General features: G+C 55.7%; 54 protein-coding genes (1 of these 54 cut by a window edge). 25 read left to right on the top strand and 29 right to left on the bottom strand.

Annotated features, from left to right (window positions below):
* The 11 genes in view from paaK to paaA are tightly spaced (at most 26 nt apart) and all read right to left on the bottom strand, a layout consistent with a single transcriptional unit that may run on beyond the window.
* Positions 1-176: the 5' portion of a phenylacetate--CoA ligase PaaK gene (gene paaK, locus N5C09_RS00270; protein ID WP_279748181.1), read on the bottom strand. 1,141 nt of this gene lie to the left of the window's left edge; the window shows 176 of its 1,317 coding nt (coding positions 1-176); its start codon is at positions 174-176; its stop codon lies beyond the left edge, outside the window.
* Positions 177-202: 26 nt separating this feature from the next.
* Positions 203-1,408: a 3-oxoadipyl-CoA thiolase gene (pcaF, locus tag N5C09_RS00265; protein WP_193037431.1), complete on the bottom strand. Its 1,206-nt coding sequence runs from the start codon at positions 1,406-1,408 to the stop codon at positions 203-205.
* Positions 1,408-1,830 (bottom strand): hydroxyphenylacetyl-CoA thioesterase PaaI, encoded by a 423-nt coding sequence (gene paaI / locus N5C09_RS00260; protein ID WP_063866790.1) that lies wholly within the window; start codon positions 1,828-1,830, stop codon positions 1,408-1,410. Before paaI ends, pcaF begins: the two co-directional genes overlap by 1 nt.
* Entirely contained in the window at positions 1,820-3,247 is a 1,428-nt protein-coding gene (gene paaH, locus N5C09_RS00255) for a 3-hydroxyacyl-CoA dehydrogenase PaaH (protein WP_193037429.1), read from the bottom strand. The genes paaI and paaH overlap by 11 nt, the downstream gene beginning before the upstream one ends.
* Before the next feature lies 1 nt (position 3,248).
* The gene (paaG, locus tag N5C09_RS00250) at positions 3,249-4,037 is read right to left on the bottom strand and encodes a 2-(1,2-epoxy-1,2-dihydrophenyl)acetyl-CoA isomerase PaaG (protein WP_131637603.1); all 789 of its coding nucleotides are present in this window, start codon (positions 4,035-4,037) and stop codon (positions 3,249-3,251) included.
* Complete coding sequence (gene paaF, locus N5C09_RS00245; protein ID WP_193037427.1) at positions 4,037-4,804, bottom strand: 2,3-dehydroadipyl-CoA hydratase PaaF; 768 nt, start codon at positions 4,802-4,804, stop codon at positions 4,037-4,039. Before paaF ends, paaG begins: the two co-directional genes overlap by 1 nt.
* Positions 4,801-5,871, bottom strand: coding sequence for a 1,2-phenylacetyl-CoA epoxidase subunit PaaE (gene paaE / locus N5C09_RS00240; RefSeq protein ID WP_279748180.1), 1,071 nt, complete (start codon positions 5,869-5,871; stop codon positions 4,801-4,803). The genes paaF and paaE overlap by 4 nt, the downstream gene beginning before the upstream one ends.
* Positions 5,872-5,878: 7 nt before the next feature.
* Positions 5,879-6,376: a 1,2-phenylacetyl-CoA epoxidase subunit PaaD gene (paaD, locus tag N5C09_RS00235; protein WP_107535289.1), complete on the bottom strand. Its 498-nt coding sequence runs from the start codon at positions 6,374-6,376 to the stop codon at positions 5,879-5,881.
* A gap of 11 nt (positions 6,377-6,387) precedes the next feature.
* On the bottom strand, positions 6,388-7,134 hold the full coding sequence (gene paaC, locus N5C09_RS00230) for a 1,2-phenylacetyl-CoA epoxidase subunit PaaC (protein ID WP_279748179.1): 747 nt from the start codon (positions 7,132-7,134) through the stop codon (positions 6,388-6,390).
* An 8-nt stretch (positions 7,135-7,142) separates the two neighbouring features.
* Complete coding sequence (paaB, locus tag N5C09_RS00225; protein WP_003857353.1) at positions 7,143-7,430, bottom strand: 1,2-phenylacetyl-CoA epoxidase subunit PaaB; 288 nt, start codon at positions 7,428-7,430, stop codon at positions 7,143-7,145.
* Between the two features lie 12 nt (positions 7,431-7,442).
* Entirely contained in the window at positions 7,443-8,372 is a 930-nt protein-coding gene (gene paaA, locus N5C09_RS00220) for a 1,2-phenylacetyl-CoA epoxidase subunit PaaA (RefSeq protein WP_279748178.1), read from the bottom strand.
* A 285-nt stretch (positions 8,373-8,657) separates the two neighbouring features.
* Between paaA and paaZ the strand changes: the two genes are divergently transcribed.
* The 7 genes from paaZ (at position 8,658) to N5C09_RS00185 (ending at position 17,917) form a co-directional block, all read left to right on the top strand.
* Positions 8,658-10,697, top strand: a complete 2,040-nt coding sequence (gene paaZ / locus N5C09_RS00215) for a phenylacetic acid degradation bifunctional protein PaaZ (protein WP_193037421.1) — start codon at positions 8,658-8,660, stop codon at positions 10,695-10,697.
* 223 nt (positions 10,698-10,920) lie between these two features.
* Positions 10,921-11,403 carry an Hcp family type VI secretion system effector gene (locus N5C09_RS00210; RefSeq protein WP_279748177.1) on the top strand — a complete coding sequence of 161 codons (483 nt, stop codon included), beginning with the start codon at positions 10,921-10,923 and terminating at the stop codon, positions 11,401-11,403.
* A 113-nt stretch (positions 11,404-11,516) separates the two neighbouring features.
* Positions 11,517-11,810: a polymorphic toxin type 44 domain-containing protein gene (locus tag N5C09_RS00205; protein WP_279748176.1), complete on the top strand. Its 294-nt coding sequence runs from the start codon at positions 11,517-11,519 to the stop codon at positions 11,808-11,810.
* Entirely contained in the window at positions 11,788-12,183 is a 396-nt protein-coding gene (locus tag N5C09_RS00200; protein ID WP_193032496.1) for a hypothetical protein, read from the top strand. The genes N5C09_RS00205 and N5C09_RS00200 overlap by 23 nt, the downstream gene beginning before the upstream one ends.
* Positions 12,184-12,342: 159 nt before the next feature.
* Complete coding sequence (tynA, locus tag N5C09_RS00195) at positions 12,343-14,613, top strand: primary-amine oxidase (protein ID WP_279748175.1); 2,271 nt, start codon at positions 12,343-12,345, stop codon at positions 14,611-14,613.
* Positions 14,614-14,784: 171 nt separating this feature from the next.
* Entirely contained in the window at positions 14,785-16,758 is a 1,974-nt protein-coding gene (locus tag N5C09_RS00190; protein ID WP_279748174.1) for an alkyl sulfatase dimerization domain-containing protein, read from the top strand.
* A 52-nt stretch (positions 16,759-16,810) separates the two neighbouring features.
* On the top strand, positions 16,811-17,917 hold the full coding sequence (locus N5C09_RS00185; RefSeq protein ID WP_279748173.1) for a GGDEF domain-containing protein: 1,107 nt from the start codon (positions 16,811-16,813) through the stop codon (positions 17,915-17,917).
* A gap of 69 nt (positions 17,918-17,986) precedes the next feature.
* Here the strand turns inward: N5C09_RS00185 and N5C09_RS00180 are convergent, their stop codons facing one another.
* Positions 17,987-19,486: an aldehyde dehydrogenase family protein gene (locus N5C09_RS00180; RefSeq protein WP_204642184.1), complete on the bottom strand. Its 1,500-nt coding sequence runs from the start codon at positions 19,484-19,486 to the stop codon at positions 17,987-17,989.
* Between the two features lie 241 nt (positions 19,487-19,727).
* Here N5C09_RS00180 and feaR point away from each other — a divergent pair, with 241 nt between their 5' ends.
* On the top strand, positions 19,728-20,636 hold the full coding sequence (gene feaR, locus N5C09_RS00175) for a transcriptional regulator FeaR (protein ID WP_063866803.1): 909 nt from the start codon (positions 19,728-19,730) through the stop codon (positions 20,634-20,636).
* Here feaR and N5C09_RS00170 read toward each other — a convergent pair whose 3' ends face one another.
* From N5C09_RS00170 to N5C09_RS00160, 3 genes are read right to left on the bottom strand one after another with little or no spacing between them, the layout of a single operon-like run.
* Positions 20,637-20,954, bottom strand: a complete 318-nt coding sequence (locus tag N5C09_RS00170) for a YdbL family protein (RefSeq protein WP_279748172.1) — start codon at positions 20,952-20,954, stop codon at positions 20,637-20,639.
* Positions 20,955-20,961: 7 nt separating this feature from the next.
* Positions 20,962-21,153 carry a YnbE family lipoprotein gene (locus N5C09_RS00165; RefSeq protein ID WP_003857369.1) on the bottom strand — a complete coding sequence of 64 codons (192 nt, stop codon included), beginning with the start codon at positions 21,151-21,153 and terminating at the stop codon, positions 20,962-20,964.
* Positions 21,150-23,789: a YdbH family protein gene (locus N5C09_RS00160; protein ID WP_279748171.1), complete on the bottom strand. Its 2,640-nt coding sequence runs from the start codon at positions 23,787-23,789 to the stop codon at positions 21,150-21,152. The genes N5C09_RS00165 and N5C09_RS00160 overlap by 4 nt, the downstream gene beginning before the upstream one ends.
* Before the next feature lie 210 nt (positions 23,790-23,999).
* Here N5C09_RS00160 and N5C09_RS00155 point away from each other — a divergent pair, with 210 nt between their 5' ends.
* Both N5C09_RS00155 and N5C09_RS00150 read left to right on the top strand, forming a co-directional pair.
* On the top strand, positions 24,000-24,989 hold the full coding sequence (locus tag N5C09_RS00155; protein WP_063866805.1) for a 2-hydroxyacid dehydrogenase: 990 nt from the start codon (positions 24,000-24,002) through the stop codon (positions 24,987-24,989).
* Positions 24,990-25,260: 271 nt separating this feature from the next.
* Positions 25,261-26,097, top strand: a complete 837-nt coding sequence (locus N5C09_RS00150) for an alpha/beta hydrolase (RefSeq protein ID WP_047050820.1) — start codon at positions 25,261-25,263, stop codon at positions 26,095-26,097.
* 59 nt (positions 26,098-26,156) lie between these two features.
* Here the strand turns inward: N5C09_RS00150 and N5C09_RS00145 are convergent, their stop codons facing one another.
* Positions 26,157-26,435 carry a DUF1471 domain-containing protein gene (locus N5C09_RS00145; RefSeq protein WP_063451437.1) on the bottom strand — a complete coding sequence of 93 codons (279 nt, stop codon included), beginning with the start codon at positions 26,433-26,435 and terminating at the stop codon, positions 26,157-26,159.
* 251 nt (positions 26,436-26,686) lie between these two features.
* On the opposite strand from N5C09_RS00145, the gene N5C09_RS00140 reads away from it, so the two are divergent.
* Positions 26,687-27,277 carry a DUF4142 domain-containing protein gene (locus N5C09_RS00140; protein WP_063451438.1) on the top strand — a complete coding sequence of 197 codons (591 nt, stop codon included), beginning with the start codon at positions 26,687-26,689 and terminating at the stop codon, positions 27,275-27,277.
* 78 nt (positions 27,278-27,355) lie between these two features.
* Here N5C09_RS00140 and N5C09_RS00135 read toward each other — a convergent pair whose 3' ends face one another.
* A complete protein-coding gene (locus N5C09_RS00135) occupies positions 27,356-29,452 on the bottom strand; it encodes a pyrroloquinoline quinone-dependent dehydrogenase (protein ID WP_279748170.1) in 2,097 nt (698 codons plus the stop codon).
* 10 nt (positions 29,453-29,462) lie between these two features.
* The gene (locus N5C09_RS00130; RefSeq protein WP_204642171.1) at positions 29,463-29,828 is read right to left on the bottom strand and encodes a hypothetical protein; all 366 of its coding nucleotides are present in this window, start codon (positions 29,826-29,828) and stop codon (positions 29,463-29,465) included.
* 379 nt (positions 29,829-30,207) lie between these two features.
* Between N5C09_RS00130 and N5C09_RS00125 the strand changes: the two genes are divergently transcribed.
* From N5C09_RS00125 to N5C09_RS00115, 3 genes are all read left to right on the top strand, one after another.
* Entirely contained in the window at positions 30,208-30,618 is a 411-nt protein-coding gene (locus N5C09_RS00125; protein ID WP_279748169.1) for a GNAT family N-acetyltransferase, read from the top strand.
* Between the two features lie 74 nt (positions 30,619-30,692).
* A complete protein-coding gene (locus N5C09_RS00120; RefSeq protein ID WP_063866812.1) occupies positions 30,693-31,658 on the top strand; it encodes a magnesium and cobalt transport protein CorA in 966 nt (321 codons plus the stop codon).
* A gap of 320 nt (positions 31,659-31,978) precedes the next feature.
* On the top strand, positions 31,979-35,287 hold the full coding sequence (locus tag N5C09_RS00115; RefSeq protein WP_279748168.1) for an autotransporter outer membrane beta-barrel domain-containing protein: 3,309 nt from the start codon (positions 31,979-31,981) through the stop codon (positions 35,285-35,287).
* Positions 35,288-35,373: 86 nt separating this feature from the next.
* Here N5C09_RS00115 and N5C09_RS00110 read toward each other — a convergent pair whose 3' ends face one another.
* From N5C09_RS00110 to N5C09_RS00100, 3 genes are all read right to left on the bottom strand, one after another.
* The gene (locus N5C09_RS00110) at positions 35,374-36,135 is read right to left on the bottom strand and encodes an OBAP family protein (RefSeq protein WP_279748167.1); all 762 of its coding nucleotides are present in this window, start codon (positions 36,133-36,135) and stop codon (positions 35,374-35,376) included.
* A gap of 243 nt (positions 36,136-36,378) precedes the next feature.
* Complete coding sequence (locus N5C09_RS00105) at positions 36,379-37,647, bottom strand: Y-family DNA polymerase (protein ID WP_107535273.1); 1,269 nt, start codon at positions 37,645-37,647, stop codon at positions 36,379-36,381.
* A gap of 1 nt (position 37,648) precedes the next feature.
* Entirely contained in the window at positions 37,649-38,068 is a 420-nt protein-coding gene (locus N5C09_RS00100; protein WP_063866815.1) for a translesion error-prone DNA polymerase V autoproteolytic subunit, read from the bottom strand.
* Positions 38,069-38,394: 326 nt separating this feature from the next.
* Here N5C09_RS00100 and N5C09_RS00095 point away from each other — a divergent pair, with 326 nt between their 5' ends.
* The 3 genes from N5C09_RS00095 to N5C09_RS00085 all read left to right on the top strand — a co-directional run bounded on the left by N5C09_RS00095 (position 38,395) and on the right by N5C09_RS00085 (position 40,506).
* Positions 38,395-38,634, top strand: a complete 240-nt coding sequence (locus N5C09_RS00095) for a DinI family protein (protein WP_006808847.1) — start codon at positions 38,395-38,397, stop codon at positions 38,632-38,634.
* Positions 38,635-39,317: 683 nt separating this feature from the next.
* A complete protein-coding gene (locus N5C09_RS00090) occupies positions 39,318-39,602 on the top strand; it encodes a hypothetical protein (RefSeq protein WP_279748166.1) in 285 nt (94 codons plus the stop codon).
* Positions 39,603-39,834: 232 nt separating this feature from the next.
* Positions 39,835-40,506, top strand: a complete 672-nt coding sequence (locus N5C09_RS00085) for an SOS response-associated peptidase (protein ID WP_279748165.1) — start codon at positions 39,835-39,837, stop codon at positions 40,504-40,506.
* Positions 40,507-40,702: 196 nt separating this feature from the next.
* Here N5C09_RS00085 and dcp read toward each other — a convergent pair whose 3' ends face one another.
* Positions 40,703-42,736 carry a peptidyl-dipeptidase Dcp gene (gene dcp, locus N5C09_RS00080; RefSeq protein WP_279748164.1) on the bottom strand — a complete coding sequence of 678 codons (2,034 nt, stop codon included), beginning with the start codon at positions 42,734-42,736 and terminating at the stop codon, positions 40,703-40,705.
* A 143-nt stretch (positions 42,737-42,879) separates the two neighbouring features.
* Here dcp and ydfG point away from each other — a divergent pair, with 143 nt between their 5' ends.
* Both ydfG and N5C09_RS00070 read left to right on the top strand, forming a co-directional pair.
* Positions 42,880-43,626: a bifunctional NADP-dependent 3-hydroxy acid dehydrogenase/3-hydroxypropionate dehydrogenase YdfG gene (gene ydfG / locus N5C09_RS00075; RefSeq protein WP_063866818.1), complete on the top strand. Its 747-nt coding sequence runs from the start codon at positions 42,880-42,882 to the stop codon at positions 43,624-43,626.
* Between the two features lie 90 nt (positions 43,627-43,716).
* Positions 43,717-44,403, top strand: coding sequence for a GntR family transcriptional regulator (locus N5C09_RS00070; RefSeq protein ID WP_063866819.1), 687 nt, complete (start codon positions 43,717-43,719; stop codon positions 44,401-44,403).
* A gap of 35 nt (positions 44,404-44,438) precedes the next feature.
* Here N5C09_RS00070 and N5C09_RS00065 read toward each other — a convergent pair whose 3' ends face one another.
* Positions 44,439-44,870, bottom strand: a complete 432-nt coding sequence (locus N5C09_RS00065) for a universal stress protein (protein ID WP_063451452.1) — start codon at positions 44,868-44,870, stop codon at positions 44,439-44,441.
* A 287-nt stretch (positions 44,871-45,157) separates the two neighbouring features.
* Here N5C09_RS00065 and ydfZ point away from each other — a divergent pair, with 287 nt between their 5' ends.
* On the top strand, positions 45,158-45,361 hold the full coding sequence (gene ydfZ / locus N5C09_RS00060; RefSeq protein ID WP_063451453.1) for a putative selenium delivery protein YdfZ: 204 nt from the start codon (positions 45,158-45,160) through the stop codon (positions 45,359-45,361).
* Between the two features lie 44 nt (positions 45,362-45,405).
* Here ydfZ and N5C09_RS00055 read toward each other — a convergent pair whose 3' ends face one another.
* From N5C09_RS00055 to N5C09_RS00035, 5 genes are all read right to left on the bottom strand, one after another.
* Complete coding sequence (locus N5C09_RS00055) at positions 45,406-46,869, bottom strand: mannitol dehydrogenase family protein (protein WP_203466082.1); 1,464 nt, start codon at positions 46,867-46,869, stop codon at positions 45,406-45,408.
* 223 nt (positions 46,870-47,092) lie between these two features.
* Positions 47,093-48,472 (bottom strand): MFS transporter, encoded by a 1,380-nt coding sequence (locus N5C09_RS00050; protein ID WP_279748163.1) that lies wholly within the window; start codon positions 48,470-48,472, stop codon positions 47,093-47,095.
* Positions 48,473-48,544: 72 nt separating this feature from the next.
* On the bottom strand, positions 48,545-49,564 hold the full coding sequence (locus N5C09_RS00045) for a Zn-dependent oxidoreductase (RefSeq protein WP_063866822.1): 1,020 nt from the start codon (positions 49,562-49,564) through the stop codon (positions 48,545-48,547).
* A gap of 14 nt (positions 49,565-49,578) precedes the next feature.
* On the bottom strand, positions 49,579-50,793 hold the full coding sequence (gene rspA, locus N5C09_RS00040) for a starvation-sensing protein RspA (RefSeq protein ID WP_279748162.1): 1,215 nt from the start codon (positions 50,791-50,793) through the stop codon (positions 49,579-49,581).
* A gap of 110 nt (positions 50,794-50,903) precedes the next feature.
* Entirely contained in the window at positions 50,904-51,230 is a 327-nt protein-coding gene (locus tag N5C09_RS00035) for a YnfA family protein (RefSeq protein ID WP_063866824.1), read from the bottom strand.
* Positions 51,231-51,380: 150 nt separating this feature from the next.
* Between N5C09_RS00035 and N5C09_RS00030 the strand changes: the two genes are divergently transcribed.
* Positions 51,381-51,719, top strand: a complete 339-nt coding sequence (locus N5C09_RS00030; protein WP_063451459.1) for a DUF1283 family protein — start codon at positions 51,381-51,383, stop codon at positions 51,717-51,719.
* Positions 51,719-52,279, top strand: coding sequence for a spermidine N1-acetyltransferase (gene speG, locus N5C09_RS00025; protein WP_047354707.1), 561 nt, complete (start codon positions 51,719-51,721; stop codon positions 52,277-52,279). Before N5C09_RS00030 ends, speG begins: the two co-directional genes overlap by 1 nt.
* A gap of 17 nt (positions 52,280-52,296) precedes the next feature.
* Here speG and N5C09_RS00020 read toward each other — a convergent pair whose 3' ends face one another.
* Complete coding sequence (locus N5C09_RS00020) at positions 52,297-53,007, bottom strand: YnfC family lipoprotein (protein ID WP_279748161.1); 711 nt, start codon at positions 53,005-53,007, stop codon at positions 52,297-52,299.
* A gap of 191 nt (positions 53,008-53,198) precedes the next feature.
* On the opposite strand from N5C09_RS00020, the gene N5C09_RS00015 reads away from it, so the two are divergent.
* From N5C09_RS00015 to ynfE, 3 genes are all read left to right on the top strand, one after another.
* Positions 53,199-54,053 (top strand): benzoate transporter, encoded by an 855-nt coding sequence (locus N5C09_RS00015; protein WP_279748160.1) that lies wholly within the window; start codon positions 53,199-53,201, stop codon positions 54,051-54,053.
* A gap of 102 nt (positions 54,054-54,155) precedes the next feature.
* A complete protein-coding gene (locus tag N5C09_RS00010; RefSeq protein WP_045621663.1) occupies positions 54,156-54,461 on the top strand; it encodes a DUF1161 domain-containing protein in 306 nt (101 codons plus the stop codon).
* Positions 54,462-54,591: 130 nt separating this feature from the next.
* Positions 54,592-57,030, top strand: coding sequence for a selenate/tellurate reductase subunit YnfE (gene ynfE, locus N5C09_RS00005; protein WP_279748159.1), 2,439 nt, complete (start codon positions 54,592-54,594; stop codon positions 57,028-57,030).
* Positions 57,031-57,040: the final 10 nt, after the last annotated feature.

The following is a 57,040-nucleotide window of genomic DNA, read 5'->3' as shown; positions in this document are numbered from 1 at the left end:
TCCGCCAGCTCGCTAAAATCGTCAGGGTGAACGCCCGCGGCATCAAACTTGCGTTTGTACATCGGAACGTTGTGGTAGGCGTGGTTCAGCGTCCACTTCAGGCGCGCGGTCTGCAACGCCTGTAATTCATCAACGGACGCGGTTTCGATCGGATCAAGCTTTGTTGTATTTATCATCGCAGGGTACTCACATTATTGTTCGCTCAAACACGCTCAAGGATCATGGCAATGCCCTGACCCACACCGATGCACATCGTACACAGCGCGTAGCGCCCGCCGCGTCGGTGCAATTCATTGCTTGCCGCCAGCGCCAGTCTGGCACCGCTCATGCCCAGCGGATGACCTAGCGCGATCGCCCCGCCGTTCGGGTTAACGTGCCCGGCGTCATCCGGCAAACCCAGCTGGCGCAGCACGCCCAGCGCCTGGGCGGCGAAGGCTTCGTTCAGCTCAATGACGTCCATATCGGTGATGCTCAGCCCGGCACGTTCCAGCACCTTGCGGGTGGCGGGCACCGGGCCTAGCCCCATCAGACGCGGCTCGACGCCCGCGGTCGCCATTGCCACAATGCGGGTGCGCGGCGTTAACCCCTGGGCAAGCGCCATCGGCTCGCTGGCGATAATCAGCGCCGCCGCGCCGTCGTTCACGCCGGAGGCGTTCCCCGCCGTCACCACCCCGTTCTTACGGAACGGGGTTTTCAGCGCGGCAAGCTGTTCAAGAGTGGTTTCGGCGCGGGGATGTTCATCCACGCTCACTTCCGTCACCGCCCCTTTTTTCCCCGCCACCTGTACCGGAATAATCTCCTGCGCCAGAACGCCGTTCTGCTGCGCCCGCGCGGTGCGCTGCTGGCTGCGCAGGGCAAACGCGTCCTGATCGGCACGGCTGATATTTAACAATTCCGCTACATTCTCTGCCGTTTCGGGCATGCTGTCAGTTCCGTATTGCTGATGCATGAGCGGATTCACAAATCGCCAGCCGATGGTGGTATCGAAGATCTCCGCCTGACGCTGAAACGCAGCAGTGGCTTTGCCCATCACGAACGGTGCGCGGGACATGGACTCCACGCCGCCCGCGATCAGCAGATCGCCGTCGCCCGCCTTAATGGCGCGTGCGGCAAAGCCAATCGCGTCCAGCCCCGACCCGCACAGGCGGTTAATGGTGGTGGCGGACACCGTCTGCGGCAGCCCGGCCAGCAGCGCCGACATTCTTGCCACGTTGCGGTTATCCTCCCCGGCCTGATTTGCGCAGCCGAAGATCACGTCATCAATGCGCTCCAGATCGAGCTGCGGATAACGCGCCAGCAGCGCGCGCAGCGGCACGGCCCCTAAGTCATCGGCGCGCACGCTGGACAACCCTCCGCCGTAACGGCCGACCGGGGTACGCACCCCCTCACAAATAAATGCGTCACGCATCAGGCTTCTCCTGTCACACTGCCGCCGGTGCGGTGGGATTTCCCGCGAAAAAGCGCGACGGTTTTCTGGTGTTGGTTCTGAATTTCAATGTCGTATACGCCGGTCAGCTTGCCCTGATGCTTCACCCGAGCGGTGGCGGTCAGCTTGTCTCCGGCAAAGCCCGGTCGCAGAAAGTCGATGGCGCAGCCTGAGGCTACCGCCGCCAGACCCTGACTGTTGCAGGCGTAGGCAAAGGCAGTATCGGCCAGCGAGAACAGCTGTCCGCCGTGGCAGGTTTTATGCCCGTTAAGCATTTGCGGGGTGATGGTCATGGTCACCACCGCATAGCCCTCGTCCATGTCGATAATGTCCATCCCCATCGCCTGCGCGCAGGCGTCTTGTTCGTACATCGCGCGGGCGTTATGCCAGGCGTTATGACTCATAGCTACTCTCCAGAAGCGCACGCTGGCGCAGCAGGGAACAGGGGCGATAGCGTTCCTCGCCGTAGTGACGTTGCAGGTTCTCCAGCAGGGTTAACAGACGCTGCCAGCCAAGGCGCTCGCCCCAGGCGATGGGGCCGCAGGGATAGTTGACCCCTAAGCGCATGGCGGTATCGATGTCTTGCTCGCTGGCGACCCCTTTTTGCAGGGCGTCCAGCGCTTCGTTGGCAATCATCGCCACCGTGCGCCAGACCAGCAGGCCGGGGTAATCCGCAATCTGTAACACCCGCTTCTCCTGATGCTGTAACCAGTAAATGGCCTTCTGCGTGGCGGAGCGCGGGTTGCCGGGCGCGGCGGCAATCACGGCCACATCCCGCTCGATACGGTCGACTACCACCACCGGGCAGCCGTGGCGCAGCGCCAGCGCCTGCGCGGTTTCACCCTGCGTTTCAATCAGCAGCAGTTCGTCAATTTCCGTGACACCGTCACTTCTTCGCTGTACGCGCATCGGGCTGAAGCTGTCGCTGACCGGGTCGAGCCAGCTGACGGCGGGTTTTTCCTCCTGCCAGCGGTAAACGCCCTGCCCGCTTTTTTTGCCCAGACGCCCCGCCAGCACCAGCTCTTGCTGCATCAGCGACGGCAGAAAACGGCGCTCCTGCCAGAAGGCGTTAAACACGGAGCAGGTCACGGCAAAGTTGACGTCCTGACCGATCAGGTCCGTCAGCTCAAGCGGCCCCATCGGGAAGCCGACGCCGTCTCGCAGGGCGGCGTCGATCGCCTCGGGCGTTGCCACCTGCTCTTCCAGCGCGCGCCAGGCTTCCGAGTAAAACGGACGCGCCACGCGGTTGACGATAAACCCCGGCGTGGACTGACAGCGTACCGGCTGCTTTCCCCAGCTCAGCGCCAGCTCGCACAGCGCATCGGCCACTTCGGACGAGGTGGCCAGCCCGCTGACCACCTCCACCAGCTTCATCACCGGCGCGGGGTTAAAGAAGTGCAGCCCGGCGACGCGTTCAGGGTGGCTAATCTCCGCCGCAATCGCGGTAACGGAAATGGACGAGGTGTTGCTGGCGAGCAGCGTCTGCGGCGGACAGACCTCTGCCAGCTGGCTAAACAGGGCTTTTTTCACCTCAAGCCGTTCGGAGGCCGCCTCGATCACCAGATCGGCTTTCGCCAGGGCATTGATAGTCGTCACCGGCGTCAGGCGGGACAGGATCTGCTCCGCGGCGTCGGCAGAAAGTTTTCCGCGCGAAACGCGAGAGGTCAGGCGCTGGTGAATGCCGTCAACGGCGCGGGAAATCGCCGCTGCGTCAATGTCGTACACCAGCACCGGATGACCGTGGCTGGCCGCTACTTCGGCAATGCCGGCACCCATGGTGCCGCTGCCGATCACGGCGATCGTATGAAGGTTGGTCGCCATCTTATTTCCCCGTAAAGTTCGGCGTACGTTTTGCCAGAAACGCGCTGACGCCTTCCCGGTAGTCGTCGCTGCGTCCGGCCAGACGTTGGTAGTCGCGCTCCAGATCGAGCTGGGCATCAAGGGTGTTGGTTTCGGCGGCGTTAATCGCCTGCTTGATCAGGCCCAGGCCAAAGGTAGGCTGAGAGGCAAAATGCAGCGCCATCTGCCGGGCGGTGTCAGAGAGCTGTTCATCGTCCACCACCTGCCAGATCATCCCCCACGCCTGCGCCTGTTCGGCGCTGAGCTTATCGCCCAGCAGCGCCAGCCCCATGGCGCGGGCACGTCCGGCCACGCGCGGTAGCAGCCAGGTGCCGCCGCAGTCCGGCACCAGTCCGAGCTTGCTGAAGGCCATCACAAAATTGGCAGAACGGGCGGCTATCACCATGTCGCAGCCGAGGGCCAGCGTGGCACCCGCTCCTGCCGCCACGCCGTTAACCGCGCAGATCACCGGCTTCGGCAGCTTCGCCAGGCGGCGCACCAGCGGGTTGTAAAAGGTCTCAACGGACATGCCCAGATCCGGCGCGGGACCGTTGGGATCCACGTTACGATCGTTAAGGTCCTGCCCGGCGCAGAAACCGCGCCCCGCCCCGGTGATCAGCAGACAGCGGATGGCGTCATCGCGCTCGGCCTGCTTCAGGCATTCGGAAAGCTGCTGGTGCATGACATCGTTAAAGCTGTTCAGGCGATCCGGGCGGTTCAGCGTAATGGTCATTACGCCCTGCTCAACATGGCTCAGAATACATTCCACAATTAGCGTCCTTTGAAGTCTGGGGTGCGTTTTTGTAAGAAGGCGTCGATACCTTCCCGGCGATCGTCGGTGGCTGCGAGCAGCGTAAACAGCTGACGCTCCTGCGCCAGCCCGGCCTGGAGCGGGACTTCCTGCGACTGGCGTAGCGCCTGCTTCGCCGCCTGTAGCGCCAGCGGCGAGTGGCTCGCCATCCGTGCCGCCAGCTTCAGGGCGTACTCCAGCGTCAGCGAGGCCGGGAAGACGTCGCTGACCAGCCCGGCTCTGTGCGCCTGAACCGCCGTGAGGCTTTCACCCGTCAGCACCATTTTGCAGGCCAGGGATTTGCCCACGCTGCGGATCAGCCGCTGGGTGCCGCCTGCGCCCGGCATGATCCCGAGGGTGATTTCCGGGAGGCCAAAACGGGCGTTATCGCCGGCAATCACCACGTCGCAGAGCAGCGCCAGCTCGCAGCCGGCGCCCAATGCGTAGCCGTTCACGGCGGCGATCAGCGGTTTATTGAAGGCGTCTATCCGTGCCCACAGCCGGGGGCGAATATCATTCAGGGTGGCGGACAGATCTTTCTCCGCCATTTCGTTCAGATCGGCCCCGGCGGCAAAGCAGCGTTCATTGCCAGAAATCACGCAGACGGCGATTTCAGCATCCGCTGCGGCGGCCTCAAGCTGCTCGGCAAGCTGCATCAGCAGCGTATTGTTGAGCGCGTTGCGCGCCGCCGGACGGTTTAGCGTTAGCTGCAACACGCGGCCATGACGGGTGACAATCAGTTCGCTCATGCCATCCCCTTCGCGTCAAAATCGACGATGACGTCGGCGGTTAACGGCAGCGCCTGACAGCTCAACACATAGCCCGCAGCCAGCTCGTCCGGCTCCAGGCTGTAGTTGGTCGCCATATCGACTTTTCCGCGCAGTACTTTGCATTTGCAGGTGGCGCATACGCCGCCCTTGCAGGCATACGGCAGATCCGCACCCTGACGCAGGGCGGCGTCCAGGATGCTCTCATCGTCCGCCGTCAGGGTAATTTCCCGGTCGCGTCCGTCCTGACGGACGGTGACCTTCTGCCCCTCGGCCTGCACGCTGTGCGTCCGTTTCACGGTAGTGCCCGGCGTGTTAAACCGCTCAAGATGGATCGCTTTTTCCGGCATGCCGAGCGCTTTCAGCGCCGCCTCGGCCTCGTCCATCATCGCCGACGGGCCGCAGATAAAGGCTTCGTCGTACTGGCGGAAATTGATCAGCGTTTTTGCCAGCGCCTGAAGCTTTTCGCCGTCAATGCGGCCATGAAGCAGATCGCTGTCGAGCGTCTCCTGGCTGAAGATGGAGACCAGCTGCAAGCGCTGCGGATATTTGTCCTTCAGGTCTGCCAGCGCCCGACGGAACATCATGCTCTGGCTGCTGCGGTTGCCGTAAATCAGGGTGAAGTGGCTGTGCGGTTCCGTGGACAGCGTAGCGGATAAAATGGCCAGCATCGGGGTGATCCCGGACCCGGCGGCGATTGCCAGATAGTGGCCTTCGCGTTCAGCCTGCGGCTGGTAGCCGAACTGCCCCTGGGGCACCATCACCTCTAAAGCCATGCCCTGCTTAATCTCGTCCCGGGCGTAACGGGAGAAGCGCCCGCCGTCGATGGCTTTGACCGCCACGCTGATCTCCCCCGGTGCGGTGCTCCGGCAGATGGAGTAGCAGCGGCGCAGTTCGTCACCGCCAAGCCTGGCTTTCAGGGTCAGATGCTGACCGGGGCGGAAGCGGTACGCTTCCTGCAACGCCTGCGGCACCGCGAAGGTAATGGTCACCGCGTCGCGGGTTTCAGGTTCTACTTTTGCCACTGTTAGTGAATGAAACGTTGTCATGGCGGCCTCAAATACATTTGAAATAGTCGAAGGGCTCACGGCAGGTATTGCAGCGGTAGAGCGCTTTGCAGGCCGTCGAACCAAATTCACTGATAAGCGCGGTATCGGTGCTCGCACAACGCGGGCAGCTCACCTCTGCGGGAGCGTGGGCATGGCAGCTATGGCCGACAGGCGGGCTGATACCATATTCACGCAGGCGCCTGCGCGCATCGTCGGTCATCCAGTCGGTGGTCCAGGCGGGCTCCAGTTGCAGAACAATATGTACCGGGGAAAAGCCGTTCCCGGTCAGGGTTTCGCGGATGGCCCCCAGCAGATGCTCCGTTGCCGGGCAGCCGGAATAGGTCGGCGTGAAGCCAATAACCCAGCCTTCCCCCTGCGCCTTCACGCTGCGCACCATGCCTAAATCGGTGATGGTGAGCACCGGCACTTCTGGGTCGGGGATCTGGCTTAGCAGCGCCCAAATCTGCGGGATTTGGGCAGGCGCAATGTCGACGAGGCGTTGCATAGCGTTCTCCTTCACCACTGCTGGCCGGGGTAGACGCGCTGGAGATACTGCATTTCTGCCAGCATCGGCCCCAGATGTTCGGTATGAAGCCCCTGCTTGCCGCCCGTGCGATACGCCATGTCTTCGGGGACGCGGAGGGTGGCTTCCGCCAGCCCGGCAAACACTTCGCGCTCCCACGGCTCGCGCAGGGTGCGGGGATCGACCGCCACGCCAGCGTCAATCAGCGCCAGCTCGACGTCGTCGGCATCGAACAGCTCGGCCGTAAAGCGCCACAGGCTATCCACCGCCTGCTGCATTTTCTGGGCGGAGGTTTCTGTTCCGTCGCCCAGACGCACCAGCCAGCCGCGGCTAAAGCGCAGGTGATAGCGCGCCTCCTTAATGGCTTTTGCGGCGATGGCGGCAAGCTGGCCGTCGCTGCTGTGGATCAGTCGCTCGTACAGCGCCACGTTCCATGCATCCATAAGGTACTGACGGGCAATGGTGTCAGCGAAGCTGCCGTTTGGCTGCTCCACCAGCAGCAGATTGCTGAACTGACGCTCATCGCGGCCATAGGCCAGGGTGTCTTCATCCCCCGTTCCGTCCAGCTCAGCGGCGTAGGTCAGGAAGTTGCGCGCCTGGCCGAGCAGGTCGAGGCCGATGTTGGCGAGGGCCAGGTCAATCTCCAGCTCCGGCGCGTGGCCGCACCAGGCGCCCAGACGCTGGGAGAGCACCAGACCGTTGTCGCCCAGTCGCAGGGCATATGCAGATACGTTGTTCATCCCTACCCTCACATGTGCTCAATGCCATCAGGGATGGTGTAAAACGTCGGATGGCGGTAGACCTTGCTTTCCGCCGGATCGAAAAATTCACCGCTCTCTTCCGGCTGGGAGGCAACGATTTCGCTCGCCTTCACCACCCAGATGGAACAGCCTTCGCTGCGGCGGGTATAAGCGTCACGCGCGTTTTCCAGCGCCATGCGGTCGTCGGCAGCGTGCAGACTGCCCACGTGACGGTGCGACAGACCCTGCTTAGAACGGACAAAAACTTCGTATAACGGCCAGTAAACATTGCTCATGGTTAATTCCTCTTATGCGGCCTGGCGGGCCCGTTGTTTTTCGGCATGCGCCAGCGCGGCTTCACGCACCCACGCGCCGTCGTCCCAGGCTTTACGTTTGGCGGCCAGACGTTCGTGGTTACAGATCCCGCGCCCGTTGATGACCTCGTCAAATTCCTGCCAGTCGATATCGCCGAAGCGGTAGTGGCCGCTCGCGTCATCAAACCGCAGGTCAGGGTCCGGCACGGTCATGCCGAGCATTTCCACCTGAGGCACCGTGTTATCAACGAAGCGCTGGCGCAGCTCATCGTTGCCGAAGCGCTTGATCTTCCAGGCCAGGCTGCGGGCACTGTTTGGCGAGTTGTCGTCGTTGGGTCCAAACATCATCAGCGCTGGCCACCAGAAGCGGTTAATGGCGTCCTGCAACATCTGACGCTGGGCTTCGCTGCCCTGCGCCAGCGCCATGCAGGCCTCAAAACCCTGACGCTGGTGGAAGCTCTCTTCTTTACAGATTTTCACCATCGCCCGGGCATACGGGCCGTAAGACGTGCGGCACAGCGCCACCTGGTTCACGATGGCCGCACCGTCCACCAGCCAGCCGATAACGCCGATATCGGCCCAGCCCAGGGTCGGATAGTTGAAGATGGAGGAGTATTTCATCTTGCCGTCAAGCATCTTTTGATAGATGTCCTCCCGGGCGCAGCCCAGCGTTTCCGCCGCGCTGTAGAGGTACAGGCCATGTCCGGCTTCGTCCTGCACCTTCGCCAGCAAAATGGCTTTCCGGCGCAGCGTCGGCGCGCGGGCGATCCAGTTCCCTTCCGGCAGCATGCCGACAATTTCAGAGTGGGCGTGCTGTCCAATCTGGCGGATCAGCGTCTTGCGGTAAGCTTCCGGCATCCAGTCCTGCGGCTCGATGGCCGTCTCCTGCGCGATGCGTTGCTCAAAGCGTTGTTCTTGCGTCACATAACCACCTTTATGATTCGTTAGATCACCATATGCAGCAAAATGGTGAATCACTTGGTTTCTTAAAAGTTACACAAAGGTTAAATATAACCCCAAGAAGCGTTTGCTTATTTTGTGACGACGCTCGCAAGGGTTTTCGTGAACAGCAGGAATCGCGCGGGTTTTTCATGACGAAGATGAGCAATGCAGATCACAACGTTAACAATTCATTAAAACTCAGCTTGATTTTTATGATTCATGATCAAACTATCTATAGTGAAATCACGAAACATCTGGAGAGAAGAAATGCAGCAGTTAGCCAGCTTCTTGTCCGGCACCTGGCAGTCAGGCCGGGGCCGCGAGCGCACCATAACCCACGCTATTAGCGGGGAAACGCTATTTGAAGTCACCAGCGAAGGGCTGGATATGGCGGCCGCACGCCGTTACGCCATTGAACACGGCGGGGAGGCGCTTCGCGCAATGAGCTTTATCGAGCGTGCCGCCATGCTAAAGGCGGTGGCCAAACACCTGCTGAGCCAGAAGGATCGGTTTTACGCCCTTTCAGCCCAGACCGGCGCAACGAAGGCCGACAGCTGGGTGGACATTGAAGGCGGTATCGGCACCCTCTTCACCTACGCCAGCCTCGGCAGCCGCGAACTGCCGGACGATACCCTGTGGCCAGAAGATGAGCTGATCCCGCTGTCGAAAGAAGGCGGCTTTGCGGCGCGCCACGTGTTGACGTCCAGGTCCGGCGTGGCGGTACATATCAACGCGTTCAACTTCCCGTGCTGGGGGATGCTGGAAAAACTTGCCCCGACCTGGCTTGCCGGGATGCCCGCCATCATCAAACCCGCCACCGCCACCGCGCAGGTCACGCAGGCGATGGTGAAAGCGATTGTCGAGAGCGGCCTGGTGCCGGACGGCGCCATCAGCCTGATCTGCGGCGGCGCGGGCGATCTGCTGAGCCAGCTCGACAGCCAGGACGTGGTGACGTTTACCGGATCGGCCAGCACCGGACAGAGCCTTCGCGTGCACCCGAATATCGTCGCCAATTCCATTCCGTTTACCATGGAAGCGGATTCCCTGAACTGCTGCGTGCTCGGTGAAGACGTAACGCCGGAGCAGCCGGAATTTGCGCTGTTTATCCGTGAAGTGGTGCGCGAGATGACCGCCAAGGCCGGGCAAAAATGTACCGCCATCCGCCGCATCATCGTGCCGGAAGCGCAGGTTGAGGCCGTCAGCCAGGCGCTGATTGCGCGGCTGGAGAACGTGGTCGTCGGCGATCCGGCGCAGGAAGGAGTGAAAATGGGTGCCCTGGTCAACCATGAGCAACGCGCCGACGTGCAGGAAAAAGTCGATCATCTACTTGCCGCGGGCTGCCAAATCCGTCTGGGTGGTAAGGCAGATTTGCAGGCGGCTGGCGCATTCTTCCCGCCCACCCTGCTGTTCTGCCCGCAGCCGGACGAGACGCCGGCCGTTCACTCCACCGAAGCCTTTGGCCCCGTCGCCACCCTGATGCCGTATCGCAATACCGAACACGCCATGCAGCTGGCGCGAGCGGGCGGCGGCAGCCTGGCGGGAACGCTGGTCACGGCAGATTCAAACGTGGCGCGGCAGTTTATTGCCGGGGCAGCACGCGCCCACGGACGTATTCAGATCCTCAATGAGGAATCTTCCAAAGAGTCTACCGGACACGGTTCCCCGCTGCCGCAGCTGGTGCACGGCGGTCCGGGACGTGCGGGCGGCGGCGAAGAGCTGGGCGGCCTGCGCGCCGTGAAGCATTATCTTCAGCGCACGGCCATTCAGGGCAGCCCGTCCATGCTCGCCGCCATCGGCAAACAGTGGGTGCGTGGCGCCGGGGTGCAGGAAGATCGCGTTCATCCGTTCCGTAAATACTTTGAAGAGTTACAGCCGGGTGACAGCCTGCTGACCCCGCGCCGTACCCTGACGGAAGCGGATATCGTTAATTTTGCCTGCCTGAGCGGAGATCACTTCTATGCCCATATGGACAAAATTGGCGCGGCGGAGTCGATTTTTGGCGAGCGCGTGGTGCACGGCTATTTTCTGATTTCCGCCGCGGCGGGGCTGTTTGTTGATGCCGGGGTTGGGCCGGTTATTGCCAACTACGGTATGGAAAACCTGCGCTTTATCGAGCCGGTTAAACCGGGCGACACCATTCAGGTGCGCCTGACCTGCAAACGTAAAACGCTGAAGAAACAGCGTGCTGCCGATGAAAGGCCCACCGGCGTGGTGGAATGGGCGGTTGAGATTTTCAACCAGCATCAGCAGGCCGTGGCGCTCTACTCCATCCTTACGCTGGTGGCGCGCCAGCAGGGTGATTTCTGATCAAAGCAACAAGATTGACGTTGCTGCATCAATTGTTTAAGAACATCAAAAAGCCTGAATAGAAACATGGACTGGATGGCTTTGATTAATCAAACCATCCAGTCAGCCCGGTCTGGATAAGTTACAACCGGAAACAGTAAGCAAATTGACCATATTGTTAGCATGGTTATTATTTAGCGACGCGAATATTCCCGCGTTAAATTACATGGAAGAGTATTAGGCTATGGCAATTCCTGTTTATCTTTTCTTAACTGATGATGGTGGCGCAACAATTACAGGCTCGGTGGATATACGTTATCGTGAGGGAAGCATTGAAGTCACTGGCTTTACACATAATCTAAGCCTACCAACCGATCCATTGACTGGGAAAATTACCAGTAAACGCAACCATGCCCCAGTCGTTTTTCAAAAAGAAATCGATTCCTCCTCCCCTTTCCTGATGAAAGCCGTTGCGACTGGCCAAACCCTTAAAACGGCTGAGTTCAGGTGGTATTGCATTAATGACGCGGGGCAGGAAGTAGAATATTACAATATGCGCCTCGATAATATTCGCGTCGTTTCCGTTACGCCATTGATGCATGACATTAAGGACCCGACGAAAGAAAAACACAATCATCTTGAAGTCGTGGAACTACGCTACGATAAAATAACCTGGACGTATTGTGATGGTAATTTACAGTTTGCTGACTGCTGGGCTGAGCGTTGAATATGCGAATTCCATCATATTCAACACCCTATAATATTGCATCCTTTGCACCACCTGGCGTGGACGTTGTGAGCCACATGGTAATTGCGCGATTTCACGGTGGCCCCTCATTAATGACCTACATATGGTTTTATCAAATGGTCAGGAATCATGGCCCCTGGGATTATAAACAAGGCCGGGCACATTTTGCCAACTTTGGCAATTTTCATTACGGTGCCGTTGGCGCCGCAGCGGGTATTCCGGATGGCATTCTGCTCCGGGGGGCAGGTACTGCACAGATTCTTGCCGGGACAAGCGATCCTGTCCAATTTGCAAAATTCCAGAGTCATAATAACTACGGTGATGACCCAGTCGATCAATTATGGATAAGGGCAGGAATTGATTATGCACGACGTTCGGGTTTTTAACTGGCGCGCTGGTGTGATTTTACTTTTTTTCCTTATATTCATTGCATACCCCTTCCGCGATCTGTTTACCGTATATGAACATTTGCAGGAAAAAATCCAGGTTAACGAGCGTTTAACGCTTTATATCACCCAGGTTGAGGCAGGTTCACTGTCTAAGAACAGGTATCATATTTATCTCTTTGATGCGAAAAAAAGCACGGAAGATTTCATGTCCAACGTTAAGGACATTACCCCCGTCATGATCACCGATGATGATAAAACTTCGGTGACGATTAAAGAGGGAGACATTTATTTTCGCGTTCGCGGTAAGGTCTATTCGTTCACGACGGTAGGTTTCGACGTCCGCATACATCTCGACAGTTCACCTTATTGAAGCACCCTTTTTCTGTCACGGGGTGTGATGCACTCCCGGTCTTTTTTTAACCTGGCAAGACTGACAAACAACCTGGCAGATGCAGGCAAACGATTTTCGTGCGCGCCTGTCAGGATAAGGCTGACACAACACAATAAACACAACAAGATGAGGTCTGCGATGGGAAGCTATTCTTCTTTTTCTGCCCGTAGAACGGCGCTGGCCATGGCCGTTGCGCTCTGTTGCGCCTGGCAATCCCCGGTTTACGCGCACGGCAGCGAGGCGCATATGGTTCCGATGGACAAAACGCTCCAGGCGTTCGGGGCTGACGTGCAGTGGGATGATTATGCCCAGATGTTTACCATCGTTAAAGACGGTGCCTTTGTGAAGGTCAAACCCGGCGCCAATACCGCCATCGTTAACGGCACGCCGTTGGCGCTACAGGTGCCCGTGGTGATGAAGGACAACAAGGCATATATCCCGGAGACCTTTATCAACGATGTCTTTCAGTCCGGTCTTGATCGGACCTTCCAGGTCGAAAAAAGCCCCCATCCGTTAAACGCGCTGACGGCTGATGAAATCAAGCAGGCCGTGGAGATTGTGAAAACCTCTGCGGATTTTAAGCCCAATACCCGCTTTACCCAGATCGCGCTGGCGGAGCCAGATAAAGCCAAAGTCTGGGACTTTGTGCTGAACGGCACGGCGGTGGATGCGCCCCGCCAGGCCAATATCATCATGCTTGACGGCAAACGCATCGTCGAAAGCCGGGTGGATTTGAAGGACAAAAAGATCCTCCACTGGGCGCCGATCAAAGACGCGCATGGCATGGTGCTGCTGGATGACTTCAACACCGTGCAGCAGATCGTCAGTGAGAGCCCGGAGTTTGCCGCGGTGCTGAAAAAGCGCGGCATTAACGATCCAAAGAAAGTGATCACCACACCGCTTACCGTCGGCTTTTTTGACGGCAAGGATGGGCTGAAACAGGAAGATCGCCTGCTGAAAGTGATCAGCTATCTCGACGTGGGCGACGGTAATTACTGGGCGCACCCGATTGAAAACCTGGTCGCGGTGGTGGATCTTGAGCAGAAGAAAATTCAGAAAATTGAGGAAGGCCCGGTCGTGCCGGTGCCGCTCACCCCGCGCCCGTATGATGGGCGCGACCGCGTTGAAGCGGAGAAAAAACCGCTGGATATTATCGAGCCGGAAGGCAAGAACTACACCATCACCGGGGATAGGGTGCACTGGCAGAACTGGGATTTTCATCTGAGCCTGGACTCACGCGTCGGCCCGATGATCTCCACCGTGACCTATAACGACAACGGCAAAAAGCGCCAGGTGATGTACCAGGGTTCGCTCGGCGGAATGATCGTGCCGTACGGCGACCCGGATATCGGCTGGTACTTTAAAGCCTACCTGGACTCCGGTGACTACGGCATGGGTACCCTGACCTCTCCGCTGGTGCGCGGTAAAGACGCGCCGTCTAACGCCGTGATGCTCAACGAAACTATCCCGGACTACACCGGTGCGCCAATGGAGATCCCCCGTGCGATCGCCATTTTCGAGCGTTATGCCGGGCCAGAATATAAGCACCAGGAGTTAGGTAAACCCAACGTCAGCACCGAACGCCGCGAGCTGGTCGTGCGCTGGGTCAGCACCGTGGGTAACTACGATTACATCTTCGACTGGGTGTTCCATGAAAACGGCACCATCGGCATTGATGCGGGTGCCACGGGCATTGAAGCGGTAAAAGGCGTACAGACAAAAACGATGCATGACGCCACCGCGAAAGATGATACGAAATACGGGACGCTGATCGACCATAACATTGTCGGTACCACGCACCAGCACATCTATAATTTCCGTCTGGATATGGACGTGGATGGTATTAACAACAAGCTGGTGGCCATGGATCCGGAAGTCAAACCAAACGCCGCTGGCGGCCCGCGCACCAGTACCATGCAGGTTAATCAGTATGATATTGATACCGAACAGCAGGCCGCCCAGAAGTTCGACCCGGGCACCATCCGCCTGCTGAGCAACACCCGCAAAGAGAACCGCATGGGTAATCCGGTTTCGTATCAGATTATCCCTTACGCGGGGGGCACCCACCCGGTGGCGACGGGCGCGAAGTTTGCTCCGGACGAGTGGATTTACCACCGCCTGAGCTTTATGGATAAACAGCTGTGGGTGACCCGTTACCATCCTGACGAAATGTACCCTGAAGGGAAATACCCGAACCGTTCCACCCACGATACGGGCCTCGGGCAGTACAGCAAAGATAACGAGTCGCTCAACGACCAGGATAACGTCATCTGGATGACTACCGGCACCACCCACGTCGCCCGCGCCGAAGAGTGGCCGATCATGCCGACGGAATGGGTGCACACGCTGCTCAAGCCGTGGAACTTTTTTGACGAGACGCCAACGCTCGGCAAGAAAAAAGCCGAGTAAAAATAAGCAACCGCCGGGCGCAATGCCCGGCTTTTCATCCGCTTACTTGCTGAATCCCCCTCCCGAATTATAGTTAATGTTACTTCGCTTAATCCTTTTGCAACTCTTGAAACATTTTGCAGCAACCGAAGTTTCCACAAACGACGCGAAACACCACCGAGAGGTTTTAGGATGAAAATCAATCAGATAGTCAGAGGGCTGGTGCTGGCAGGATGTGTTGCATCCGCAAGTTCAGCTTGGGCAGCCGAAGCACCCAAGGACGCAACCGCAGCAACGCAACAGGCCAACAACGCACTCTTCAACCAGCTCCCTTTCTCCGATAACACCGATTTTACGAACGCCCACAAAGGGTTTATTGCCCCTCTTCCTCAGGAAATGATCAAAGGTGAACAAGGCAACACCGTCTGGGATCCGAAGCAGTACGCCTTCATCAAAGAAGGCGATAAAGCGCCCGATTCGGTTAACCCGAGCTTATGGCGTCAGTCCCAGTTGATTAACATCAGCGGCCTGTTTGAAGTCACCGAGGGCGTCTACCAGATCCGTAACCTCGACCTGTCAAACATGACCATAATCGAAGGTAAAGAAGGCATTACCGTCGTTGACCCGCTGGTTTCAGCGGAAACGGCCAAAGTCGGGATGGATCTTTACTATAAAAATCGCGGCAAGAAACCTGTCGTCGCCATGATTTACACCCACAGCCACGTTGACCACTACGGCGGCGTGCGCGGCGTGGTGGACGAAGCCGACGTGAAGGCCGGCAAGGTCAAAGTCTACGCGCCAGCCGGATTTATGGAGGCCGCCGTCGCGGAAAATATCATGGCGGGTAACGTCATGAGCCGCCGCGCCAGCTATATGTACGGCAACCTGCTGAAGCCGGATGCGAAAGGCCAGGTCGGCGCGGGTCTCGGCACCACCACCTCCGCCGGGACGGTTACCCTGATTGCCCCGACCAATATCATCGAGAAAGATGGACAGAAAGAGGTCATCGATGGCCTGACCTACGATTTTATGCTCGCGCCGGGCTCCGAAGCACCTTCCGAGATGCTCTGGTATATCGAAGAGAAAAAGCTGATCGAGTCTGCGGAAGACGTCACCCATACGCTGCATAATACCTACTCCCTGCGCGGCGCGAAAATTCGTGAACCGCTGCCATGGTCGAAATACATCAACCAGGCCATTGTACGCTGGGGTGATAAGGCCGACGTCATTATGGCGCAGCACCACTGGCCGACCTGGGGCAACGAAAATGTGGTTAACCTGCTGAAAAGCCAGCGCGACCTCTACCGCTACATCAACGACCAGACCCTGCGCATGGCGAACGAAGGGCTGACGCGTGACGAGATCGCCGCCAACTTTAAGCTGCCAAATTCTCTGGCCAATACCTGGGCCAACCGGGGCTATTACGGTTCCGTCAGCCATGACGTCAAAGCCACCTACGTGCTCTATTTAGGCTGGTTTGACGGCAACCCGGCGACCCTGGACGAACTGCCGCCTGAAGAAGCCGCGAAGAAATTTGTGGAGTATATGGGAGGCGCGGATGCCATCCTGAGCAAAGCCAAAACCGACTTTGACCAGGGGAACTACCGCTGGGTGGCTCAGGTTGTCAGCAAAGTGGTCTTTGCCGATCCAAACAATCAGGCTGCGCGAAACCTGGAAGCGGACGCGCTGGAGCAGCTCGGTTATCAGGCTGAATCAGGCCCGTGGCGTAACTTCTACCTGACCGGCGCGCAGGAACTGCGCAACGGCGTGGTGAAAGGCCCTACCCCGAACACCGCCAGCCCGGATACCGTGCGCGCAATGACGCCAGAAATGTTCTTTGACTATCTGGCGGTGCACATCAACGGCGAAAAAGCGGCGGACGCTAAATCGGTATTTAACATCGACCTCGGCAGCGACGGCGGCAAATACAAGCTGGAGCTGGAAAACGGCGTGCTGAACCACACGGCGAACGTTGAAGCGAAAGACGCTGACGCGACTGTAACCCTCAACCGCGATACGCTGAATAAAATCATCCTGAAAGAAGTGACGCTAAAACAGGCGCAGGATAACGGCGATATCAAAGTGACCGGCGATGCCGCCAAGCTCGATGCCATGCTCGGTTATATGGATAAATTTGAATTCTGGTTTAACATTGTGACCCCGTAACGGCATGCACACGCGGGCGGACCTTCCGCCCGCTCAAGGAAAATTCTCTTTAATGGAAAAAAGACATCCAACGACACCCGAGCCTGCGACATGGCCGACCCGTAAATCAATGGTTGTCCACGGGCTGGCCGTGAATCTGCCCTGGCTCGCCTTTGTCAATGCGAGCTTTGCGCTGATGGTTCTGCTGCGCAATTCCCTGTTCGGCCATTTTGACGCCCTCTTGCACATCAGCCCGCCTCTCAGACAGATGATTGATGCTTCCATGCTGGGGGTAGTCATTCTTTCCGTGGCGCTGGTCATCATGGCCTGGCGCCACATCCGCGGCGTCAGCGCCGTGCTGTTTATGTGCAGCCTGCTGTGGTCGATAAGCTGTTACTGGTTTATCACTGTGATCCAGCTTCCTCACCCCTGGCCGGTATTCGTTACCCTGCTGATGGCCGGTATGACCGCGCTCTATTTTCATCCTGTGGGGCTGGTGTGCTTTATCGCGCCGCTGTGGATCACTCTGCCCGTTGCCAGCATGCTGCTGAATCACGAGATTAACCTTCGCTTTGTCGGGCTGTGGGTGGTCTTCACCTTCATTCTCGTTTGCGGACGCTACATCCTGTTGAGCTGGTTTGAAGAGGCATGGCGTCGCAACCAGCAGAATCAGCGTCTAATTTCACGGCTGGATGCGCTGGCCCACCAGGATCCGCTGACGAGAACGGCCAACCGCCGGGCGATGGAGCTGGTGCTGGAAAACGCGGTGGAGCAAGGCAAACGCTTTACGGTGCTGATGCTGGATGTCGACTACTTCAAGCTTTATAACGACACCTATGGTCACCAGGCAGGAGACGATTGCCTCGCGCGGGTCGCAGAGGTGCTGAACGCCTCGGTGCGCACCCCGGAGGATGTGGTCTCCCGCTACGGTGGCGAGGAGTTTGTGGTGATCCTCTTTGACTGCGCGGAAAACGTTGCTGAAAAAGTCGCTGCGCGGATCCAGGAAGGCCTGCGCACGGCAGCCATTCCGCACGGTGCGTCGAAGGTCAGTGAATATGTGACGGTCAGTATGGGGATTGCCGCCCATAGCACAGGACTTGCCGGTCCGGAAATCATTGCCCGCGCCGATGCGGCGCTATATCGGGCGAAAGAGGCCGGGCGGGATCGTTGGAGTCGTTAAGTCATGCCGGGTGGCGCTGCGCTTACCCGGCCTACGAAACCGATCCCCTAGGCCGGGTAAGGCGTTTTATTAATACCGCACGCACACCGACTTGGTTTCACACCAGCCATCCAGCCAGTCGGGGCCGAAATCGCGCCCGGTGCCGGACTGCTTCATACCGCCGAACGGCAGGTTGGCGTCGATCAGCGTGTGGCTGTTCACCCACACGGTTCCGGCCTGTAGCCTGTCGGTGTACTCCAGCGCTTTGCTGATGTTCTGCGTCCAGACGCTGGCCGTTAAGCCATATTCAGTGTCGTTCGCCAGCTGAAGCGCCTCTTCCCCGTCGGCGACACGAACCAGGTTGACCACCGGCCCGAACACCTCTTCACGCGTCAGGCGCAGATGATTATCCGGGTTGACCACCAGCGTTGGCGAAACGTAATAGCCTTTGCCGTCTGGTCCCCGGTTCCCGGCGATCAGCTCCGCATTGTGTGCCTTTGCTTCATCCAGGAACGCCTGGACCTTATCGCAGTGGGCGCGCGACACCAGCGGATTGATAAACGCCTCGGGCGACATGCCCGGGCCGACGGTCAGGGATTTCACGGCCTGTTCAAACCCGCTGACCAGCGTGTCAAACAGCGGGGCCTCAATATAAATGCGCGAGCTGGCCGCGCAGACCTGCCCCTGATTCAGAAAGCTGCCGGTCATCAGCCCTTCAATCACCCACGCCGGATCGGCATCTTTCAGCACGATGGCCGGGTTTTTGCCTCCCAGCTCCAGCGTCACGCCCGTTAGCGTATCCGCCGCCGCGCGGGCTATCTGCTTGCCCGTCGCCGTCGAACCGGTAAAGCTCACTTTGGCAACGCGCGGGTGCGAGGTCAGTGCCGCGCCGCAGACAGCACCACTTCCGGTTACGACGTTGAACACGCCATCCGGGACACCCGCCTCGCTCGCCAGTTCCGCCACCCGTAACAGGGTGAGCGGCGTGGTTTCGGAGGGTTTGATCACGATGGAACAGCCTGCCGCCAGCGCGGGCATCACTTTCCACATGCCAATCATCAGCGGGAAGTTCCACGGCACAATCCCCGCCACGACCCCCACCGGCTCTTTGCGCGTCCACGCCTGATAGCGCGCGCCCTGCGGCAGAGGAATAGAGAGATCGAGAGTTTTGCCGGCAATTTTGGTGGTCAGCCCCGCCGTGTAGCGCATCCAGTTCAGGGTACAACCCACCTCAAAGGCGCGGGAAATATTGATGGATTTCCCCTGCTCCAGGGTTTCGAGCTGCGCCAGCTCTTCGCCGTGCTGTTCCACCAGATCCGCAAAACGCAGCAGGATGCGTTCCCGCTCTGCCGGCAGACGCCCGGCCCAGCTTCGGGCGACAAAGGCGCGCCAGCCGGACATCACCGCACGATCGACATCGTCGACGCTGGCATCGGCGGTGGAGGCAATCACCTCTCCGGTCGCCGGGTTGTAGACGTTCAGACGCTTTTCGCTGTCGGATGCCGCCTGACGCCCTTCAATCCACAGGCCGTGCTGACGGTCTAAAAACTGCTGCACGCCCGGCAGGACGGCGACGTGTGATTCGGACATAGGGTACTCCTTCGTTATGCTTCGCAGGGTGTGTAAGCAGTCTAAGAGGGGTTTCGCATTCCTGCTTTTGTCTGTGTGACATTCGCTTTGCCAGCTGTGACAGGCTCCGCAAATCGTGATAATTCCCGCTTATAACGCTGTCACCGGTAAGCGTTCTTTCCTATAGTCAGCCTCGTAGCCCAGACAAAATGCAACATAAATGCAACAATGCGAAAACGGTGACGGTGCAGCGAGAAAAGCAATGGCATGTGCAAGCGAACAGGACAATTTTCAGCAGTGGCTGGCGCAAATTAACCAGGTTTGCGGGCGCTTTGCGGCGCGTCCGTTAGAGGGAGCGTTTCTCGGCGAACTGGAAACCAGCTACACCCAAAGTCTGAAGTTGAGCACGGTGACCACCGCAGGCGTTAACCTGTTTCGCACCCGTCAGGAGATCAAAAGCGGCAATGACGCCTGGTTCTACACCGTATTTCAGCTGGAAGGCAGCGCGGGGATCGAACAGGACGACCGGCGCTCGGTGCTGAAAGCCGGGGATATCACGCTGATTGACGCCTCCCGCCCGTGCTCCATTTACTGGCAGGAGCGTTCCCGCCAAATTTCGCTGCTGCTACCGCGACAAATCATTGAGCAATACGCACGTTTTCAGGAAGTACGCTGTGCGCTCCCCCTCTCCCGCAGCCTGCCTACGGTGCAGCTGAGCTACCGTCTGTTGCAGGAGAGTATGGGGAATGCCGATCTGAGCGTCAGAGAAAGTGAAGCGGCGCTGGAGGCAATGGTGTGTCTGCTGCGTCCGGCGTTCCAGCAGCGTGACGAGGCGCTGCCGCGCAAGGAGCGTCAGTTCCGGCACGTTCTCTCCCTGATTGATGACCACATTCAGTCGGAGGCGTTAAGACCGGAATGGATAGCCTCAGAGAGCGGCATGTCCGTGCGCAGCTTGTACCGCATGTTTGCCGAGAAAGGGCTGGTGGTGGCGCAGTACATTAAGAATCGTCGCCTCGATTTGTGCGCGCAGGCGCTACGTGGCATCAGCGACGATGAAAAGCTGGCGGGAATTGGCTACAGCTGGGGCTTCACCGACCATAGCCATTTTTCCACCGCGTTCAAGCAGCGTTTCGGGGTTTCGCCGGGCGAATACCGTAAGCGTTACCGCTAGCTATTTTTTCAGCCACTTTCCGTTAATCCCCTTCACGTACTCGCCCGGCTGGGCGCGGGCCACCAGCTTTTGTCCCGCCATTTTCGCCACCTCGTCGACGGGCAAATTATTATCGTCAGCCAGCTGCTGATAGCTTTCCGTACGCGCGGCGTTGATACGGTTCACCAGCGCCAGCGTTTCTGCGTCGTGCTGAACGGGCGCCAGATAGCCGCTCAGGGTTTCCCCTACGCGTCCCTGGGCGCGCGCATCGTTGAGCGTCAGCGTGGCGGCGTGAACGTTCATCCCCAGCGCCACTAACATCAGAACTAATCGTTTCATGGCATCCTCAGAACAGATCGCTGCGGGACTTCAGCAGGGCTTCAACGTCTTTATCCACTTTGATATGGATTTCATGCTCGATTTTCACGTTCATGTTGATGGTGATCGGCTCCTTGGGCGCCGCCACTTCAATGCGCGGCGTGCAGCCTGACAGCAGCGCGACGACGGCCACGGTGAGTACACCAGCCCTCTTTTTCATCGTTGTTCCTCACTTTCCTTGCCTGTCGCACTGCGGAGAAGGGGTATCGCCGCATGTTGCTCAAACCATGTTTGCAAATTGTCCCCGAAGCGCAGACTGCGCCAGAGGGTAAAAATATTTTCTTCATGGGTGTAATTCAGGTTCACGAAGCTGCTTTTGCCCTCGACGTGGCTGATGCCTTTGATGGCCGCCTGCATGGTCAACACCCCCAGATTATCCACATTGAGCTTCGTCCACGACTGCGAAATTTCCATATAGCGGAGCCAGTTGATCGCCGCCCCGGCAACCACGTTGTCTTTCACAATGGCATCCGCCGTGTCCTGGTCGATGCGCAGCGTCATCGGCCCCGGGTTGGTCAGCCAGCCATCTTTAATGATCCATTTTTCATTGTCCAGCCAGAACGGCAGCGCGCCGCTCACCGGGCCGGACATGGCAAACTGCTTCGGATTTACCGCGCTTATCAGTTCGCTGGAGGAAATGTTATCCACGCGCAGTAACGCCGGATCGTGCTGCGGCATTCTCAGCTGCTGCATGGTGATTTTACCGCCGAGCGCTTCGACCTTCACGTTGGTGAGCAGGAGCGGGTTTGCTTCGGTCCACGGATAATCGCCCTGGAGATCCGCAGTGATATTTCGGGCCGTGACCAGGTTTTTCACCTCGCTGATACGTAACGTTACCGGCCCCCGCGTGCCCAGCGACCAGGTGCCCTGGCTCAGGCGGAACGGCAGGACAAAGTCAACGCCGTTAATCTCGTTATCCGGCATCCACGCGCTGCCCGCTTTCAGCACCCCGTGCCCACCTGCCTCAAAGCCCTGATCGGGCGCCGCCGAGAAGGCCACCTGAGCGTACATTTCGCCGCCGCGCAGGGTCATTTTCCACTCTGGCGGGACCAGCGGCTGGAACACCGTAAGGGACTGTTTTGGCCACCAGGCCTGACCGCGAAGGCGTTCGCCATCCCAGCGGCCATTTACCCGTACCGGGCCGATGTCGTCCGCGTGAAGATCTCCTTTAAACTGGAACACCGTCGGGTCTGTCCCCTCAACGCTGAAGGTCAATACGGACGGGGGCAGCACGCTTCCGCCCGAGAAGCTCGTTTGCCCGGCATTGAGCGCGAGCGCGCCGCTGAAGCCAGGGTTAGCCGGGTCGCGCGACCAGCGCACCGGGCGATCAAGCACCAGGCGCGGTTTGCTGACCAGCATTGTGCCGTACTGCAATTTGTCGAAACCCGTGGAAAGATCCGTCAGCTCAATAACGTTGTCGCGCCACTCCCCGGTTCCCCGAACATCCCAGCGCGCGTTCATCGGCGTGAAGTTCCCTTTCCCCCAGTAGCGCCACTGCCACAGGCCGTTATCGGGTAAAAAGTCGTTAGCCTGGCCGTCCAGATGCAGTTCAAAATCGCCCATTTCGTTTTCATGCGCCCGCAGAATGGCTTGCAGGCGGCCATCTACGCCCTTTTGGGTCAGCTTTACGCCCGCCAGCGGCCAGCGGATTTCATCGATATCCAGCGAGTCAATGATGCGCCCGCGCGAGCGCAATAAAGCGCCGGGCTCAAACGTAAGCTGCGGATCGTAAAGGCTGCCGGTCAGTTTCGCCGGGAGTCTGGCATACAGGATCAGATCGTTTTGCTTGGCTTCCCCGCTCAGGTGCAGCGGCATCGCGCTGTTTTCCATGCTGAGGGAGCCGGGACCGATATTCAGCACCGCGTTGCCCTTACCCGCATCCCCCTGGGTCAGCACGTTGAGGCGCCCCGTGAAGGTAGCTTTCTCCAGCCCCTGCTGCCAGTTATCCACCTTCAGACCGACGCGTCCGCTCATCGGCATACCGGAGGCTGACAAGTTCCAGCGTCCGTCGCTGATCGTTAGCTGCTGGGCGGTGATCTGCCACGGTAAATCGAGCAGCGGCTCGGGGTTCTCCCGCGCCAACACCACCAGCTGGCCCTGATTGCCCTCCCAGTCCAGATCGGCATCGACCAGCGAGGATAACTGTGGCACGTTAAAGGTGGCGACCGTATGCCCCTTCACCGGCACGCCGTCCGGCACCAGCGGCAGGGTAAATTCACCCACCAGCTTCACGGGCTGAGGCTGGTCCGGCAGCTGTACATCGAACTGGCTTACAGAAAGCGTCTGGCCGCGCAGCTGCCCCTTAATACTCACCTGCTCCCCCTTATAGGTGATGTCCTGGCGGGCTGGGGTCAGGGAGGCATGCAGCTCACCTTCCCACTGCTGCCAGGGGGAAAGAGTAAAGCGGTGGATGGTCAGCCAGGTGTTGGGCAGGATGGCCTGCCACTGTGCCAGCGTTTTCGGCGCCACCGTCGAAGGCGCTGATTGCGGTAGTTTGCTCAGGCAGACAGAGTTGAGTTCAAGCGCGCCAATATCCAGATCCCAGCGGCTTGGGTGTGACAGGGTCACGTTTTCGACGCGGGCAATTTCGCACTCTTCTACCAGATAGCGAAGATCGGGGATAATCAGGGCGTGGCGCGTTAGCCGCGGGCTTTTTTCAAATGCGATGCGCGTTCCAACGGGAAGCCAGATCCCGGCGAGTGTGGGCACCCACTGGGCGAGCGTCATCAGCAGCGTCAGCGGCACGATTAACAGCAGCAGTAATAGCGCGATTGCGGCTTTGTATTTACCCTTCATGGGCAGTTAATATCCTGATTTTGCGAAATAAATAAGCCGTTCTTGCCGCTCATTGTCGCATGTTTAGCCAGTCAGTTGAAGGTTATGCCATTTTTAAGAGTAGATGCTCTACAATAATTCATAGAACTTATTGATTTCAATGAATTTTGAAAAATTGTAAGATAATTTTAAACATGCTAACGTGGTTCCAAAATCACTGGAGAAAGTCTTATGAAACTCGCGGTATATAGCACAAAGCAGTACGACAAAAAGTATCTGCAACATGTTAACGAGACGTACGGTTTCGATCTTGAATTTTTCGACTTTCTGCTGACTGAAAAGACGGCTAAAACCGCCCACGGCTGTGAAGGCGTATGTATCTTCGTTAACGATGATGGTAGCCGACCGGTGCTGGAAGAGTTGAAAAAACAGGGCGTGAAATACATTGCCCTGCGCTGTGCGGGCTTTAACAACGTCGATCTTGATGCCGCCAAAGAGCTGGGCCTGAAGGTCGTGCGCGTCCCGGCCTATTCTCCGGAAGCAGTGGCAGAGCACGCCGTTGGCATGATGATGTCGCTCAACCGTCGTATTCACCGCGCCTATCAGCGTACCCGTGACGCTAACTTCTCTCTGGAAGGGCTGACCGGCTTTACCATGTACGGCAAAACCGCTGGCGTGATCGGTACCGGCAAAATCGGCGTGGCCGCCCTTCGCATCCTGAAAGGTTTCGGCATGCGCCTGCTGGCGTTCGATCCGTACCCAAGCGCCGCTGCGCTGGAGCTGGGGGTGGAGTATGTCGATCTGAAGACGCTTTTCTCCCAGTCGGACGTCATCTCCCTGCACTGCCCGCTGACGCCTGAAAACTATCACCTGCTTAACCAGTCGGCGTTCGACCAGATGAAAGATGGCGTGATGATCATCAACACCAGCCGCGGCGGACTGATCGACTCTCAGGCCGCTATTGAAGCGTTGAAAACGCAAAAAATCGGTGCGTTGGGTATGGACGTGTATGAGAACGAACGCGATCTGTTCTTTGAGGACAAATCTAATGACGTGATCCAGGACGACGTATTCCGTCGCCTGTCGGCCTGCCACAACGTGTTGTTTACCGGACACCAGGCGTTTCTGACCGCCGAAGCGCTGATCAGCATTTCGGAAACCACGCTGGGCAATTTACAGCAGCTTGATAAGGGCGAACCGTGCCCTAACGCGATCGTTTAACACCTTCAGGCCGGGTGGCGGTGACCTCTGCCCGGCCAATAATAAGCCCACCGGAAAAATAACAGTGCCCCGGCGTGTATAGGGGCTATTTCGTTTAAAATAAATAATGCCCCTATAAAATAAACCTATAACTGTTTTCAGGAACCCTTCTACACTTTAAGCGGATATATCGGTAATAAGATTAATATAAGTCAATTTTATTACGTTCTTAAATGCTGGGCTATTTACTTAGCCTTCACACATTTTTGCCATTAGCAGAGGAGTCTGAAATATGGCATTCGTAACAACGAAAGATGGTGTCAGTATTTATTACAAAGACTGGGGTCCGAAAGAGGCGCAGCCTATTGTTTTCCATCACGGCTGGCCGCTGAGCGCCGATGACTGGGATAACCAGATGCTCTTTTTCCTTGCCGAAGGCTTCCGCGTCATCGCCATCGACCGTCGTGGTCATGGTCGTTCCGATCAGGTGAGTGAAGGCCACGATATGGATCATTACGCCTCCGACGCATCGGCCGTGGTTGAAAGCCTCGATCTGCGTAATGCCGTGCACGTCGGCCACTCCACCGGCGGAGGCCAGGTCGCCAGATACGTGGCGAAGTACGGTCAGCCTCAGGGGCGAGTGGCCAAAGCGGTACTGGTTAGCGCCGTTCCACCGCTGATGGTTAAAACAGACGCTAACCCCGGCGGAACGCCCATTGAGGTGTTCGACGGCTTCCGCCAGGCGCTTGCAGCTAACCGCGCCCAGTTTTACCTCGACGTCGCCAGCGGTCCGTTCTATGGATTTAACCGGGACGGAGCAGACGTTTCGCAGGGCACGATCCAGAACTGGTGGCGTCAGGGTATGATCGGTAGCGCCAAAGCCCACTATGAAGGCATTAAGGCGTTTTCAGAGACCGACCAGACGGACGATCTCAAAGCCATCACGGTTCCTGTCCTTGTGTTGCAGGGCGATGACGATCAGGTCGTACCGTATAAAAATGCCGCCCTTCTACAGGACAAGCTGCTTGCGAACAGCGAACTTAAAATTTATCCAGGCTTCCCGCACGGGATGCATACCACGCATGCCGATACCATAAACGCCGATATTCTGGCATTTATCCGCTCATAAAGACGTTGATTATTCATAAAAAACCGGGCGCTATGCCCGGTTCTCTTTAATCGTGAAGATTATTTGAAAACTTCCGCTACGGCCTGGAAGTTCGGGCCATGCTCACGAGCAGCAATGATGACGTAGTATTTCCCGCCCTTCTCGTCTGCCAGTTTTGAGAGTTTTTCATGAAGATCTGAAGGTGAAGAAATTTGTCCACCAGAAGCCCCTACAGATACGTTACCCAGATATTCCAGTTTGAAGTGGTGCGCTTCATCCTTGGAAATCATATCTGCCGCAGATGCGCCAAAGCTTGCTACCGTTAAAGCCAATACAGTCCCTAATAGTGCTTTTTTCATATCATTCCTCCTGTTGATGAATTTATATATTTAACATTAGCACCAAATATGTAAATGATCCGTATCAATTTTGTAGAAGGATTGAGCAATAAGAGGCGCGCCATTGATCATGATTATCGGCCATGCTGACGCGTAAACTGCGGGCGCAGCAGGTTCATCTACTATACTGACCGGGGTAGTTATCACTTATCTGCCCGGTTGCGCATAAAGCAACTCAAACTCACCTGTACCATGACCATCAGGAGAACAATATGCACACAAGTAAAACCCTGAAAAGGCTGCTAGCCGTATCAGCAGTTGCAGCAATGTTCAGCACCGTTGGCGTACACGCTCAGACGACAGGCGCCGCGCAGACTAGCGCTGCGGGCCAGGCTCAATCAGACGCCAAACTCAGCGCCGACGACGAAAATGCGTTGAAGGACATGGCGCAGGCAAATATCAACGAAGTTGCCGCCGCCAGGCTCGCCCTCGACAAGGCTCAAACCAGCGACGTGAAAACATTCGCCCAGAAAATGGTCGACGATCACGGCGCCGCCCTGACCAAAGTCCAGGCCGTGGCCCAGAAAAAGGGCGTAGAGCTGCCGACCGAGCCCGACGCCGCGCATAAGGCCCTGACGTCGAGGCTGGAAAACCAGCGCGGTGACGCCTTTGACAAGATGTATATGGAATACGCCGGTGTGAAAGATCACCAGAACGTGCTGTCGAAGCTACAGAGCGACGCCAGTAAAATCAGCGATCCGGATGTGAAGGCCCTGGCCAACGAGCACACTCCGGTCGTTGAGCAGCACCTGAAGTCTGCCGAGCAGATGTCCACGCGCGCCGGGGCATCAGCCGATAAATAAGCGCGCCGGTAAAACGGCAGAGGCAAAATAACGTGGGGCCCGCAGGCCCCACGCTTATTTCTCCCTTCCCGGGCAACACTATTCAGGCAGCGCGTAAACCACTACCTGGTCTCCTACCTGGTCCTTCAGGATCGTGTTTCCGCCCGCCACGAAGGCCACGTACTGGCGGCCTTTATATTCATAGACGGACGGGTTCGCTACCGCCGGGGCTTCTGCCTGATCGGACCACAGCTCTTCACCGGTTTCCACTGAGTAGGCGCGCACTTTGGCATCCATAGAGGCACCGATGAAGATCACGCCGCCCGCCGTCACGGCCGGACCACCAATGGTAGGCGAACCCCAGCTTTCCGGCATGAAGAAGCCATACTGCTGGGAGGCGCCAACCGGACGACGCCATTTCACATCGCCCGTGTGCATATCCAGCGCCACGATTTCGCCAAACGGCGGCTTCCAGCACGGCATGCCCAGCCAGTTGCTCGCCACCAGCAGACGCATGCCGTACGGGGCGCCTTCCTGTGGGGCAAAACCGCTTTCGTTGCCGGAGTCTTTGTCCGCGTTATCGTAATCTTCACGGCTGTAAAGCTTCACGTACTGGACGATATGCGAAGTATTGACGATGGCGATCTGTTTTTGCGGATCGAACGCCACCCCGCCCCACTGCACGCCGCCGGCGCTATCGGGATAGGTGAGCGTGCCTTCGCCTTTGGTGGTCGGCGGGGTGTACATTCCCTCATAGGTCAGGTTATCCCACAGGCGGGAACACTGGCCGCCACCGACGATATCCGCCAGCTTCCAGATTTCCGGCTTTTTCGACTGGTCGAGCAGCGGCGCAGGCTTGGTCGGGAACGGCTGCGTAGGCGAGAGCGCTTCGCCCTGTACCGAACCATCGCCCTGCGGAACCGGACGCTCTTCGATAGGCCATACGTCCTCTCCCGTCAGGCGGTTAACCACAAACAGGAAGCCCTGCTTGGTGGCCTGAACCAGCGCCGGGATCTGTTTGCCGTCTACGGTGATATCCATCAGTGTTGGCGCGGAGTTGATGTCGTAGTCCCAGACGTCGTGGTGTACCCACTGGCGAGACCAGACCACTTTACCGGTGTTGATGTCCAGCGCGGTGGTGGAGGTGCCAAGCGGAACAGCGTCGACGCGGTTACCGCCCCAGTAGTTGGGAGACGGAGACGAGACCGGGAGATAGACCAGGCCGTTGGCCTCATCGGCAGACATGTGCGTCCAGACGTTGGCCGTACCGGTACGCTTGCGGATCTCTTCCGGGATCGCGTCAAAGGTCCATTCACGCTCGCCGGTCTGGGCGTTGAATGAAAATACGGTACCAGGAGGCGCTTCGGCATAGGCCCAGTCTTTCCCGGCCCAGCCTACCAGCAGATGGTTGCCGACGACGGTTGGCGGTTGCAGGACAGAGAGCGGATACTTGGCGTTAACGGTGTTCCACTGGTTCAGATCCAGGACTCCGTTGTCCGCAAAGTCGCTGCACGGTTTGCCTGAATCGGCGTCCAGCGCAAAAAGCTTGCCGTCAACGGTGCCCATATAGACGATTTTCTGGCATGCCTGACCGTTCACCGGTTGTTTTGCCTGCCAGTAGGAAACGCCGCGGTTTTTGAGCACCGGCTGGGTCAGCGCCTTGCGCGACGATTTGGTGTCATAGTGCCACTTCTCTTTACCCGTGCCCGGATCCAGCGCAATCAGGCGATCGAAAGGGGTGCCGATATAGAGCGTGTCGTTAGCGAAAATGGGCGTTGCGGACCATACGGTCGCCGGCGTATCGCCTTTGCCATCCGAGACGTCGCCGGTATGGAACTCCCACACTTTCGTTAATTTACCGACGTTATCCGCCGTGATCTGGGTTAATGGGCTGTATTTCTGCGCGTTAAGCTGCCCATGGAAGCTGTCCCAGGTGGCGGTGCCGGGCACCAGCGGCGTTGCTGGCTGGTTCGCCGAGGCGACTTTTTGCCCGCCACCGTTGTCGGTTGAGGCATCGTCTGTGGTTTTTGTGGTCCCGGGTGCCTGCTGATCGGCGGCATCAATGTTAAGCGAGTCCTGGGTCCCCTGAGAGGCCTCAGCGGCTTTATCCTGCGCCTGAAGCGCGAACGGAGCGACCAGCAGCGCCAGCGCCGTCATGCCGACTTTTATGAAGGGATAATGCTTATCGTTATGCACGGGCGGCTCCTCAGGTTCGGACGGAATGTTTGTAACGGGCGGAATTGCTGCTCAGCATAATCAGACCGATCAGGCCGACCACCATGGCTGCCGTTATGATGTACTGGTGCAGCAGCGCGGCGGCAAAACCAATACCCACTAACACGACCAGGGTGATAATCATCAGGAAAACACGCGCCCCGCGCCCCGATGCCGCACGTAACATAAAGGTCAGTATCGCCAGCACCGCGCTGGCGATGGCCACGCCCAGTGCGCCAATGGTGCCTGTGACGCCCGTGAGCGGCGTCCACCAGGCGTATAGCGCCACCGCGAAGCCTATTATCGCGGCCAGCAGCAGCAAAATACTGCCTACGCGCGAAGATTGAGAATGCAACATACCAGGGATCCCCCTCTAAAAAATGCCAAATGGACCAACGTAAGGCGTTTTCGTGGATATATGCCCCTGCTGTTCGCGCGTGCAATCGCTATTAAAACAACGCGGCGTGAAGAACGGCGGCATATTTCACTAAACGTTACTGAGTATAGAAGAGGATTTTTTTAAGGGACGTTTATCCGACGCGTGAACATGGCCTTCTGAGTATTTGCAGGGTGTTTTCCGCGGCTGGCACAAAGTGGACAGGCTCATGCTGAAGGTCCGCTATGAGCGAGAAGCGGAGCATAAGTCGCGATATGTTGTCATTATTCCGGTTGGCAGACTTTATTAAGGCATGACTTGTGTTAATTTCAATTATCCCTGCTACTGCTTAGGTTAAATTATGCAATCAAACTATGAAGTAATTGAAACAGTACCTCTTCCAGAAGATTTTTGCCGTTTACGCATCATCGCCGGATTGACTCCCCGACCACTTGAATTGGCAAAACGCGCACTTCCTGCAAGCTGTTATGGAGTACACATTGTGTGTGCCGGAAATGCTGTAGGGATGGGGCGTATTGTTGGCGATGGTGCCCTGAACTTCGAGATCGTTGATATTGCTGTTGACCCGGAGCATCAGAGAAAAGGTTTGGGACGAGAAATCATGCAAAATTTAATGTTATGGTTTGAACAGCATGTGCCCGCCGGTGCCTATATTACCCTGATAGCCGATGTTCCCGCGCTATATGAAAAGTTCGGTTTTAAGAACGTACGGCCTGAAAGCGAAGGCATGGCTCTGATTTGGGGACACTAGAAGTCATCCCCATTTGGAAATTTAACGGAAAGGGTTAAGCTTCTTAGAAACATGCTTAGGGGATAGCCAAAAAAATGATTGTTAACTGTATGGTCTACCGTTCAGGCCGCCCCGCCGAAACCGTGGATATCGAGGATATCAGCGAAATCATCCAGGATACCGATGCGTTTATCTGGCTGGGGCTTTGGCAGCCTGAACCGGCGTTTATGTATAAAGTCCAGGAGGAGTTCGGTCTGCACGATCTGGCCGTTGAGGATGCGCTTAACGCACATCAGCGGCCTAAGATAGAGCGTTATGGCAGCTCGGCATTTATCGTTGTAAAGACCGTCAGTGGACAGGGTGACAACATTGAGTTTGGCGAAACGCATTTATTTGTGGGGCGCAACTTTCTTATTACGGTGCGCCACGGTGCTTCAGAGAGCTATGCGCCTATACGCGCCCGTGCTGCTGAAGCCCCGGACATGCTTTCGTACGGTCCGGCGTATCCGCTTTACTGTATTCTGGATTTCATTGTTGACAGTTATGCAGAGCTGACTGCGCGCCTCAATACAAAAATTGGTGATATAGAAGCGACACTTTTTCACAGTGAATTTGACCGTGAAGCTATTCAGGACGTGTATTCCCTCCGCCGTAATCTGCTCGGGCTTCGCAACGCCGCTCAGCCAGTAGAAGAAATCTGTACCGAGCTTATCCGCATACATGAAGAACTTATTCCAAAACCCCTCAGGGCGTATTTCAGAGATATTCAGGATCACGCAAGCCATGTAGTCACGGATGTAAATGACATGCGTGAACTGCTTAGCAGCGCGATGCACGTTAACCTGGCACTGGTTTCAGTGCAGCAAAACGAAGTTGTGAAGAAACTGGCCGGCTGGGGGGCCATACTCGTGATCCCGACGGTAGTCTTCAGCATGTATGGTATGAACTTCGACAATATGCCGGAACTGAAGACGCTCTATGGCTATCCGGCTACGATCGCTGTCACGCTGGGCGCCTGTGTATTACTGTGGCTACGACTTAAACGCTCTCGCTGGCTTTAATTGATAAGCGGTCCGATCGTTTTTGGTGCCGTGGAGTAACGTAAAGCCTCACGCTTATGTCGATTATACCACGGCACCAGACCCTATCCGTTAATTCCCCTGCATATGTCGGTACATTCCTGTTCATTGAGATCCGGTATCGCCCGCCCCACCGTTTATAAAATCCTGAAAAACGAGGCTATTACAGGGCAAGGTCACTCGTTATTATAAATTATCAAGCCACATCGATAATTATTATATTCGTTTATGCTTTATTGAACTCAGGTGTGAATTTATATTGAGGAACGTAAGCAATACTTTTTTAGACAAGGATGATTAATATGAAAAGGGTTTTTATGACGGCTGCATTAACGGGTTTATTTGTCAGTAATAATCTGTATGCAGGCGAAAGCTATCTGGTCTATAACCCACACAATATTGCGGTATTTGAAGTGCGTTTCTTTAATGTTGGCGACGGCCCCTTTATGCCGGACTGGCCGAATGCGTCTGAGTCAACCTGGGATCTTGGCCAGCAGCAAAAAGAAAAAATACTTGATGCCATGCGTTACTGGGCTGAGGTTATTACCCCCAGCCCAGGGCAACTGCCCGCCATTATCAATGTGGGGACGTTTAACGATGAGAATGCCGCAGGTTCCAGCGATTCAGTTACCGACGGCATCATGAGTCTGACGCAGTTGCAGGGAGCATTGAACGGCATTGATACCGGAGAGCTGACCTTTGGCTCCCATGCCCAGTTCATCATGGGCAAACTGGATTTTGATAACGTTCCCTATGTGCCTGCGCAGCTGCCGCGCACTGGAAAGGCCGATCTGGTCAGCGTCGCTGTCCATGAGCTGGCCCATGGCCTGGGAATATCCAATATGGTTACCGATCTGCGAGGCAGTGGGACATTCACGCCCGCTTTTGATACCGTGCCTTTTGGCTCCTGGACCAGCCATCTGCGTGATGACCGTGGCAATCCTGCCCGACCAGGGCAGGTAATATTGTGTAATGGATGCAATAACACCTGGGATCCACAAGGCTTTGATGTACGGCGCGATAAAGGCTATTTCACCGGCAGGCACGTGGATGAAGTACTTGCAGGCGCCATGCCTGGCGTACCGGTGAAAATGTTAGCAGACGACGGTTCCGTCGATGATAACTACATGAGCCATATCGAGCTGAAAAACAGCATGATGAGCCATCAGAACTACCGCAATTACACAACGTTTATGGAAGCGGAACTGGCATTGCTGCAAGATATGGGATATCAGATTGACCGTCGTAACTTTTTCGGTTTTTCGCTGTATGGCAACGGGCAAACTCTCATTAACCGCAATGGTTATTTTCTGCGTAATCAGCAGGCGGATGGCTATCTGGCGGGGCAATATAATACCGCTAATCTGGGGGTTGGCCTGCATGTGTATGGCAGTAATAACCATATCTTTCAACAAGCGGACCTGATGACATCAGGGAATGGCGGCGCGGGCATCCGTATAGATGGGCAAAATAACACCCTGAGCATTGAACCCGGAGTACGGGTATATGCCGATGGCGAAAATGGCCGTGGGGTGATGTTTGCCTACGGTAAACAGCACAACCTTATTCAACGTGGCGACGTCCAGGCACTGGGAGCCCGTGGCGTCGCTATCAGTTTTGATTTTGGCAATAACCTCCTGGGTAACGACGTGGATTATCGTGGATCCTGGCTTCATATCGTGGACGGCTATTACGATGCGTTATTACCCGAGTTGCAGGGAGCGCTGGTAGATAATGCCGACATCAGCGGACGGGTTTCCGGTAAAGGCGCGGCGATTTATATTTCACCGAACGCGCTGGTCGGTAATATAAATATATTAACGGGTGCCCGGCTGGAAGGTGATATTTATTCGGACTACGCCCAGCGGGATGACGATGGCCAACAGCGGTTAACACAGCTTACCTTCGGTCGGAAGGCCAATGCGTATGGCCAAGCGACGGAAGCTGCTGATGCTGATTTCAGCTTTACTTACCGCGGAAACATTGAAGGTATCAATAATCTGGCACTGGACGCGCACGGAGGGAAAACCTCGCTTAATGGCGATTTTCAGATTTACAGCATGACTATCGCGCCAGGTGCCAGCCTGTCCGGCAACGCCAGCTACACGCTTAATGAGGAAGGCCGCTTTGTAAATAACGGGATCCTTGCGCCGGGTAATTCCCTTGGGCAAATCACTCTATCCGGTGCTTATCAACAGGGTGATACCGGACAGTTGTTGTTGGAAGTCGACGGTCGCGGCAGACATGATACTCTGCGAGTGAAAGGTCACGCACAATTTGACGGTCAACTGACGTTTGCGCCGCAGCCGGACTGGTACGCCACAAACTGGCGTCTGAATACGCAAGATTTGCTAAAAACAGACTCTTCCGGCGGCAATTTCAGTGCCGTGAACAGCATGCTCCGCTCACCCACGCTAACGCTGCAAACCACGCCTCAGGGAAAGAATGGCTGGCAGCTCTCAATGCTGCGCGCTTCAAACGCATACAGCCGGTATGCGCAGGACGCTAATGCGCGGCAGGTAGGGCAAGCGCTGGATAAAATTGTGGCAGAAGCTAAGTCGGATATTCAACCGCTGTACCGTACTCTGGATTTCTCCGCCACTGATGGCAGGAGTATCAGCAATGCCTTGCCGCAGCTTTCTGCGGGCGCCTACAGCGCCATGTTCGCAAGTTCCCTTCACCGTGAACAACAGATAGCGCGGATCGTTGGCGGGCCGAATCCTGTGACTATGCCGAAACAACTGGCGGCAGGCGAATGGCGCAGCTTTGCTATCCCCTTTGGCGGCGGCTTCTGGCAACAGCGTCAGGGTGACAGTGTAGGGTATGACGCCAGCAGTTATGGCATTGTATTCGGTGCTGAAAAACAAAACGATCAGAATCACAACTGGATTTATGGCTTCCATGGTGCGGTCAGCGGCCAGTCGGTGACGGTGAAATCACCAGAAACCGCAACCGGAAAAACCACTGCTTTCGATCTGGGTATTCATGCTCGTTATGGCGCTGAAAGGTCCGAAGGAATGTATTTATTCGGCACTGGCCGATTGGGTATTGAAGACAGCTGGCTGGACAGAAACATTCATGTTGAAACTTACGGAGCAAGCCACCATGCCACCTGGACCGGATTGTCAGGCTCTGTTTCGGCCGGCGGGGGCTATCGATGGGCGCTGAATAATAATGTGAACGCCGGACCGGTAACTTCATTGAATTACACCACATTACATCGTCCCGGCGTGAAGGAAAGCGGCAATGACGGCAGCCGACTGATGCTGGGTTCGCAGACCTTCGATTCTCTGAGATCAAGTATCGGGGTGAATAGTAACTGGAATGTCCCCCTCGCTTCAGGGGCGTCGATAGCAGCTGAGTTGCAGCTTACCTGGGATCATGAACTGCTTGATGGCAACGTAGTGCAACACGCCTCTTTCGCCAACTATCGAAGCACAGGGTTTAGTTCCAGGAATCAGGTGACTGGCCGTGACGCTCTGGGCGTTAAGGCAGGTATGAGCTATAAAATCAACGCTGATGTCGAATTGGGCATTGGGGTTGAAAGCGAAATGTTTCGTTCTGGCTATGACTCGATCGCAGGTAATCTTTCAGCCACCTGGCGTTTCTGATGTCTGAGGACGAGAAAATAACAGGGCTGGTAATTTAACTCACCGTATCCCCGGCGTTGCCGGGGTATTTTTGAAGGTTTTTGATATCAGAAATGGCTTGTGTCTCCCTGACCATGCTCACCTGAGCCTTCAACCCGCTTAAGCTGGATCTCTTCACCACGTTGCCAGGCATCAGCTCCCTTAGCAACGGGGTGCGCCACAATATCCTTACGTTCTTGTTTGATGGCTTGCGTGCTTACGTCAAAGCGCCGATCTCTGTCCGCCAGGAGTTTGGGGTCTAACTGCCCTTCCCCGGTAAAGCCCATCATCAGAGCCGGAATGCCGAGCGGCAGCTTTTTATCGCGGTCGGTGTGCCAGGTATGCCAGGTCTTCCCGTAGGTATTCACAATTTTGCTCATCAATGCTTTGTCAGCCACTGCCGGTAAACCGGGAGCAATCAGACTGCCGGATTTCACTTCATATTGATGGCTGTGCCACAATTTTTTTTCTTCCGGCGGCAGTGTGTTAAACAAACGCTCACTAATGATGTACTCAACGCCCATTAAACGGGCATCTTTGGTGTTTCCGTCGTAGATCACCGCCTGCATCACGTCTTCATTCAAGACGGTTACATAATGATGGGCTTCCATCTGGCCATTTTTATCCCCGCTATAAAAATGGAAACCGTCCAGGTAGGTACTAATTGCATCAATGGGCGGACGGGACTGGATAAGCTGCGCACCGGCTTCAAGCGAGCTCGTCCCGACGGAGGTTTTTACACCCGGAACAGGCGTATTTGAAGGGGTGTTGTTCGCGCCGCAACCCACTAAAGTCAGGCTCGACAATAATAAAAGCGATAATGGTTTCATTGACCCTCCCTGTAAAAGTCACTTTACTGAAAGTAGTACATTAGCGCAGACACGCCAGGCGAATTTTTATTAAACCATCGGGCAAACTGGCGTACCTTCCGTTTAAACTGATTTTCTGAAATAAATAATGTAGAGCTGTCAGTGACCCTACGAAAATAAACATCATGCGTCATCTGTTCAGGAATGCATCAACGGAGTTCTGTTGTGAATGTCCTGTTATTGGCACAAAACAGCCGTTAACATTCATCGAATCCTCAGTAAATCTGAATAGCGGGTCGTGTACCGCGGCGAAAGCATTTCACGCTTCATCTGCCATTGCTGCTGTATACCCTGCCCGGCAAAGTAAAGCGTTCCCTTTCCATCTTTCGCGTTCAGACGATCCAGCACTTCCATCAACTTTTCACTTCCGGCACGCGGTGCGCTGTTGTCAAACAAATTGAGCTGGGCAACCCCCTGGCTGAAGAAGTCTCCGAGCATAATGCCGGCTTTCTGGTAGCGGTGCCCCTCCTTCCAGATTTTATCGAGGCACTTTACCGCAGCGTTGATAATGTCGCGGGAGTCCTGAGTGGGCGTGAGAAGCGTCATTGAGGCACTGTTGCCGTAATAGGGTTCGTTCAGCGCGAATGGAGAGGTCTTTACGAACGCCGAGATAAAGCGGCAATACTGGTGCTCGCCGCGTAACTTCTCAGCGCCACGGGCCGCATAGCTGCATATAGCCTGACGCACCTGCTCATATTCTGACACGCGTTCACCGAATGACCGGCTACAGACGATCTCCTGCTTTGCCGGTGCAAACTCTTCCAGGTCGAGGCACGGCTCGCCGCGCAGTTCCCGGACCGTTCGCTCCAGCACCACATTGAAGTGCTTGCGGATAATCCATGTGCTCTGCTCTGAGAGATCCAGCGCCGTTTTGATGCCCATCGCGTTGAGCTTCTTGCTGATGCGCCTGCCCACGCCCCACACGTCCTCTACAGGCACGATAGCCAACAGCCGGCGCTGGCGGTCGATATTGGATAAGTCAACTACCCCACCCGTCTGCTGCTGCCATTTCTTCGCCGCGTGATTTGCCAGCTTCGCCAGCGTCTTCGTCTGGGCTATACCCACGCCGATCCTCAGGTGCGTACGCTTCAAAACCGTTTCGCGGATCTCCTTGCCAAAATCAGTCAGGTCCCGGCAGTTTCGAACCCCGGTGAGGTCACAAAAGGCTTCGTCAATGGAATATATTTCGACGCGCGGGCTTATTTCTTCCAGCGTGGTCATAACCCGGCTGGACATGTCAGCGTAAAGTTCATAGTTACTGCTGAAGCAAACCACGCCGGCGCGCCGGAACAGGTCTTTCTGCTTAAAGTATGGCGCCCCCATGGTAACGCCAGCGGCTTTGGCCTCTGCGCTGCGCGCTATCACGCAACCGTCGTTATTTGAGAGGACAACCACCGGTCGGCCTCTCAAATCTGGCCTGAATACCGTCTCGCATGATGCATAGAATGAATTCACATCACAGAGCGCAAACATATCAGCTGGCCGATTTAACAATAAAAGTGACCACGCCGAAGACGTCCAGCGTGTCTTCACTGCCAACGATAATCGGCGAATAAGCGCTGTTCATCGGATTGAGTTGAACATGAGGCCGCAGTTGCAGGCGCTTAACGGTAAATTCCCCTTCTACCGCGGCGATGACAATATCTCCGTGCTCGGCCGTTCGGGAACTATCGACCACCAGCAAATCGCCGTCGCTTATTCCCCCTTCAATCATCGAATCACCCGCGGCTTTAACGAAATACGTCGAGCTGGGGTGGGCAACCAGAAGTTCATTAAGATCAATGCGCTGCTCCACATAGTCGGCAGCCGGGCTTGGGAATCCGCACTGAACTAAATCGCTGAAAAGCGGAAGCGCGACAATCTCACGCAGTTCTGTAGGTCTGATAAATTCCATTACGCATACCTCTACTACTGTTTTTATATACAGTAGTTTTGTTTTGAAGCACGCGCAAGCCAGCTGAACCGTAGCGACTGTTTAAACCTTCACCGTTTCGTTTGTAAGTTTCTCTCTGGCTTCAAATTATAGTTTTTGTAAATTTTACGATTAAACGCTTCGACTGCTCGTTTTAAACGCTAAATGAATAGAATGTCACCAACACAGACAAAATGAAGAGCGGCATGGCATTTCTTTAGCCAGAATGCCGTTTGACTGTACCCATATACAGTAGTATTTTTACGTGCAGACAGAATCGCACAATTAATATTCATAGGGAAAAAATAATGTTTGTTGAACTGGTTTATGACAAGCGAAACGTACAGGGGCTGGAGGGAGCCAGGGAGATAATTCTGGCTGAACTGACAAAACGTGTGCACCGGATTTTTCCTGATGCCAGCGTGACGGTTAAGCCGATGCAGGCGAACGGCCTGAATAGCGATGCCAGCAAAAGCGACCGGGAAAAGCTGAACCGTATGCTTGAGGAGATGTTTGAAGAGTCGGACATGTGGCTGACGCAAGAGTAACCAGCGTTTAGCGACAGGGAAACCGCTATGGCATATGGCCAGGTTTCCCTGTCATTGACGCACAATAAACGCAGGGCAGGTATTTATTAATATCGCTTCATTGTGTTGACTGTCGCCCTTTCTGACCAGTCAGGCCTTTCTCCAGACATAATGGCACGCTGTTGTGATGGCGTCACAGACTGGGTTATTTCAGGCATTGATTTATATTCAGGTTGTTCAGGAGAGCTGAGAACCAGATCAGAACTACAACCTGACAGAAGGAAAAAAACGAATACAGATGAATTAAACTTAAACACTTCAACCCCTTCCAATGGGACACGTTTTGCAGACAGAATGCAGTGTCTCCCGGCGACTTTGCCCCATTCAGCAAAGACACGTGCATACCCGCAGAGAGCAGTTGCCTGTAATGCCCCCTAGTATAGAATATTCATTATAAGAATAAAATTATGCCGAAATCATTTCCACAGTCAATACTTCATTGCAACAAGTCACGCTGCGCGAGTGGGTAACAAAAAGTCTGTCAGGTGGTCATCTTAGAAATTCAGAGCATACCCAATAGCACCTGAGCCATTTATTGCCGAGACTTTCCGTATCGATATAGCTGGTTTATTACTCGCTGACTCTGCCTCTGTACCTGTACCTGTATCTGTATCTGTATCTGTATCTGTATCTATGGTGAAACAATGAAAAGTGCCCTGCTCGCTACCCTTGCGACTCTTCTCGTAGCAAGTTCATCCGTATACGCCGATCCGTGGAAAGACGAATCAGGTAATGGTCGCAGGTATGATTACCATGGAGAAGATCATAAAACCGTATATCGGGACGGTCGTTGTAAGGTCGAAAGGAAATGGGAAGGTAATGGCGAATACAAGGAAGAACGTAAATGTAAAGGCTATTCCGATCACGATCGCTATGACGATCGTCCCTCTGTCATCATCAATACTCCGGATATCGTTATCACACCATAATTGTTAATTAGGCTATATTATGTGATTGCGCCCGGGGTAATGTGATTTGGTATGGGTACGCACTGGCGTTGCCCATACCTTTTCTTTGCTTGCTAATTAAATGGCAGAGGAAGACAGCTTACCTAAAAAAATTCTGTGTCTGTCCGGTAGGGTTTTAATAAATATATTGTACTACCTGAATCCTTCTTTTATCCATGCCCTATACTTTCAGTCTGACTGACTGGAGATTTCTATGTGTGGACGTTTTGCACAAGCCCAAACTCGTGAAGAATACCTGGCCTACCTTGCCGACGAAGCCGATCGCGACATCGCATATGACCCGGAACCGATTGGACGTTACAACGTGGCGCCCGGTACCAAAGTGCTGCTGTTAAGCGAACGCGACGAACAACTGCACCTCGATCCGGTGTTCTGGGGCTACGCACCTGGATGGTGGGATAAAGCACCACTGATTAACGCACGGGTAGAAACCGCAGCCACCAGCAGAATGTTTAAACCTCTGTGGCAGCATGGACGGGCGATCTGTTTTGCCGATGGTTGGTTCGAATGGAAGAAGGAAGGTGACAAGAAACAGCCCTATTTCATTCACCGGGCCGACGGGCAGCCGATATTCATGGCGGCGATCGGCAGCACGCCATTTGAACGTGGTGACGAAGCAGAGGGCTTTCTCATAGTGACGTCTGCTGCGGATAAAGGACTGGTTGATATACACGATCGGCGGCCGCTGGTTCTGTCGCCAGAAGCTGCAAGGGAATGGATGCGCCAGGACGTAGGCGGGAAAGAAGCTGAGGAGATCATTGCCGACGGATCTGTGTCCGCAGACAAGTTTATATGGCACGCAGTGTCGCGTGCCATTGGTAATCCCAAAAATCAGGGTGCTGAATTGATTGAGAATGTTCAGTGATATCCTGAGAGATATTACCAGAGTTTTACGCTTCCATCTGGCTGCTTACCCCCCACTGGAGTCATGCTGTACACCTTAGTTACACATTTTTGTATGCCGTCTTTAAGAGGCTTTACCTTCTTCTTGCCTGAATTATTCCGCTCAAAATAATTCACGGTGGATATTTTATTTTGACAATAGCGCAAAGGGGGAGCCCTTAAGCACTCAACCCCCGGTTATCCAGCATCGGTTCAATCTTCGGATCGTGCCCACGCCAGTTCCGGTAAAGTTCAGCTAAATCAGTACTATTGCCGCGCGACAAAATCGCCTCGCGGAATGTCTGTCCGTTTTCGCGCGTCAAACCGCCCTGCTCGACAAACCACTGATAGCCATCGTCCGCCAGCATCTGCGTCCACAGGTAGGCGTAATACCCCGCCGCGTAGCCGCCGCCGAAGATATGGGCGAAATAGCTGCTGCGGTAGCGCGGCGGTACGGCTGAAAGATCCAGCCCCTCTTTTTTCAACGCGGCGGCTTCAAAGGCTTCCACGTCCTCAACCGGCGCCTGAATGCCGTGCCAGTTCATATCCAGCAGCGCGGCGCTCAGCAGCTCCGTCATGTCATAACCCTTGTTAAACTGGGTCGCATTGAGCATTTTTTCCCGCAGCGCATCCGGCATCGGCTCGCCGGTTTGGTAGTGACGGGCAAAGTGTGCAAACACCTGCGGATGGCTGGCCCAGTGTTCATTGATTTGCGACGGGAATTCAACAAAATCACGCGGCGTGTTGGTGCCAGAAAGCGTGGCATAGCGCTGGCTGGCAAACAGGCCATGCAGCGTGTGGCCAAACTCGTGGAACAGGGTAATCACATCGTCCCAGGAGATCAGCGCGGTCTGCCCGTTAGCCGGTTTTTGGTAGTTGCAGACGTTGTAAATCACCGGACGCGCGGCAAACTCGTAAGATTGCTCAACGAAATTTCCCATCCACGCGCCGCCGGCTTTGGAATCACGCGCGAAGAAGTCGCCGTAGAACAGCGCCATGCCTTCACCCGTATGATCGAAAATCTCCCACACGCGCACGTCCGGGTGATAGACCGGGATATCGAAACGCTCGACAAAGCGAATGCCGAACAGCTGCGTGGCGGTCCAGAATACGCCATCCTCCAGCACGGTATTAAGCGCGAAATAGGGTTTAATCTGCGATTCGTCCAGCGCATATTTCGCTGAGCGCACGCGTTCGGCATAAAACGCCCAGTCCCAGGCCTGCACCGAAAAACCGCCCTGCTCGTCGTCAATAACCTTCTGAATATCTGCCTGCTCCAGCGCGGCCCTGCTGCGCGCCGCAGGAACTATCCCGCGCATGAATTCGAGCGCGGCATCCGGCGTTTTCGCCATCTGGTCGGCAATGCTCCAGCTGGCATAGTTTTCAAACCCGAGCAGCTGCGCCTGCCTTGCCCGTAATGCGGTAAGCCGACGGATCAGGTCGCGCGTATCATTTTCGTCGCCTTTCTGAGTGCGTTCCCAGCCCGCATTAAACAGCTTTTTCCGCGTCTCGCGCTGCGTGAGTGCTGCCAGCGCGGGCTGTTGCGTGGTATTCAAAAGCGGGATCAGCCAGCGATCCGTCAGCCCTTTTTCTGCGGCAGCGTGAGCGGCGGCGTCTCTCTCCTCCGCGCTGAGCCCGTCAAGATGTTGAACATCGTCCACCACCAGCCCGCCCGCCTTGTTTGCAGCCAGCAGGCGCTGGTTGAACTGGCTGGTCAGGGTGGCGGCTTCGGTATTCAGGGCTTTCAGCTCGGCTTTTTCATCGGCGTTCAGTCGCGCACCCGCCAGAACAAAGTGCTGATACGTCTCCTCTGTCAGCCGACGGGATTCAGCATCCAGCGTGTCGCGATCCTGCCAGACGGCTTCCACGCGGGCGAAAAGCGTATCGTTTAGCCAGATATCGTTCGCCAGCCCGGCCAGTTCGGTAGAGAACTGCTCGTCCAGCGCCTGGAGATCATCGTTGGTGTGTGCGGACGCCATGGCGAAGAACACGCTGCTAACGCGCGACAGCATGGCCCCGCTCTTTTCCAGCGCCAGCACGGTGTTATCGAAATCCGGCGCGGCGCGCTGCGCGATAATCGCGTCAATGTCAGCACGCTTGAGGCGCATTGCTTCATCAAACGCCGGGCGATAGTGGCTGTCTTCTATCACATCAAAACGCGGGGCCTGATAAGGCAGCAGGCTCACGTCAAAGAAAGGGTTGTTGACCGACATCGTTTACTCCTGAGCACGGTATTTCTCACCAGAGTAGGCCAGCCTGCCCCGGCCTGCAATGACGTCATACAAATGTTGCCTTAACGACCCGCCCGAGAGCGTGCTATGGTAGTACAACACAAAAAGCGTTGAGGAACAGTGAGATGATTATTTTAGTTACCGGGGCGACGGCAGGTTTTGGTGAAAGCATCACGCGTCGCTTCGTCGCCAACGGACACAAGGTGATTGCAACGGGCCGTCGTCAGGAGCGTTTGCAGGAGCTGAAAGACGATCTGGGCGACAGCATCCTGACCGCGCAGCTGGACGTGCGCAACCGTGCCGCCATTGAAGAGATGATTGCAAACCTGCCTGCCGAATGGCGTGACATCGACGTGCTGGTCAATAACGCCGGCCTGGCGCTGGGCATGGAGCCTGCCCACAAAGCCAGCGTGGAAGACTGGGAGAACATGATCGACACCAACAACAAAGGCCTGGTGTACATGACCCGCGCCGTGCTGCCGGGCATGGTTGAACGTAATCGTGGTCATATCATTAATATCGGTTCCACCGCAGGCAGCTGGCCTTACGCGGGCGGCAACGTCTATGGCGCAACCAAGGCCTTTGTACGCCAGTTCAGCCTGAACCTGCGCACCGACCTGCACGGTACCGCCATCCGCGTGACCGACGTTGAGCCGGGCCTGGTAGGCGGAACGGAATTCTCCAACGTGCGCTTCAAGGGTGACGACGCGAAAGCGGATAAAACCTATGAAAATGCAAATGCGCTGACGCCGGAAGATATCACCGAAACCGTCTGGTGGGTCGCGACGCTGCCGAAGCATGTCAACATCAATACTGTTGAGATGATGCCCGTCAGCCAGACCTATGCCGGACTCAGCGTGCATCGCGGGTAATTCACCCTTCCCGGCCTGCGGGCCGGGTATGTGATGACGGGTAAAAGAATGGTAGTATGTTCAGGTTAACTCTCTGAGAAATCACAACCCATGGCCGCTGAATCGCAACTTAATCCTACCCAGCCCGTTAATCAGCAAATTTATCGCATCTTACGCCGTGATATTGTTCGCTGCCTGATCCCGCCGGGAACGCCGCTCTCAGAAAAAGAGGTTTCGGTACGTTTTGACGTTTCCCGTCAGCCCGTGCGCGAGGCGTTTATTAAGCTTGCAGAAAACGGCCTTATTCAGATCCGCCCTCAGCGCGGCAGCTACGTGAATAAAATTTCGCTTTCGCAGGTGCGTAACGGCTGTTTTGTTCGCCAGGCCATCGAGTGTGCGGTGGTGCGTCGCGCCGCGTCGCTCATCAACGACAACCAGTGTTACCAGCTGGAGCAAAACCTGCATCAGCAGCGTATTGCCATCGATCGCAAACAATTAAACGACTTTTTCCAGCTGGACGATGAGTTTCACCAGAAACTGGCGCAGATCGCCGAGTGCCAGCTCGCGTGGGATACCGTCGAAAACATCAAGGCCACCATCGACCGCGTGCGCTATATGAGCCTCGACCACGTGTCACCGCCAGAAATGCTGCTGCGCCAGCATCACGATATTTTCAGCGCGCTGGAAAAACGCGACGCGGAAGCCGTAGATAAAGCAATGACGCTTCACCTCCAGGAAATTAGCGAGTCGGTTCAGTTAATTCGTCAGGAAAACAGCGAGTGGTTTAGCGAAGAATAAAACCTCGCCGCCCCCTTTCGGTTGCGGCGAAGCGATTAGCGAACCACTAATACCGGAATAGTGGCGTAGCGCAGGATAGTTTCAGCATTCGAACCCAGCAGATGCGTTGTGATACTCGGATTTTTCGATCCGATAACGATGACATCATATTTCCCCTCTTTGCTGAGCTTGATGATTTCATCCCGTACGTTGCCGAAGCGTACTTCACAGTCAATATTGTCCGGGGACATATCAAAGAGCCGTTTCAGCGCTTTCATCTTCTTATCAGACTCGGCGGTCATATACTCTTCGAATTTCTTAATATCGGCATTGAACCCCCGCAGTAACGAACGGCTGCTGTTAGGAAGAATGTTGACCAGGGTGATGGTCGCGCCTTCCGCCTTCGCGAGGTTGGCCGCATGGCGTACCGCTTTGTCGCTCAAGTCCATTTCAAACACGTCAACAGGCATCAAAATTTTCTTATACATAAGCCTGACTCCTTTTCCAGTGAAGGGTTATTTTCTGCTTCCAGAATGGCATTGCGGAGATAAACAAAGCCTAAACACTTGCATCCTGAAATTATCAATTAAGGAAAATAACTGTCCGCTTTGTAAAGCGGTGTCCTGAACCGTCAACGCCATCATGAAATAAGAAAAAAGTGTGAGCTTGATCAAAAGCAAATAATTTCGTTTAAGAGAGGCGTATTAATAGTGCCCCGTGAACGGCAGTCGTTGAATTAGCGCCGTAACGGATAAGTGAGAGAGGAGAAAATACCATGATGACATACGACCGTAACCGAAATGCAATCACCACCGGCAGCCGCGTCATGATTAGCGGCACAGGCCAGTTCGGCGTGATTAAAGCGATCCACAGCGACGGCCTTAATGCCGAGCAGGTGCGTCGTAATAAAACGGTTGAAGTGGACGGATGCGAAGGTAAGTTCGAACCAATTGAGCTGATTCGCCTGGGGATGCACTAAGCCGTGCCCCGACATGCCGCCGCGAACGGCGGCATGTCATAGCGTTAAAGCTGAGCGGCGTACTCCGCAACCGTGGCCTTCGCGCCTTTTTGCAGCAACGTCTGATAGGCCTGCATGACCGCCGCCACAAACACCGCGTCCTTCGGCAGCTCGTTACCGAAAATAGACTCAATGCCCAACAGCGCATTAACGCGGCTTTCCCCTTCAGGGCTACCGTTTACCGCCGCCTGAATCACCGCCAGCTGCGGATCGCTCACCTCAATCGCGTTACCTTGCTCATCCACACCGCCGACATAACGCATCCAGCCCGCCACGCCCAGGGCCAGCAGCGGGAAAGGCTTCTGGTGGACAAGGTGCCAGCGCACGGAATCGAGCATGCGCTGCGGCAATTTCTGGCTGCCATCCATGGCGATTTGCCAGGTGCGGTGGCGCAGTGCCGGATTGCTGTAGCGCGCGATCAGCTGGTCGGCATAACGACCTAAATCCACGCCTTTCACTTTCAGCGTCGGCGCCTGCTCTTTCAGCATCAGCGCATGCGCGGCGATACGGTAATGTTCATCTTCCATGCAGTCATTAATGTGCTGATAACCGGCCAGGTAGCCAAGATAGGCCAGGAACGAGTGGCTGCCGTTAAGCATTCTCAGCTTCATCTCTTCAAACGGAATGACATCAGAAACCAGTTCCGCACCGGCCTTTTCCCACTCAGGACGGCCTGCAACGAAATTGTCTTCAATCACCCACTGGCGGAACGGCTCGCAGGCCACGCCTGCCGGATCGCGTACGCCGGTCAGCTGCTCGATTTTATCCAGCGTGTCGGCCGTGACGGCGGGCACAATACGATCCACCATGGTTGACGGGAAGGTGACGTTCGCTTCGATCCAGTCTGCCAGTTCGCCATCAACAGCGCGCGCGTAGGCACAGGTCACATTGCGCATCACGTGGCCGTTCTCCGGCATGTTATCGCAGGACATCACGCTGAATGCCGGTAGCCCCGCCGCCTTGCGACGCGCCAGCGCTTCCACCACCACGCCCGGTGCAGATTTTGGCTGATGCGGGTTTTGCAGGTCTGCAACGATTAACGGATGATCGAGCATCAGTTGTCCGGTTGCCGGGGAGTGGCAATACCCTTTCTCGGTGATGGTGAGCGACACAATGGCAACCTGCGGCTCGCACAGGGCTGCCAGCACGGTTTCCAGCCCGTCCACCTGCGCATGGAGCGCGGTTTTAACGACGCCGACCACGCGTGCCGTCCAGGCATCGGCTGACATTTCTGCCACGGTATAAAGGTTATCCTGTGCCTTCAGATCGGCGATCTGCTGTTCGCCGCCAATCAGGTTAACTTCGCAGTAACCCCAGTCGCTGCCCTGTTCTGCGGCGAGTATGTCGGTGTACACCGCCTGGTGCGCGCGGTGAAACGCGCCAAATCCTAAATGAACAATGCGTGCCTTAAGGCTGCTGCGATCGTACTGCGGACGCGTTGCCTTCGCCTGTAATAACCGGTTTTCCATGATTGAGACTCGTTAATTAATGAAAGCTGTGATCCGCTGCCGCTTGCTTAACAAAGCGGCAGCGCCTGCTGACTACACCAACTAGAATGGCAGTCGGAGTCAAAAAACGCTGCCATTAACCATACTGATACGTCGTTTTCAGATCTTGATTTACATTAACTTTTCGCCATGTGGTGTGACATCAGAGAAAAGTTGTGTGACAGGTAGCGCAAGATGTAAACCATTAGCGACGGGAAGAGAGCGCGCCGTAGGCTACCGATCCCTTATGTGACGCTTCTGCCGCATCTTCCGCTTCACTCAGATCGCGATCGCGCACTTCCGGCATCAGCAAAGCGGAGAGCAGCCCAATCAGCGAGTACGCCACCAGCATCGCCACAATCGGCCACCAGGACCCGGTCATGTTGCAGAAGATCCCCGCCAGCACCGGACCAAAGCCTACGGCCACCAGCCCACCCGCCTCTTTCGAGATCGCCATGCGGGTAAAGCGGTTCCGCGAACCAAACATCTCTGCCATGGTGATGTTTTCCAGCGCAAACAGCCCGAGCACCGCGAAGTTATGAATAACGATGATAGAGAGCATGATCACGCCCGGCGCGTAACTTTTATCGACGATGATCGACAGCATCGGGTAAGCCAGTAAGATGGCTGAAATATTAAGGAGGATATACGGCAGACGGCGCCCCACTTTATCGGACAGCCAGCCCAGCAGCGGGATGGTGAGGAAGCCGAGAATCGAGCTGATCATCAACGCATCGGTTGGGATCGCCTTATCAAACAACAGCGTCTGCACCAGATACCCGGCAAGAAACGTCTGAATCAAACCTGAGTTCCCGGCCTGACCAAAGCGCAGCCCCGTCGCCAGCCAGAACGATTTGCTCTTAAACATCGCGCCTAATGAGGTATCCTGCGCCGCCGCCGGCGCAACGGTTTCGGCGTCGTTAACCTTCTCAAACACCGGGCTCTCTTTAAGGTTCATACGCAACCAGATGGCGAAGATCATCACCACGACGCTGGCGAGGAACGGCACGCGCCAGCCCCAGGCAATAAGCTCTTCACGATCGAGGGCAAAGAACATGACGGCCCAGATCGCCGTGGCGCTCAGCGTTCCGCAGTTGGTTCCCATGGCCACCAGCGAGGAGATGATGCCGCGTTTCCCCTTCGGCGCGTACTCCGCCAGCATGGTCCCTGCGCCGGAGATTTCCGCCCCCGCGCCCAGCCCCTGAATAATACGCAGCGTCACCAGCAGCACCGGTGCGAAAATCCCGATCTGCGCGTAGGTTGGCAATACGCCAATTAAGGTGGTGCAGATCCCCATCATGGTGATGGTGATAAACAGCACCTTTTTACGGCCAATTCTGTCCCCCATTCTGCCGAAGATAAATGCCCCGACGATACGCGCGATGTAGCCAGCGCCGTAGGTCCCCATCGCCAGGATCAGCGCCATGGCCGCAGACTGTTCAGGGAAGAAGATTTCATGGAACACCAGCGCGGCGCCAAGGGAGTAGAGCTGGAAATCCATAAACTCCAGGGCGGTGCCCAGCCAGCCAGATACGGCGGCCTTCACCAGGTCTGACGTACTTCTTTGAGGTTGTGCTTGAGTCATAATGGCTATCTCTGAAAGGTAAGATGCGTACCACTTAGAGCCTGTCTTCGCAGGCTCTTAACCGCGTGATTTTTATTGGTCGAACGTGAGCAAGACTTTGCAGCACTGCCGCTGATCTTTTTCAAACAGTTCGATGGCGTCTGTAACGTGGTGATAGTCAAATGTGTGGGTGACCAGTTTTTCAGGGTCGATCAGCCCTTTTTCCAGCCAGTCGATAACGACCGGGAATTTGTTGGCATTCAGGCGCGACGAGAAAATTGACAGCTCTTTGCCGGTGATCCCCTGCTGCACGATCTGGCTCGGGTCGCTGGAGAAGCCCATCAGCACGATGCGTGCCGCCGGGGAAGCCAGCGTAATCGCTTCTTGCAAAATGGAAGGATGGCAGGCAGCATCGATGATCAACGTCGGCTTGATCCCTTTTTCGTCCAGCGCGGCCTGTAGCGATTGTTCTCCGTTGTTGAAGACCCAGTCTGCACCGCTGCGCTGCGCCATCGCCAGCCGCTCATCAATACGATCCACCACGATGACCTGCTTCACCTTGTAAACGCCCTTCAGCGCCTGCACGGTAACCAGCCCCATCGGGCCTGCGCCGTAGATCAGCGCCACGTCCTGTTCGGTGGGTTTCGCCTGCCCCGTGACGTTAGCGGCAATGGTGAAGGGCTCAACCATCACCGCGTGTTTGTCTGGGATCGCAGCCGGAATGTGCCAGGCGTTTTTTGCCGGCACAACGGCGTATTCGCTGAAGCCACCGTCGCGATGGACGCCCAGCACCACCAGCGAGGTGCACACGTTCGGTTTTCCGACGGAACACGGGTAGCAGTGCCCGCAGCTGATCACCGGATCAACCGAGACGCGCTGGCCCAGCCGGGAGCTTTCCACGCCTTCGCCAATCGCGTCTATTTCGCCAAAGAATTCGTGACCAATGACGCGCGGGTATTTCGCAAACGGGTTATGCCCGCGATAGATATGGCTGTCTGAACCGCAGATCCCGGCCAGCCTGATTTTGACGCGGACTTCCCCTGCGCCCGGCAACGGGAGGGGACGCTCTTCAATCACCAGCGCATTGGGCTGTTGGATCACTACGCTTTTCATCATTCGCTCCTCGTTTACCAGTTCCAGAGGGTGCCGTCTTCCAGGCGGGCCACCGGCAGATAGGCCGGATCGTACGGGTATTTCGCCGCCAGCTTCTCGTCAAACTCGATGCCCAACCCTGGCTTGTCGCCCGGGTGCATATAGCCGTTATCAAAGCGCCAGCTGTGCGGGAACACTTCCAGCATCTGCTCTGAGTACCCCATATACTCCTGCACGCCGAAATTCGGTACCCACAGGTCAAAATGCAGCGCCGCGGCGTGGCAAATCGGCGACAGATCCGACGGGCCGTGTGAACCGGTACGCACCTGATAGAGTGAGGCAAAATCCGCAATACGACGCATCCCGGTGATGCCGCCCGCGTGGGTTATGGTGGTGCGGATATAATCAATGAGCTGCTCTTCAATCAGCTGCTTGCAGTCCCAGATGCTGTTAAACACCTCACCCACGGCAATCGGCGTGACGGTGTGTTGGCGGATCAGGCGGAAACATTCCTGGTTTTCAGCGGGAGTGGGATCTTCCATCCAGAACATGCGGTACTCTTCAATACTCTTGCCGAACCGCGCCGCTTCGATTGGCGTCAGACGGTGGTGCATGTCGTGGAGGAGATGTTCGTTGAAGCCAAACTGGCTACGCACGGCATCAAACAGTTTTGGCGTGAAATCGAGATATTTCTCGGTGGACCAAAGCTGCTCGTCCGGCCAGTCGCCTTTGGTTGCAGGCTCATACGCCAGCCCTTTTCCTTTAGACATACCATAGGTGGTTTTCATCCCCGGCACGCCGCACTGCACACGGATGGCCTTAAAACCCATCTCTTTGTGGCGGGCGTAGTCTTCCAGCACGTCATCAATGGTGTGCCCGGTGGTGTGACAATAGACCATCACCCCTTCGCGGGATGCGCCGCCCAATAGCTGGTAGAGCGGCATGTTCGCGGCTTTCGCTTTGATGTCCCACAGCGCCATATCCACGGCGGAAATCGCGGACATGGTGACCGGACCACGGCGCCAGTAGGCCCCTTTATAAAAGAATTGCCAGATATCTTCGATGCGGTGCGCATCGCGGCCAATCAGCTGTGGGCAAAGGTGATCCTTCAGGTAGGAGGCAACGGAAAGTTCACGTCCGTTCAGCGTGGCATCACCCAGGCCGACAATGCCCTCATCGGTCGTGATTTTAAGGGTGACAAAGTTACGCCCCGGGCAGGTGACAAATACTTCAGCCCCGACAATCTTCATAATCCATTTCCTTACATCTTCGTTGTGATGCAGGAAATTTACGCAACTACACTACTACCATACAAGTATAATGATCGTAAAATCAGCGGACGATCACATTATAAGGACGCTTATGCGCGTCCCCAGCCGGCTACGATGATCAACATGCCGCAGAGGGCAACCACTGCGCCAGCCCAGTCGTACAGGCTTAGCCTGACGCCATCGACAACGCGCAGCCACAGCAGCGCGGTACAGACGTACACTCCGCCGTAGGCCGCGTAAACCCGCCCGCTGGCGGCCGGATGCAGGGTAAGCAGCCAGACGAAAAGGGCCAGCGCCACCCCGGCAGGGATCAGCAGCAGCGCGGAAGCGCCCCGCTTTAGCCAGAGCCACGGTAAAAAACATCCGATGATTTCACACAGCGCGGTCGCGAAAAAAAGCAGCGTCGTTTTGAACATTTTTCTCGTTTCGTGAGGATTGATTTAGACATCATACGCGATAATGCTCTCATCGTTCCCATACCTGCGGCGCGGGTATGACACCCTTTCGGATTGGTGTAGAATCCAACGGGGTAATCCGATTTTCTGCACCCGTTTAAAGGAAACGCTATGACTACATTAAGCAAACGCCTTTGTCTGACAGCCGCACTGGCGCTGTCCTCGTTCGCCTTTGCCGCAACGGCCTCAGCCGAAACCAGCAAGCTCATCATTGAGTCTGGTGACAGCGCGCAAAGCCGTCAGAACGCCGCCATGGACAAAGAACAATGGAATGACACCCGCAGCCTGCGTCAGAAAGTGAATAAACGCGCTGAAAAAGAGTGGGATAAAGAGGATGTGGCGTTTGACGCGCGCGATAAGTGCCAGCAAAGTGCCAACGTCAACGCTTACTGGGAGCCTAACACCCTGCGCTGCCTGGATCGTCGTACTGGCCGCACGGTAGCACCGTAATGTCGACGCTGTGTGACGTGAAGCTCCGTCCGCTGGAGCGCGAAGATTTACGCTTTGTTCACCAGCTCGACAATAATGCCAGCGTGATGCGCTACTGGTTTGAAGAGCCTTACGAGGCCTTTGTTGAGCTGTCCGATCTTTATGACAAGCATATCCACGACCAGAGCGAACGCCGGTTTGTGGTGGAGTGCGAAGGTGAAAAAGCCGGGCTGGTTGAACTGGTTGAGATCAACCACGTCCACCGTCGGGCGGAATTTCAGATCATTATTTCACCGGAACACCAGGGGAAAGGTCTTGCTTCGCGGGCGGCAAAGCTGGCGATGGATTACGGATTTAACGTCCTGAATCTCTACAAGCTTTACCTGATCGTCGATAAAGAGAACGAAAAAGCGATTCATATCTACCGTAAGCTGGGCTTTATGGTGGAAGGTGAACTGATCCATGAGTTCTTTATTAACGGCGAATACCGTAACACCATCCGCATGTGCATTTTCCAGCATCAGCATCTGGCCGGACATAAGTCCTCCTCTGCCAGCCTGCTTAAACCGACCGCGCAGTAACATGCGCGGTTTTATTCTCAATAATATTCAATGCTGTTTTTGATGGTGTACTTGCGCTCAACGACAGGTTTGACGCTGTCGTCGACGATCGCCAGTTCACAGCTCACCGGGTTGTTATAGCGATCGTACTCGCAACTCTGCTTAACATTGCCCATCGGTTTATCGTTCAACAGGCTTACCGCCGTATAATCCATACGCTTGTGCAGATCTTTCGACGGCGTTGCCTGTACCGATAAACGCTGGTCGCCGGACACCGTGGTTTTACCCAGCGGGTAGCCGTCGGCGTCATACTGATACTTTACTTCCATCTCTTTGCTGTGCGCGGCAACCACAAACCCGTTATCGTCGGTGTCCCACGTCACCCCGGCCGATGGCAGTTCCGCCAGCTGACATTTCCCCTGCAACTTCACCTTCTGCTGCTGAGTTTCAGCATCGACGTAGTAGTTAGCATCCAGCACCAGTGCAACGCCCGTGTTAGCCTCCAGATCGTGCAGTTCAAGCGTATCGAAACACCCTTCCGTCGACATCGTGCCGGTCACGCGTTTGGAGACTTCACCTTTGTCGTTGAACAGCGTCTGGGTAAAATCTTTCACCGGGCCGCGAAGAGGATCAAAGTCAAACTCGTTTGAAAAACTCGCCATCTCCGGCGTAAATGACAGCGGCGCGGTGTTGTTGTCGCATCCCACCAGTACCGTTGCCAGTAGCGTTATCGCTGCGTATTTCTTCACATCATTTACCGTTCAGAGAGAGATACAATCATATTAGCAAATACAGGAACTTACATAACAGCACTTCATCTGCCTCTTTGCGCTGTGTAAATCCCTCGTTTGCATTGACGAGCCTTGTCAAAGTGGCTACTTTGAGCGCGCAAGATTCCACACAATTATAAAATCAGATTAATAAATTTCGGGTTAACATCATGATTTACGACTGTTTTTTGTACTATGACGAAGATATGTTGCTCGACATCAGATTACATACGCTCGCTGATGTCGTTGACCGTTTTGTCATAGTTGAAGCAACACACTCTTTTACAGGCATACCGCGAAAGTTGCATTTCGATATGACTAAGTTTGCCAAATTCAAAGACAAAATTATTTACGTGCCTTTTGACGCGCAGCCTATTTTAAACAGTGCAGACAATACCCAGGTTGATGCCTGGGCAAATGAAGCAGCGCTTCGCAACTCCATTATGAACGGGTTAAAAGATGCGGCAGATAACGACCTGATTCTGGTGTCAGACGTTGACGAAATCTTCTCTCCCGACACGGTCAGGGCCATTAATCCGCGCGCGCTCTGCACGACTATTCATCAAAACGTATTCAACTATCAGTTTAATCTACAGGTTCACAACACGGATGGCACGCCGAGAAAATGTACGTTGCCCCGCGCGACGTCCTATTACAACCTGAAGCATTTCTTCCACGGTGAGCCTGAATCTTTCAGAAACTGGAAGCGTGCCCGCAAAGATAAAAACTGGTCATGGTTTAAATGGAACTGGTTAAAAATCAATAATAAGATTGTGAAAGATGGCGGCTGGCATTTCTCATGGGTAATGACCCCAGAAAGAATTTCCGAAAAAATGTCTACCATTTCTCACACCGAATACGATCTGCCGGAATTTAATAACCCGGAACATATCATTAAGGTTATCAGCAACGCTGAGGATATCTGGGGACGAGACCGAAAGCTGGTCAAGCAAGAGGTATCAAAACGCAACCTGCCTGCTTATCTGGTAGACAATCAGCAGCAGTATTCGCAATTTATTTTATGAAGCAGGCAGGGCTCCAGGACAATTCAGAAAGAGGCACACTAAAACAAAAGCTTACCCTAATCCTGCTATGCTTATTATCTACACAGTGAAAAGGAGCTACAGATGAAACGGTTACCCTGGATTACCGCCCTGCTGTTAATGAGTGCTTCACCTGCGATTCTTGCGGCCCCGGACTCCTGCGAGCGCGTGAAAAGCGACATTCAGCAGAAGATTATCAACAACGGCGTGCCGGAGTCTGGCTTTACCCTGAACATCGTTCCGAACGATCAGGCCGATCAGCCGGATGCGCAGGTCGTTGGGCATTGTGCCAACGATACCTTCAAAATTTTGTACACCCGCACCAGCAGCGGCAATTACCCGGTAAGCGGGGCGGGAACGCAGGAGAATGCGCCTACTGAGCCGCAATGATTTTGCCACTCAATTCCCCTGATTTGACGAGGATTAATATTTGATACCTCCAAATAAGTAACACTCCCCCCATCATTAGCCCAGTTGTAGTCACGGGTGAAAATAATTATTACCAATGATGGGGTGAGTCATGTCCGAAGTTGAACATCACGGCGGGATAAGCCGTCGAGCTCTGGTTAAATCCACTGCCATAGGATCGCTGGCGCTTGCCGCCGGTGGGATCGCATTACCTTTCGGTTTGAAAAGCGCCGCCGCCGCAGTGCAAACCGCCGTGCAGCCCGCAGAAGACAAAGTCGTTTGGGGCGCCTGCTCGGTGAATTGCGGGAGCCGCTGCGCGCTGCGTCTGCACGTACGCGATGACGAAGTTTATTGGGTTGAAACGGATAACACCGGCGAGGATATTTACGGCAATCATCAGGTTCGCGCCTGCCTGCGCGGTCGTTCTATCCGCCGTCGTATTAACCATCCTGACCGTCTGAACTATCCGATGAAACGCGTGGGCAAACGCGGAGAAGGTAAGTTTGAGCGTATCACCTGGGAAGAAGCGCTGGACACCATCGCCGCCAGCCTGAAAGGCGTGGTCGAAAAATACGGCAACGAAGCGGTCTACATTAATTACTCCTCCGGGATCGTAGGCGGCAATATCACCCGCTCCTCCCCTTACGCCTCGCTGGTCGCACGCCTGATGAACTGCTACGGCGGCTTCCTTAGCCACTACGGCACCTACAGCACCGCGCAGATCGCCTGCGCCATGCCCTACACATACGGCAGCAACGACGGCAACAGCACCTCGGATATTGAAAACACCAAACTGGTGGTGATGTTCGGCAATAATCCGGCGGAAACGCGCATGAGCGGCGGCGGGATAACCTACTACCTCGAACAGGCACGCGAACGCTCTAACGCGCGGATGATCGTTATCGATCCGCGCTACACCGACACCGCCGCAGGGCGTGAAGACGAGTGGATCCCCATTCGTCCGGGCACCGATGCCGCGCTGGTGGCGGGTATCGCGTGGGTGCTGATTACTGAAAACCTCGTCGATCAGCCTTTCCTCGATAAATACTGCGTGGGTTATGACGAAAAAACCCTGCCGGAAGGCGCACCTGCTAATGGTCATTACAAAGCCTATATTCTCGGCCAGGGTGATGACAAAACCGCGAAAACTCCGGAGTGGGCGTCGCGCATTACGGGCATCCCCGCCGATCGCATCATTAAGCTGGCCCGTGAAATCGGTTCGGCGAAACCGGCCTACATTTGCCAGGGTTGGGGTCCCCAGCGTCAGGCCAACGGGGAGCAAACCTCCCGCGCCATCGCCATGCTGCCGATCCTGACCGGCAACGTCGGCATTAACGGCGGCAACAGCGGCGCGCGCGAATCGACCTACACCATCACCATCGAACGCATGCCGCTACCGGAGAATCCGGTGAAAACGCAAATCTCCTGCTTTAGCTGGACGGATGCCATTGTCCGTGGCCCGGAGATGACCGCCCTGCGCGACGGCGTGCGCGGCAAGGATAAGCTCGATGTGCCGATCAAGTTCATCTGGAACTACGCGGGTAACACCCTCATCAACCAGCACTCCGATATCAACAAAACCCACGACATTTTGCAGGATGAGAGTAAGTGCGAAACGATCGTCGTCATCGACAACTTCATGACCTCGTCCGCGAAGTATGCCGATATTGTTCTGCCGGACCTGATGACCGTTGAGCAGGAAGATATCATCCCCAACGATTACGCCGGCAACATGGGCTACCTGATTTTCCTCCAGCCGGTTACCGCCCCGAAGTTCGAGCGCAAGCCCATCTACTGGATCATGAGCGAAGTGGCGAAACGCCTCGGACCGGATATCCATCAGAAATTCACCGAAGGCCGGACGCAGGAGCAGTGGTTGCACTATCTGTACGCCAAAATGGTCGCCAGAGATCCCCAACTGCCGTCCTACGACGCGCTGAAGAAAATGGGTATTTATAAGCGCAAAGATCCGAACGGACATTTTGTGGCCTATAAAAAATTCCGTGACGATCCGGACGCCAATCCACTCAAAACCCCGTCGGGGAAAATCGAAATCTACTCCAGCAAGCTGGCGGATATTGCGGCAACCTGGGAGCTGCAAAAAGACGAAACCATTACCCCGCTGCCGGTTTATACCTCAACTTTCGAAGGCTGGGACGCGCCCGAGCGCAGTAAATTCCCGCTGCAACTGTTCGGATTCCACTTTAAAGCCCGCACCCACTCCAGCTACGGCAACGTGGATGTGCTCCAGGCCGCCTGTCGTCAGGAGGTGTGGCTTAACCCCGTGGACGCCGGGAAGCGCGGCATTAAAAACGGGGACATGGTGCGCGTGTTTAACGACCGCGGCGAAGTGCGCATTGCCGCCAAAGTCACGCCGCGCATCATGCCCGGCGTGAGCGCGATGGGCCAGGGCGCCTGGCACGACGCCAACATGAACGGCGATCGCGTCGATCGCGGGTCTTGCATCAACACCCTGACCACGCACCGCCCGTCACCGCTGGCGAAAGGCAACCCGCAGCACACGAACCTGGTGCAGATCGAGAAGGCATAAGGAATAGACA

The organism is Enterobacter sp. GD03975 (assembly GCF_029838645.1).
GTDB lineage: Bacteria > Pseudomonadota > Gammaproteobacteria > Enterobacterales > Enterobacteriaceae > Enterobacter > Enterobacter quasihormaechei.
This window is presented reverse-complemented; position numbering and strand designations above follow the sequence as displayed.

What these genes read in the sequence shown, in the direction of transcription:
- N5C09_RS00140 (WP_063451438.1), top strand. Translation starts at nt 26,687, where the DNA reads ATGCACACAAGTAAAACCCTGAAAAGGCTGCTAGCCGTATCAGCAGTT.
- N5C09_RS00070 (WP_063866819.1), top strand. Translation starts at nt 43,717, where the DNA reads ATGGCCGCTGAATCGCAACTTAATCCTACCCAGCCCGTTAATCAGCAA.
- N5C09_RS00155 (WP_063866805.1), top strand. Translation starts at nt 24,000, where the DNA reads ATGAAACTCGCGGTATATAGCACAAAGCAGTACGACAAAAAGTATCTG.
- paaI (WP_063866790.1), bottom strand. Translation starts at nt 1,830, where the DNA reads ATGAGTCATAACGCCTGGCATAACGCCCGCGCGATGTACGAACAAGAC.
- N5C09_RS00170 (WP_279748172.1), bottom strand. Translation starts at nt 20,954, where the DNA reads ATGAAACGATTAGTTCTGATGTTAGTGGCGCTGGGGATGAACGTTCAC.
- N5C09_RS00115 (WP_279748168.1), top strand. Translation starts at nt 31,979, where the DNA reads ATGAAAAGGGTTTTTATGACGGCTGCATTAACGGGTTTATTTGTCAGT.
- tynA (WP_279748175.1), top strand. Translation starts at nt 12,343, where the DNA reads ATGGGAAGCTATTCTTCTTTTTCTGCCCGTAGAACGGCGCTGGCCATG.
- N5C09_RS00130 (WP_204642171.1), bottom strand. Translation starts at nt 29,828, where the DNA reads ATGTTGCATTCTCAATCTTCGCGCGTAGGCAGTATTTTGCTGCTGCTG.
- rspA (WP_279748162.1), bottom strand. Translation starts at nt 50,793, where the DNA reads ATGAAGATTGTCGGGGCTGAAGTATTTGTCACCTGCCCGGGGCGTAAC.
- N5C09_RS00045 (WP_063866822.1), bottom strand. Translation starts at nt 49,564, where the DNA reads ATGAAAAGCGTAGTGATCCAACAGCCCAATGCGCTGGTGATTGAAGAG.
- N5C09_RS00085 (WP_279748165.1), top strand. Translation starts at nt 39,835, where the DNA reads ATGTGTGGACGTTTTGCACAAGCCCAAACTCGTGAAGAATACCTGGCC.
- N5C09_RS00105 (WP_107535273.1), bottom strand. Translation starts at nt 37,647, where the DNA reads ATGTTTGCGCTCTGTGATGTGAATTCATTCTATGCATCATGCGAGACG.
- paaE (WP_279748180.1), bottom strand. Translation starts at nt 5,871, where the DNA reads ATGACAACGTTTCATTCACTAACAGTGGCAAAAGTAGAACCTGAAACC.
- paaD (WP_107535289.1), bottom strand. Translation starts at nt 6,376, where the DNA reads ATGCAACGCCTCGTCGACATTGCGCCTGCCCAAATCCCGCAGATTTGG.
- N5C09_RS00090 (WP_279748166.1), top strand. Translation starts at nt 39,318, where the DNA reads ATGAAAAGTGCCCTGCTCGCTACCCTTGCGACTCTTCTCGTAGCAAGT.
- dcp (WP_279748164.1), bottom strand. Translation starts at nt 42,736, where the DNA reads ATGTCGGTCAACAACCCTTTCTTTGACGTGAGCCTGCTGCCTTATCAG.
- N5C09_RS00125 (WP_279748169.1), top strand. Translation starts at nt 30,208, where the DNA reads ATGCAATCAAACTATGAAGTAATTGAAACAGTACCTCTTCCAGAAGAT.
- ynfE (WP_279748159.1), top strand. Translation starts at nt 54,592, where the DNA reads ATGTCCGAAGTTGAACATCACGGCGGGATAAGCCGTCGAGCTCTGGTT.
- N5C09_RS00110 (WP_279748167.1), bottom strand. Translation starts at nt 36,135, where the DNA reads ATGAAACCATTATCGCTTTTATTATTGTCGAGCCTGACTTTAGTGGGT.
- N5C09_RS00210 (WP_279748177.1), top strand. Translation starts at nt 10,921, where the DNA reads ATGGCAATTCCTGTTTATCTTTTCTTAACTGATGATGGTGGCGCAACA.
- N5C09_RS00055 (WP_203466082.1), bottom strand. Translation starts at nt 46,869, where the DNA reads ATGGAAAACCGGTTATTACAGGCGAAGGCAACGCGTCCGCAGTACGAT.
- paaC (WP_279748179.1), bottom strand. Translation starts at nt 7,134, where the DNA reads ATGAACAACGTATCTGCATATGCCCTGCGACTGGGCGACAACGGTCTG.
- N5C09_RS00180 (WP_204642184.1), bottom strand. Translation starts at nt 19,486, where the DNA reads ATGTCCGAATCACACGTCGCCGTCCTGCCGGGCGTGCAGCAGTTTTTA.
- paaF (WP_193037427.1), bottom strand. Translation starts at nt 4,804, where the DNA reads ATGAGCGAACTGATTGTCACCCGTCATGGCCGCGTGTTGCAGCTAACG.
- N5C09_RS00160 (WP_279748171.1), bottom strand. Translation starts at nt 23,789, where the DNA reads ATGAAGGGTAAATACAAAGCCGCAATCGCGCTATTACTGCTGCTGTTA.
- ydfG (WP_063866818.1), top strand. Translation starts at nt 42,880, where the DNA reads ATGATTATTTTAGTTACCGGGGCGACGGCAGGTTTTGGTGAAAGCATC.
- N5C09_RS00095 (WP_006808847.1), top strand. Translation starts at nt 38,395, where the DNA reads ATGTTTGTTGAACTGGTTTATGACAAGCGAAACGTACAGGGGCTGGAG.
- feaR (WP_063866803.1), top strand. Translation starts at nt 19,728, where the DNA reads ATGGCATGTGCAAGCGAACAGGACAATTTTCAGCAGTGGCTGGCGCAA.
- N5C09_RS00010 (WP_045621663.1), top strand. Translation starts at nt 54,156, where the DNA reads ATGAAACGGTTACCCTGGATTACCGCCCTGCTGTTAATGAGTGCTTCA.
- N5C09_RS00150 (WP_047050820.1), top strand. Translation starts at nt 25,261, where the DNA reads ATGGCATTCGTAACAACGAAAGATGGTGTCAGTATTTATTACAAAGAC.
- N5C09_RS00200 (WP_193032496.1), top strand. Translation starts at nt 11,788, where the DNA reads ATGCACGACGTTCGGGTTTTTAACTGGCGCGCTGGTGTGATTTTACTT.
- N5C09_RS00015 (WP_279748160.1), top strand. Translation starts at nt 53,199, where the DNA reads ATGATTTACGACTGTTTTTTGTACTATGACGAAGATATGTTGCTCGAC.
- N5C09_RS00190 (WP_279748174.1), top strand. Translation starts at nt 14,785, where the DNA reads ATGAAAATCAATCAGATAGTCAGAGGGCTGGTGCTGGCAGGATGTGTT.
- N5C09_RS00100 (WP_063866815.1), bottom strand. Translation starts at nt 38,068, where the DNA reads ATGGAATTTATCAGACCTACAGAACTGCGTGAGATTGTCGCGCTTCCG.
- speG (WP_047354707.1), top strand. Translation starts at nt 51,719, where the DNA reads ATGTCGACGCTGTGTGACGTGAAGCTCCGTCCGCTGGAGCGCGAAGAT.
- N5C09_RS00050 (WP_279748163.1), bottom strand. Translation starts at nt 48,472, where the DNA reads ATGACTCAAGCACAACCTCAAAGAAGTACGTCAGACCTGGTGAAGGCC.
- N5C09_RS00145 (WP_063451437.1), bottom strand. Translation starts at nt 26,435, where the DNA reads ATGAAAAAAGCACTATTAGGGACTGTATTGGCTTTAACGGTAGCAAGC.
- paaB (WP_003857353.1), bottom strand. Translation starts at nt 7,430, where the DNA reads ATGAGCAATGTTTACTGGCCGTTATACGAAGTTTTTGTCCGTTCTAAG.
- paaH (WP_193037429.1), bottom strand. Translation starts at nt 3,247, where the DNA reads ATGGCGACCAACCTTCATACGATCGCCGTGATCGGCAGCGGCACCATG.
- N5C09_RS00165 (WP_003857369.1), bottom strand. Translation starts at nt 21,153, where the DNA reads ATGAAAAAGAGGGCTGGTGTACTCACCGTGGCCGTCGTCGCGCTGCTG.
- pcaF (WP_193037431.1), bottom strand. Translation starts at nt 1,408, where the DNA reads ATGCGTGACGCATTTATTTGTGAGGGGGTGCGTACCCCGGTCGGCCGT.
- N5C09_RS00065 (WP_063451452.1), bottom strand. Translation starts at nt 44,870, where the DNA reads ATGTATAAGAAAATTTTGATGCCTGTTGACGTGTTTGAAATGGACTTG.
- N5C09_RS00035 (WP_063866824.1), bottom strand. Translation starts at nt 51,230, where the DNA reads ATGTTCAAAACGACGCTGCTTTTTTTCGCGACCGCGCTGTGTGAAATC.
- N5C09_RS00185 (WP_279748173.1), top strand. Translation starts at nt 16,811, where the DNA reads ATGGAAAAAAGACATCCAACGACACCCGAGCCTGCGACATGGCCGACC.
- paaZ (WP_193037421.1), top strand. Translation starts at nt 8,658, where the DNA reads ATGCAGCAGTTAGCCAGCTTCTTGTCCGGCACCTGGCAGTCAGGCCGG.
- N5C09_RS00030 (WP_063451459.1), top strand. Translation starts at nt 51,381, where the DNA reads ATGACTACATTAAGCAAACGCCTTTGTCTGACAGCCGCACTGGCGCTG.
- N5C09_RS00120 (WP_063866812.1), top strand. Translation starts at nt 30,693, where the DNA reads ATGATTGTTAACTGTATGGTCTACCGTTCAGGCCGCCCCGCCGAAACC.
- N5C09_RS00205 (WP_279748176.1), top strand. Translation starts at nt 11,517, where the DNA reads ATGACCTACATATGGTTTTATCAAATGGTCAGGAATCATGGCCCCTGG.
- ydfZ (WP_063451453.1), top strand. Translation starts at nt 45,158, where the DNA reads ATGATGACATACGACCGTAACCGAAATGCAATCACCACCGGCAGCCGC.